The organism is Paenibacillus sp. MY03 (genome assembly GCF_002165585.1).
Taxonomy (GTDB): domain Bacteria; phylum Bacillota; class Bacilli; order Paenibacillales; family Paenibacillaceae; genus Pristimantibacillus; species Pristimantibacillus agaridevorans.
In genome coordinates this window covers 1-47297 of sequence record NZ_MXQD01000069.1, presented here as the reverse complement: position 1 = coordinate 47297, position 47297 = coordinate 1, and the positions used below count along the sequence as shown (strand labels likewise).

The 47297-nt window shown below is 52.6% G+C and carries 40 protein-coding genes and 1 pseudogene; 24 read left to right on the top strand and 17 right to left on the bottom strand.

Translation table 11 applies throughout. The features are described from left to right. Nucleotides 1–208 precede the first annotated feature (208 nt). The gene (locus B1748_RS33470; RefSeq protein ID WP_087572313.1) at nucleotides 209–1183 is read right to left on the bottom strand and encodes an aldo/keto reductase; all 975 of its coding nucleotides are present in this window, start codon (nucleotides 1181–1183) and stop codon (nucleotides 209–211) included. A gap of 190 nt (nucleotides 1184–1373) precedes the next feature. Here B1748_RS33470 and lplA point away from each other — a divergent pair, with 190 nt between their 5' ends. Further along, on the top strand, nucleotides 1374–2369 hold the full coding sequence (gene lplA / locus B1748_RS33465; protein ID WP_087572312.1) for a lipoate--protein ligase: 996 nt from the start codon (nucleotides 1374–1376) through the stop codon (nucleotides 2367–2369). Nucleotides 2370–2534: 165 nt separating this feature from the next. Next, nucleotides 2535–3701, top strand: a complete 1167-nt coding sequence (locus B1748_RS33460) for an MFS transporter (RefSeq protein ID WP_087572311.1) — start codon at nucleotides 2535–2537, stop codon at nucleotides 3699–3701. A 31-nt stretch (nucleotides 3702–3732) separates the two neighbouring features. Here B1748_RS33460 and B1748_RS33455 read toward each other — a convergent pair whose 3' ends face one another. Next, nucleotides 3733–4848, bottom strand: coding sequence for an AI-2E family transporter (locus tag B1748_RS33455; RefSeq protein WP_179215961.1), 1116 nt, complete (start codon nucleotides 4846–4848; stop codon nucleotides 3733–3735). Nucleotides 4849–4977: 129 nt separating this feature from the next. Between B1748_RS33455 and B1748_RS33450 the strand changes: the two genes are divergently transcribed. The 7 genes from B1748_RS33450 to B1748_RS33420 all read left to right on the top strand — a co-directional run bounded on the left by B1748_RS33450 (nucleotide 4978) and on the right by B1748_RS33420 (nucleotide 10121). Beyond that, nucleotides 4978–5553: an RNA polymerase sigma factor gene (locus B1748_RS33450; protein ID WP_256976101.1), complete on the top strand. Its 576-nt coding sequence runs from the start codon at nucleotides 4978–4980 to the stop codon at nucleotides 5551–5553. Continuing rightward, complete coding sequence (locus tag B1748_RS33445; RefSeq protein ID WP_087572309.1) at nucleotides 5550–6701, top strand: DUF4871 domain-containing protein; 1152 nt, start codon at nucleotides 5550–5552, stop codon at nucleotides 6699–6701. Before B1748_RS33450 ends, B1748_RS33445 begins: the two co-directional genes overlap by 4 nt. A gap of 239 nt (nucleotides 6702–6940) precedes the next feature. Next, on the top strand, nucleotides 6941–7153 hold the full coding sequence (locus B1748_RS33440) for a hypothetical protein (protein ID WP_087572308.1): 213 nt from the start codon (nucleotides 6941–6943) through the stop codon (nucleotides 7151–7153). Between the two features lie 54 nt (nucleotides 7154–7207). Next, on the top strand, nucleotides 7208–7873 hold the full coding sequence (locus tag B1748_RS33435) for a hypothetical protein (RefSeq protein ID WP_087572307.1): 666 nt from the start codon (nucleotides 7208–7210) through the stop codon (nucleotides 7871–7873). Then, nucleotides 7870–9066: a glutathionylspermidine synthase family protein gene (locus tag B1748_RS33430; RefSeq protein ID WP_087572306.1), complete on the top strand. Its 1197-nt coding sequence runs from the start codon at nucleotides 7870–7872 to the stop codon at nucleotides 9064–9066. Before B1748_RS33435 ends, B1748_RS33430 begins: the two co-directional genes overlap by 4 nt. Beyond that, nucleotides 9067–9732, top strand: a complete 666-nt coding sequence (locus tag B1748_RS33425; protein ID WP_087572305.1) for a hypothetical protein — start codon at nucleotides 9067–9069, stop codon at nucleotides 9730–9732. After that, nucleotides 9729–10121, top strand: coding sequence for a DUF350 domain-containing protein (locus B1748_RS33420; RefSeq protein WP_087572304.1), 393 nt, complete (start codon nucleotides 9729–9731; stop codon nucleotides 10119–10121). The genes B1748_RS33425 and B1748_RS33420 overlap by 4 nt, the downstream gene beginning before the upstream one ends. A 55-nt stretch (nucleotides 10122–10176) precedes the next feature. Here B1748_RS33420 and B1748_RS33415 read toward each other — a convergent pair whose 3' ends face one another. From B1748_RS33415 to B1748_RS33405, 3 genes are all read right to left on the bottom strand, one after another. Then, nucleotides 10177–11427 (bottom strand): NAD(P)/FAD-dependent oxidoreductase, encoded by a 1251-nt coding sequence (locus tag B1748_RS33415; protein WP_256976102.1) that lies wholly within the window; start codon nucleotides 11425–11427, stop codon nucleotides 10177–10179. A 169-nt stretch (nucleotides 11428–11596) separates the two neighbouring features. Next, nucleotides 11597–12112, bottom strand: a complete 516-nt coding sequence (locus B1748_RS33410; protein WP_087572302.1) for a DUF4178 domain-containing protein — start codon at nucleotides 12110–12112, stop codon at nucleotides 11597–11599. 18 nt (nucleotides 12113–12130) lie between these two features. Continuing rightward, nucleotides 12131–12802, bottom strand: a complete 672-nt coding sequence (locus tag B1748_RS33405) for a PspA/IM30 family protein (protein ID WP_087572301.1) — start codon at nucleotides 12800–12802, stop codon at nucleotides 12131–12133. A 358-nt stretch (nucleotides 12803–13160) separates the two neighbouring features. Between B1748_RS33405 and speD the strand changes: the two genes are divergently transcribed. Further along, a complete protein-coding gene (gene speD / locus B1748_RS33400) occupies nucleotides 13161–13964 on the top strand; it encodes an adenosylmethionine decarboxylase (protein WP_087572300.1) in 804 nt (267 codons plus the stop codon). A 37-nt stretch (nucleotides 13965–14001) separates the two neighbouring features. After that, a complete protein-coding gene (locus B1748_RS33395; protein WP_087572299.1) occupies nucleotides 14002–14871 on the top strand; it encodes an SDR family oxidoreductase in 870 nt (289 codons plus the stop codon). Nucleotides 14872–15669: 798 nt separating this feature from the next. Here B1748_RS33395 and B1748_RS33390 read toward each other — a convergent pair. The 7 genes from B1748_RS33390 to B1748_RS33360 all read right to left on the bottom strand — a co-directional run bounded on the left by B1748_RS33390 (nucleotide 15670) and on the right by B1748_RS33360 (nucleotide 25197). Then, nucleotides 15670–16626 carry a nucleoside hydrolase gene (locus B1748_RS33390; protein WP_087572298.1) on the bottom strand — a complete coding sequence of 319 codons (957 nt, stop codon included), beginning with the start codon at nucleotides 16624–16626 and terminating at the stop codon, nucleotides 15670–15672. Continuing rightward, nucleotides 16623–17594: a ribokinase gene (gene rbsK, locus B1748_RS33385; protein WP_087572297.1), complete on the bottom strand. Its 972-nt coding sequence runs from the start codon at nucleotides 17592–17594 to the stop codon at nucleotides 16623–16625. Before rbsK ends, B1748_RS33390 begins: the two co-directional genes overlap by 4 nt. A 33-nt stretch (nucleotides 17595–17627) precedes the next feature. Next, a complete protein-coding gene (locus B1748_RS33380) occupies nucleotides 17628–18503 on the bottom strand; it encodes a carbohydrate ABC transporter permease (RefSeq protein ID WP_087572296.1) in 876 nt (291 codons plus the stop codon). A gap of 21 nt (nucleotides 18504–18524) precedes the next feature. Continuing rightward, on the bottom strand, nucleotides 18525–19421 hold the full coding sequence (locus B1748_RS33375) for an ABC transporter permease (protein ID WP_087572295.1): 897 nt from the start codon (nucleotides 19419–19421) through the stop codon (nucleotides 18525–18527). A gap of 90 nt (nucleotides 19422–19511) precedes the next feature. After that, nucleotides 19512–21200: an extracellular solute-binding protein gene (locus tag B1748_RS33370; RefSeq protein WP_179215960.1), complete on the bottom strand. Its 1689-nt coding sequence runs from the start codon at nucleotides 21198–21200 to the stop codon at nucleotides 19512–19514. A gap of 47 nt (nucleotides 21201–21247) precedes the next feature. After that, nucleotides 21248–23695 carry a DUF4832 domain-containing protein gene (locus tag B1748_RS33365; protein ID WP_087572293.1) on the bottom strand — a complete coding sequence of 816 codons (2448 nt, stop codon included), beginning with the start codon at nucleotides 23693–23695 and terminating at the stop codon, nucleotides 21248–21250. A 158-nt stretch (nucleotides 23696–23853) separates the two neighbouring features. Continuing rightward, nucleotides 23854–25197, bottom strand: a complete 1344-nt coding sequence (locus B1748_RS33360) for an ABC transporter substrate-binding protein (RefSeq protein WP_143810443.1) — start codon at nucleotides 25195–25197, stop codon at nucleotides 23854–23856. A gap of 61 nt (nucleotides 25198–25258) precedes the next feature. Here B1748_RS33360 and B1748_RS33355 point away from each other — a divergent pair, with 61 nt between their 5' ends. Further along, entirely contained in the window at nucleotides 25259–27043 is a 1785-nt protein-coding gene (locus tag B1748_RS33355) for a cache domain-containing sensor histidine kinase (protein ID WP_179215959.1), read from the top strand. Between the two features lie 66 nt (nucleotides 27044–27109). Beyond that, complete coding sequence (locus B1748_RS33350) at nucleotides 27110–28672, top strand: response regulator transcription factor (protein WP_087572290.1); 1563 nt, start codon at nucleotides 27110–27112, stop codon at nucleotides 28670–28672. On the opposite strand, the pseudogene B1748_RS33345 reads toward B1748_RS33350, so the two are convergent. Continuing rightward, nucleotides 28654–29206 (bottom strand): annotated as a pseudogene (locus B1748_RS33345) (SDR family oxidoreductase). The gene B1748_RS33350 and the pseudogene B1748_RS33345 overlap by 19 nt on opposite strands. Before the next feature lie 127 nt (nucleotides 29207–29333). On the opposite strand from B1748_RS33345, the gene B1748_RS33340 reads away from it, so the two are divergent. The 10 genes from B1748_RS33340 to B1748_RS33290 all read left to right on the top strand — a co-directional run bounded on the left by B1748_RS33340 (nucleotide 29334) and on the right by B1748_RS33290 (nucleotide 40124). Continuing rightward, nucleotides 29334–30341 (top strand): helix-turn-helix transcriptional regulator, encoded by a 1008-nt coding sequence (locus B1748_RS33340; RefSeq protein WP_087572289.1) that lies wholly within the window; start codon nucleotides 29334–29336, stop codon nucleotides 30339–30341. 87 nt (nucleotides 30342–30428) lie between these two features. Next, the gene (locus B1748_RS33335) at nucleotides 30429–31667 is read left to right on the top strand and encodes an aminopeptidase (RefSeq protein ID WP_087572288.1); all 1239 of its coding nucleotides are present in this window, start codon (nucleotides 30429–30431) and stop codon (nucleotides 31665–31667) included. A 243-nt stretch (nucleotides 31668–31910) separates the two neighbouring features. Next, complete coding sequence (desA, locus tag B1748_RS33330; protein WP_087572287.1) at nucleotides 31911–32957, top strand: Delta(5) desaturase DesA; 1047 nt, start codon at nucleotides 31911–31913, stop codon at nucleotides 32955–32957. 108 nt (nucleotides 32958–33065) lie between these two features. After that, entirely contained in the window at nucleotides 33066–34202 is a 1137-nt protein-coding gene (locus B1748_RS33325) for a sensor histidine kinase (RefSeq protein WP_087572286.1), read from the top strand. Then, nucleotides 34199–34804: a response regulator transcription factor gene (locus tag B1748_RS33320; RefSeq protein ID WP_087572285.1), complete on the top strand. Its 606-nt coding sequence runs from the start codon at nucleotides 34199–34201 to the stop codon at nucleotides 34802–34804. The genes B1748_RS33325 and B1748_RS33320 overlap by 4 nt, the downstream gene beginning before the upstream one ends. Before the next feature lie 130 nt (nucleotides 34805–34934). After that, nucleotides 34935–36428, top strand: a complete 1494-nt coding sequence (locus B1748_RS33315) for an ABC transporter substrate-binding protein (protein WP_179215957.1) — start codon at nucleotides 34935–34937, stop codon at nucleotides 36426–36428. Nucleotides 36429–37140: 712 nt separating this feature from the next. Continuing rightward, nucleotides 37141–37668, top strand: coding sequence for a GNAT family N-acetyltransferase (locus B1748_RS33305; RefSeq protein WP_087572282.1), 528 nt, complete (start codon nucleotides 37141–37143; stop codon nucleotides 37666–37668). A gap of 491 nt (nucleotides 37669–38159) precedes the next feature. Further along, entirely contained in the window at nucleotides 38160–38528 is a 369-nt protein-coding gene (locus B1748_RS33300; RefSeq protein WP_087572281.1) for a GntR family transcriptional regulator, read from the top strand. After that, a complete protein-coding gene (locus B1748_RS33295) occupies nucleotides 38525–39424 on the top strand; it encodes an ATP-binding cassette domain-containing protein (protein ID WP_087572280.1) in 900 nt (299 codons plus the stop codon). Before B1748_RS33300 ends, B1748_RS33295 begins: the two co-directional genes overlap by 4 nt. Continuing rightward, nucleotides 39405–40124 carry a hypothetical protein gene (locus B1748_RS33290; RefSeq protein WP_087572279.1) on the top strand — a complete coding sequence of 240 codons (720 nt, stop codon included), beginning with the start codon at nucleotides 39405–39407 and terminating at the stop codon, nucleotides 40122–40124. The genes B1748_RS33295 and B1748_RS33290 overlap by 20 nt, the downstream gene beginning before the upstream one ends. A gap of 100 nt (nucleotides 40125–40224) precedes the next feature. Here the strand turns inward: B1748_RS33290 and B1748_RS33285 are convergent, their stop codons facing one another. Next, a complete protein-coding gene (locus B1748_RS33285) occupies nucleotides 40225–42807 on the bottom strand; it encodes a beta-propeller domain-containing protein (RefSeq protein WP_087572278.1) in 2583 nt (860 codons plus the stop codon). Between the two features lie 1131 nt (nucleotides 42808–43938). Beyond that, nucleotides 43939–44340 carry a (deoxy)nucleoside triphosphate pyrophosphohydrolase gene (locus tag B1748_RS33280; RefSeq protein ID WP_087572277.1) on the bottom strand — a complete coding sequence of 134 codons (402 nt, stop codon included), beginning with the start codon at nucleotides 44338–44340 and terminating at the stop codon, nucleotides 43939–43941. Nucleotides 44341–44599: 259 nt separating this feature from the next. Between B1748_RS33280 and B1748_RS33275 the strand changes: the two genes are divergently transcribed. Then, nucleotides 44600–46513, top strand: coding sequence for an ATP-binding protein (locus B1748_RS33275; protein ID WP_087572276.1), 1914 nt, complete (start codon nucleotides 44600–44602; stop codon nucleotides 46511–46513). A 53-nt stretch (nucleotides 46514–46566) separates the two neighbouring features. On the opposite strand, the gene B1748_RS33270 is transcribed toward B1748_RS33275, so the two are convergent. Further along, entirely contained in the window at nucleotides 46567–46833 is a 267-nt protein-coding gene (locus B1748_RS33270; RefSeq protein ID WP_087572275.1) for an NHLP leader peptide family RiPP precursor, read from the bottom strand. Nucleotides 46834–46959: 126 nt separating this feature from the next. Continuing rightward, nucleotides 46960–47199 (bottom strand): NHLP leader peptide family RiPP precursor, encoded by a 240-nt coding sequence (locus B1748_RS33265; RefSeq protein ID WP_087572314.1) that lies wholly within the window; start codon nucleotides 47197–47199, stop codon nucleotides 46960–46962. Nucleotides 47200–47297: the final 98 nt, after the last annotated feature.

Genomic DNA, 47297 nt, shown 5'->3' with positions numbered 1-47297 from the left:
CTAGGTAGGCTAGCTCTTTGCAAAATTTCTGTACATTTTGGCTCCATCGGCGTTATTAACGCCTACAGCAGCTCATTCGCCAACATTTTGGCTCCATCGGCGTTATTAACGCCTACAGCAGCTCGTTCGCCTACATTTTGACTCCATCGGCGTTTCTGAACGCCGATGGATTTTTTTCTGCGACTCCTTGCCGACCGATCCGCAACCCCTACGTCAACCGATACAACGCGAACGGCTCGCCCGACCGAAACGGGGCGCTGATCTCGTCCAGCCGCGCCAAGATCGCGTCGTCCGGCTGCAGCTCGAGGCTCGCCAGGTTGCTCCGCAGCTGCTCGACCCGCGTAGCGCCGACGATGACCGTCGAGACGGCGGGGCGGCGCAGCAGCCAGGCCAGCGACAACGCGGCTGGCGTCGTGCCAAGCTCCTCCGCGAGCGCCGCTACCTGCCGCGCCAGCGTCACCGTTGCTTCGCCGAGGAAACGGCGGAAGCCGGGATCGGTGTCGGCGCGCGATCCGGCCGGCGCCTCCTGGGGCGTGCCGTATTTGCCCGTCAGGATGCCGCCGGCTAGCGGAAAGTACGGGATGATGCCAAGTCCCTGGTCCTGGCACATCGGGATGAGCTCGCGCTCAGGCGTTCGGTCGGCCAGCGAATAGCTGGTCTGCATGGAGATGTAGCGGGCAAGTCCCAGACGGTCGCTGATGCCGACCGCCTTCATCAGCTCCCACGCGTGGTAGTTGGAAGCTCCGATATAACGCACCTTGCCGGAACGCACCATGTCGTCGAGCGTCCGCAGCGTCTCCTCCAGCGGCGTCTCGGGATCGAACGTATGAATTTGGTACAAGTCCACATAGTCCGTTCCCAGCCTGCGTAGGCTGCCCTCCAGTTCGCCCATTAGGTGTCTGCGGGAAGATCCGCGTTCATATACGCCCGATCCGCGCGGCAACCCCGCCTTGGTCGTCAGAACCGCTTCATGCCTGCGACCCTTGAGCGCCTCCCCGATGATGCGTTCCGACTCCGTCCCTGCGTAAATATTGGCCGTATCGATAAAAGAAATGCCGGCGTCCAGCGCCGCGTGAATAATATCGATGGACGTCCGCTCGTCGGCCCTCTTGCCGAAGGCGTTGGTACCTAGTCCAAGCGCGGATACCTTCAGTCCGCTTTCTCCCAACCTGCGATATGCCATAGTTTTCAGCTCCTTTTTTTGCGTTTTATGCCGCAACGTTGCTTTGTAAATAGTATAGCGAACGATCTACTGCGGGGACAAGCCGCAGGGCAACAAGACGCAGGACGACATTGAACGTCAGCCTCGCGAGAGGTATAATCTCCGTGAAGAGACTCTAGGCACACCCTAGAACATCCAAGGAGGACATCCCATGCGTTTCGTCAGCAACAAGGGGATCACAGATCCCGCGATCAACCTCGCGCTGGAGGAGTATATTCTCCGTTCCTTGCCGAGCGAGCACGACTATTTGTTGTTTTACATAAACGAACCATCCATCATCATCGGCAAAAATCAGAACACCGTGGAGGAGATCAACGCCGAATACGTCGAGGCAAGCAAGCTGCACGTCGTGCGCAGGCTGTCGGGCGGCGGAGCGGTCTATCACGATCTCGGCAACCTGAATTTCAGCTTTATCATGCAGGATGACGGGGGTTCGTTCCATAACTTCAGGAAGTTCACGGAGCCCGTCGTGAAGGCGCTTCGCAAGCTGGGCGTGGAAGCGGAGCTGACGGGGCGCAACGACTTGCAGGTGGGCGAGCGCAAAATTTCCGGGAACGCGCAGTTCCACACGAGAGGCAAAATGTTCAGCCACGGCACGCTTCTCTTCGACTCGGAGATCGAGAACGTCGTATCCGCGCTCAAGGTCAACGCGGAGAAATACGTGTCCAAGGCAACGAAATCCATTCGCAGCCGGGTTGCCAACATCTCGGAATTCCTTCCGGAACCCATGACGGTGGAGCAATTCCGCGAGACGCTGCTGCAGTCCATCTTCGAGGATCGGGGCGGAGAACCTGCCGCGTATGAATTGACGGAAGCCGATTGGGAGAAGGTGCATAAGCTGGCGGATGAGCGGTATCGGAGCTGGGAATGGAACTATGGACGTTCCCCTGCGTTTAACGTTCAGCAGCGCAAGCGGATCGAAGGCGTAGGCACATTCGACGTCCGTCTCCAGGTCGAAGACGGCAGCATTTCGGAAGCCGCGATCTACGGCGATTATTTCGGTAGAGGCGACAGCGCGGAGGTTGCGGCCAAGCTTGCGGGAACGAAGTATGACGCTGCGGCGCTCCGACAATTGACCGAGACGCTGGATCTTCCTTATTATTTTGGCCCCATTACGGAGGAACAGTGGTTAAGCCTTTTGATGTAAACTTTTGTGATAACCGGCATCACATTTATTAATTCCGGAAAGGAGCTGCGTCCGATGGTTACCATTCGTCCTCCTTGCTAATCCAGGGCATGTGCTCGTGCCCCGCCTCCAGCATGATGACAACCCGTCGCCATGTTTAATAGAGAGGGGATTTAGAGCACAACCATGTCCAACGTTACCAAACTTTATATGATCCGTTTTTTCCAAAGCCTGATTCCGGCATACGTGATCGAGCGTCTGTTCTGGGAAATGCGCGGCATGACGATTCCCATGGTCGTCATGACGGAAATTCTGTTCGCTCTGACGATTGTCGTGCTGGAAATTCCAACGGGCATCATTGCGGACAAATGGGGCAGGAAGCGCATGCTGCTCGTAGCTGCCGTCATCGGCTGCCTGGAGTTTTTGCTGCTCTTGTTTTCTACGGAGTTCTGGCATTTCGCCCTTGTTGTCCTCCTGACGGCGGTTGCCGCGTCCGCAAGCAGCGGAGCGGATAACGCGATGCTGTACGATTCGTTGAAGGAGGACGGCATGCAATCGTCTTTCGAGCGAATTGTCGGGCGAATGAACGCGCTGGACATCGTATCCATTACGATTGCCGCATTGTCCGGCAGTCTGCTGGCAGGGAAATTCGGGTTCTCCTTCAATTATTGGCTGTCCTTCGCCAGTATGCTGATCGCGCTGGGCTTTACGCTGACGCTTCGCGAGCCGTCCAGAGGCGATGGCGAAGGAGAAGCCGCATCGTTTCCGATTGCCGTCTACGTAAAGGAATCGCTTGCGTTTTTCCGGCGGCATCCCGGCATCTACCCCGTCATTCTGACCGGCATCATGACGGGCGCGGCGATCAATTTTGTCGACGAGTTCTGGCAGCTTTATTTGGAGAGGCATGGCATTCCCGTAGCGGCCTTTGGCGTGTTCTCGGCGGCCTTGTTCTTCGCGCGGCTGCCAGGCAATCTGATCGCCTATAAGCTAAAGGAAGTCATGAAGCTGGGAACGCTGCTTATTCTTATTACTGCTGTGCTTGGGGCAGGCTTTGCATACCTGGCGCTAGCGCGGGATTGGACCGGCTTGATCGCCTTGTTTGCCGTTTGTGTCGCGGCGGGCGTCATTGAGCCGCTGGCTGCGGGGTATCTGCATCACCGAATCGATTCCGGCATGCGGGCGACGATCGATTCGTTCCAGTCGCTCGGCCTAAACGCCGCGCTGGTCGCAACGGGGATCGGCTTCGGCTACTTTGCTTCCGGTATGGATCTGTTCGGCGGCTTCGGCTTTATCGGCTTCGTCTGCGCCGCGTTCCTCCTTTATCTGCTGGCCATCGCGCGGCGAATCCGCTAGAGCATACCGGGATTCGCGGGGCGCAGGAGTATTATTGCGGGCCAACGTCGCTCGGTCCCATGGAAGTTACGTTATCCCCTTCCGCCACCATGGCGCGAATGTGTCGGAAGATAACCTTGGCCGCGGCATACACCGGCACGACGAACAAGATGCCGACCAGGCCGGTCACGCTGCCCGCCGCCAAAATAAGCGCGATGACGGTAACGGGATGAATGTCCAGCGTGCGTCCCATCACTTGCGGCGAGATGAGATTGTTTTCGATCTGTTGAACCAGGACCGTAATCAATACGACGTACAGCGCTTTGACGGGATCCTGGAACAAGGCGACGAGCACGGCAGGGGCAGCTCCGATAAACGGACCGAAGAACGGAATGAGATTCGCCAGCATGCCAATGACGGCAAGCACAAGCGCGTATTCCAGTCCGATGATGGCATAACCTGCAAGCAGCAAGATGCCGACGATGAGACAAACGACCGCTTTGCCCCGAATGAAAGAAGCGATGGTCTCATCCAATTCCTGCAGCATCGCGGCAACGCGCGCGCGTCTGTTTGTCGGAGCGAGCTCCAGCAGCCTCGCCGAAAATTGATCGCCATCCTTTAAGGCGTAGAACAGGATGAACGGCACGAGACTCAACATGACGAGCGCGTTGCTCATCCAGCCGAAGGCCCGGACCAGACTGTTCGCGATGGAAGACGCGTACCGGTTCCATTCGGCGCCGAGATCCTGCGAGACATTCGGCAGCGCATCGCGAATTTCCGGCGATAGCGTTTCTTGGCTTTCTTTTAACGACTCCATGCCGTTCGATACGAACTTTACCATCTCGGGAACCTGCTCCACGAAGGTGAGGAACTGGGATTGCAGGAACGGTCCCGCCGTCAGCACGATAATGGTCAGCAGCAAGCCCGATGCCAGATAGACGAGAAGTACCGCGAAACCTCGCGGTACTTTTCGCCTTTCTAGCATACCTACGATGGGGCGGAGCATGTAATACATGATGACCGAAGCGGCGAACGGGAAAAACAATGCGTTAAAGATAGAGCCGATCGGCGCGAACAACCCCCGGTTCAGATGGATCAAATAGAGCAGGAGCATCACCAATATCGCGCCGGCGAGTCTTCTAAACCATATATGTTGTCGCTGCGTCATAACGCGCGCACCCCCTGCGAATGTCTTTTTATCATTGTTAAACGAACGGTACTCATTCCAAACATCCCATGATGAAAAAAAGGAACTTTCCGTATGCGAGAGGGAACATATAGGCAGAGGTGATCCTAGGTGAGCGATCTGAGCGAACATTATTTGCGTTATCTTGCGCCGGGCTATGATCGGACCGAAGTGTTGGAAGAGTTAATGGGGACTTACGGAGAAGAGGTCTGGCGCTTCGCATATTTCATGACCCGCCGGAGGGATGCAGCCGACGACATTGCTCAAGAAACCTTTATCGCGGCCTATGACGGGATGTACGCTTACAGAAGTGAGTCCAGTGTAAAAAGCTGGTTGTTCGGCATCGCGCGCAACAAGTCGCTGCATTACCTTCGAAGCGCCTTTTTCCGAAAAGTCAGGGCGATGGACAATTATTCGTTGAGCCGAAGTCTCCCCGGCGCAACCTCTTCGGCGGAACAGGTTGTCATGGATCGAATGGAGGCAGGTGCTGTCTGGGCAAAGGTGTTAAAGCTTAAACGCAAGCACCGCGAAGTATTGGTTATGGCGTATCACTACGAGTTGTCCATGGCTGAGATTGCCGCTGTACTGGGCGTAGCGGAAGGTACGGTCAAATCGAGACTGTCCCGAGCCAAGCAAAGCATGTCCAAGCTGCTGGATGTTTCTCGAGACGAGGGGGAAATAGGATGAAGGCGAACGAATCGAATTGGCAGAACGCGCTAAAAGAAAACCCGTTCCCGGACAGGCAATTCGACGAAACGATTAAGCGAGCCGTACGTTCGCGAATCGGGAAGCGAGGGGGCAAGGGTATGAAGTTCAAGTCAGTCGCGTTCGTTTGCGCAACGTCGATCCTGATCGTATTTGGCTTGTTTTACGCCCCGAACATGATAGGCCGGACTGATAATCCCCAGCATTTGGAGTCTAGAAACTCGTATTACGAGGGAGGCGAGCTGCTTCTCCAGGTATTTCCCGACCCGGAATTAAAGGCAGGCCGCGAGTATGGGTATCTCTTTCATTTCGCCAAGCTGGTCCAAAAAGAAATCGTAGGCAAAGAGCTTGCCATCGAAGCCATCCATTTGGGGTCCAATGAACGGGTAACGGCGCTTGCTCCGTTTATTGTGGGCGAGCCGAGTTCAGCAGAGATGAACATGGAGCGTTACGTCGTACGTTGCGCACTTCCGATAGGCGGCCTTTGGCTATACGAGGTGAAGCTGGACGGCAGCAACTACGCGAGCGTCGTGCTTGAAGTCGGCGAACCGGATTGGACGCCAAGTCCGACATTTACGTCGGGGAGCTACGAGATGAGGGGGATCGAGGGGAAGATCGGCTTTATCGATCCAGGATTTGTCGCAAGGAAACCTAACAAATATATGTGGCATGCATGGGGCGCGCCATCGGAGCTGGAAGGCAGCTTCGAAGTGAAGGCGGTTAAACAGGGAACGCAGCAAATGATTTCCGTCATTGAGGGGCTAAGGTTTGGCGGGGCTATTAATGATGCCGATGCCAGTATACCCAGCAGCATGGCGCTGCCCGAACCGGGAGTGTGGCGTCTTCTTCCGTTCGTTGGAGGCCGATTAATGGAGAGCATCGTCGTCGAAGTAATGCCTCAGGAGGCGCAATCGGTGACGACGGAGCAATTAAAGAAAGTAACGCCGGAGATGACGTTTGCAGAATTATTAGAGATCATCGGAGAGAGTACGGATATCGGTTCCGGCAGAACGATTAGAGTATATAGACATACAGGCGGGGCGGAGATCGTGCTCAATTACGTAAATGCAAGCGAGACCGTATATCCTGATATATACGACACGATTCAGAACATCATATGGAATGAATAGCACTTTCGTACGTGCAAACAAGTTCACGATGGCCAAACAAGGTGCCCAAGCAATCATTTAACGATGATTGCTTGGGCACCTTGTTTTGACCACATAGCGATAAAACTCACCTCATGCATCCGAAGCCGTTTCACCTTGAATCGCACATTTCCTTCCTTTGGCGTGAAACATCTGCCGCGGCAACTCGTAATAAGGTATAATCAAATTCGCAATAGCTACAATCGAAGGAGGCCACTATCGTGGAACAAGGTCTGAATGTGGTATTAATGGAGAAAATGGCAACAGGCGAGCTTCGCAAGATTGAGGAGAGAGTCTGGTCGAAGAATATGATTACCGCGCTGGAGCATGTCAATTATATCGTCGTCGGCGATCGCGAATACGAGACGATCGAAGGGCGTTTGAACGTGGACCTGGGCAGCCTGGAGCTGCTGCTTGTCCCGATGCAGTCCTAAGCTGTACGGAAGCGAAAGAAGCAATAGCAGCATTTGCAGGAGGAGGAGAGAGAATTGACTCACGAAGAGAAGCAACAATCTGGCAGCCTGGCTTCGCCGCGGTTATTTACATCCGAAGGCAAGCCGGTCAAGGTATTGTCCACATCGCTCGGCATTGCGCTGCTCGCAAGCTCCGTGTTCGGAGTTACGGGCGTATCCGCTACGGGAGCAACGACGACAAGCGGCGAACAGCCTAAACTTGTATCCTGGTCGTCCGATGAGGTTAAGGCCTACTTCGACGCGAGCGTAGACTGGAGTTTGCCTATGCCGTCGCTGGAGGAGAAAGAAGAAGAGCCTGTCGATTCGAGCGGCGGCGGAGGAAACTCCCCGGCCGTCATCCATCATTACGGTTCCGGCTTTGGCTGGGACGATTTGCTCTTATATCATTTGCTCTTTAATAACGGCGGCAGCTACTCGTCGTCCGGCTACTATAAGAATCGTCCGGCTTATTATTCGACGAGCAAGTCCCGGTATACGCCGAAGAGCTATACCAGCGACACGTTCCAGAACAAACAAGTCGCTGGCACGTCGGTCAAGCCTAAAACCTCCAGCACGAGCGGCACGATTACAAGACGTTCGACATCTTCTTCGCCTGGCGGCATCGGAGGCAAGTCCAGCAGTCTGAGCTCCTCGGGCTCCAAGAGCACGTCGAGCGGCAAGAGCAGCGGGTTCGGCGGATGACGAAGCCGGCGTTCGAGATTTTGACAGAGCCTCATCCCGATCGAGCTGCACGAGTCGATGCGTTAAAAGAGCTTGGCTTCGGCTGGGCGGATATCGAGGATGAACAATATTGGATCGACCAGATCGTCGCGCTCGACCGGAACGTGTACGAGGAGCTCCGCCAAGCTTCCGTCATGTTATGGCGCGTATTTGATAAGGCGGTTCGTCATATACATGGCAATCATGGCATCTACGAGTTGATTGGCATCCCCTCCATCCTATGGGAGATGGTCGACGGCACGCCGCTGCCCGAGCCCGGATTTATTAGCCGGTATGCAAGGTTCGACTTCGCCATTGATCAAGACGGCACGATCAAGCTGCTGGAGCTAAATGCCGACACCCCGACCGGATACGTGGAGGCCTCCATCGCGACGCCTTGGCTGTGCGGGGAAGCTGGAGTGGATACGGTCAACGCCGGGATGAAGGAGCTTGTGGCTGCCGCATGGGGCGAGGAACGTCCGGATACGGCGGCATGTGTCGCTTATGGGGAGCATGCGGAGGACTCCGGCACGATCGAAGCGTTAGTCCGGCATAGCGGGCTGGACGTGGCGTGCAGAGACTGCCTGGAGCTGTACGTGGATGAAGGCGAACTAAAGGATGCCGGAGGACGCGTCATTGAACGGATGTTCGCCCTGTATCCCAAGGAATGGATGGCGGTGGACGAGGGCGGAGATGCTTTGGCTTATTCCATCGAGAGCGGGAAGCTGAAGCTGTTCAACCTGCCGCCGGCTATCCTGCTGCAGACGAAAGGTCTTATGGCCGTCGTTTGGGGATTGTATGAGCTTGGGCAATTGTTTGATGAAGAAGAAAGGAATGCGATCGGGAGTTATCTCCTGCCTACTTACAACAAACCCGTCTTCGACGGAAGCTACGTATCCAAGTCCATGTTCGGGCGGGAGGGCGGCTCCGTGCGCCTGTTCGACGAGTCGGGGGGATTGGAGCTGGAGGATCAGGACGGCTACGATACAAGCGTGCTGTTCCCGACCGTATACCAGAAGCGGGCAAAGCTGGCGACCGTGCATACATCGCGCGGCGAGCTGCATCTGCTCATCGGCATGTTCGTCATTAACGGCCAGCCCTGCGGCCTGCTGGGACGGGGAGGCGGTCCCATCACGGGGAATACCAGCCATTATATCCCGATAGGAGTGAGATAGATGACAGAGCAACACGTGATAAAGAAAAGGCGGAGACCAAAGATTGGCATACTCATGGCGGCTCCGGTATTGGCGCTTGCGCTGGTCCTCGCGGGCTGTTCCACGGACACCAAGTCCGTCTTTCATACCGACTCGTCGACGGATTCATCGACGGTCAGCGACGTGGCGCAAGTGCCGTGGGACTACAAGATCGTGGAAGGGACGGTCGGCGATCTGATTGGCAGCGACATGACCATCTTGCCGGACAATACGCTTATGCCCAATGACAATAACTATGCAACGGGCGATAAAATTTGGGGCCTGCAATTTATGGACGCCGAGATCATAACGGATGCCCAAAAGCGGAACGAGATTCGGTTGTCCGCATGGCGGACGATCAAAACGTTTAAGGATGAGAATTCGGCGAAAGCCGATATGGATAATTTGAAGCTGCTGCTGACTACAGAGGTGGATCTTGTCGGCGTCTACAAGACGGAATTCAACGGAGAAGTGCGTAACTTTGCCGTCGTGGAGCTGCCTACGGGCAACCGGATGAAGCAGCCGATCGATGATAAGCGTTACGATGCGCTCGCCAAGGCGAAGACGGTCAACGTTTATTTGGAGGAAGTACATGATTTCGCGGATTATGATCTGGCGTATGCAAAATTTCGGGGGTGGGCCAATTGACGGTCGTCTTTAATATTGTCGTTAGTGTTATCGTAATTATCGGTTTGCAGTTAATCGGGATGGTCGTATTTAATTGGATTACGCCGTTTAAGGACATGGAGGAGCTGCGCAAAGGAAACGTCGCCGTCGGCCTCGCGCTCGGCGGGAAATTCATCTCGACGGCGATCGTACTCGGGGTTGCGGCGTATACGAACTCATCGATCTGGTTCATGATATTATGGTTTGCAATCGGGTATGTGTGTCTGCTTGCAGCCTATCTCATCTTCGATCTGTTTACTCCCGGCTTCAAAGTATCGGATCAGTTGGTAAAGGGCAACGTAGCCGTGGGCATTATGTTGTTCTGCGTTTATCTGGGCTTTGCGTTCGCCATCAGCAGTTTGATTATTTAAAACATTTTGATATGGTCACATAAACAACGCCTCGGCAGCAACCGAGGCGTTGTTTTTATTCGATTGCCGAACGAACGTCGTAATCGGCAGGATCCAGCTCCGGCTGGAGTCCGAGAGCCAATAGGGCAAGCTGGCAGCCCAGATAAGGGCCGGCTGTCAATCCCGACGAGCCTAGTCCGTTCGCGGTTAGCAATCCGTCCCAGCCGGGGACGGCCCCAAAGACGGGGAGGAACCCCGGTGTAAACGGGCGGAAGCCGACCCTCGTCTCAACAAGCTCGGCATTGGCAAGGCCGGGAGCGGCAACCAGCGCTTTGTTCAGAATTTCCTGCAAGCCCCCGGCGGTCACCCTTGTATCATCGCCATCCGGATCGTTTTCATGAGTGGCGCCAACTACGATTTTGCCGCCGTCGAACGCGAGCATATATTGGTCGGAGGGAGGCATAACGACCGGCCAGCTTCCTGTGTCGGACCGATCTTGGAGGCGGAGATGGGCGATCTGCGCCTTCTGCCTGCTGACTCGCATCGTAATGCCCAGCGGCTGCAGCAATGGTCCGGCCCAAGCGCCGGCACATACAATCACTACGTCGGCAGCGACAAAACGATCCTGCTCGGAGTGAGATCCATCTCCGTGCTTCCATCTTGCGGTCTCGGGTGGATCGACGACTCCCTCGCCGATTGCAGGCCCCAAGCTATCTTGCGCAGCGTCACCGCCGTTATGGACTGGCCTTGCATCTGCAATAGTCGCGCCAATAACCCGGCTGCCTTCGAAGGCAAGCGCTGCGCTGCCCACTTGGTAATTCGCGCCAAGCTTGACCGCTGCGCGAATCAGCGCATCTCTGAGAGCTCGGCCATCGACGCGCGCCGCTCCACTGATTCGTACAGAGCGGCTGCCTTCCGCAAGCGGAGGGAACTGCGACAGCGTCATCTCCTCATCGCACAGATCAATCTCGCCGATCTCGGGAGCGTCATCCTTGCGCTTGCGGGCGAGCGACTCCAGCGCGGAGAGCTTCTCCGCGTCTTGGCGCAAATGAAGGGCCCCTACTCGGGAATAACCCGTCTCGGTTTCGCCAAGCTCTTCGAGCTCGCGGATAAGGCCGGGATAGAATCTCGCCCCGTTTTTGACCAAGCGGTACCAGACGGCATTGCGCCGCTGGGATACCCAAGGACAGATGATGCCTGCGGCTGCATCCGTCGCTTGTCCCTTGTCCTTCCTGTCTATTATAAGCGTCTCCGCTCCCAGCTTTGCCAGATGATAAGCCGCAGAAGCTCCCGCGATCCCCGCTCCGATAACGATACATTTCATAATAGCCGCAACCCTTCCGACATTCTCTTTCTATTATAGCCCATTTGTCATATAGCGCTAGAAGCGACCTTCGGCTCGATCGTCATCGCATCATCAGCAGCAAATCTGCAAACAAAAAGCTCTCCATCCTGGTTGGAAAGAGAGCTTGGAAAATAAGGTGGGATCAAACATTCTACGGCGTCTGCTTGCCTTCTAGCACTTCAACGTCGGCAGCGAGCACCGATTCGCCTTCGTAGATCATAAAACGTCCGTCGAGCCATTCGACGCGAAGCAGCTTGCGGTCGTCGGACTGGTAACGCCAGACGGATTGCTCGCCGCCTTGCATAAAGGGAGTCTTGCCGACCGTTGTGACATACTCGGCGTAATGCTCCTCCATATGATACGTGCGTCCGTCCAAATCCAGCGTCATAGGCACTTCGGTGATACTGTCAAGCCTGCCGTCGATGGGAGAGAAAAACGAATAGGCATTAGTCTCGCGTTCTTCCACGAGCAAGTAGCTCAGCTCCGCACCATCCTGCAGCGTCAGCATCGTCGTGCGGCGCCGGCTGCTCAGGACGCGGCCGATTACATGGTAAGTGACGAGGGATACCTCGCATATGTCGCCGGGGCCGGTCGCTAGAATGCTGCGAGCCGCGACCGGCGGTTCCGGACGCTTCATGATGCCTTTCAGTCGTTTGAATATGCTCATATCGTCAACCGTCGATTCTTAGTTTTTTTCGTATTGCTTGAGCAGTGCCGCGAGCTCGTCTTCGACCGCTTTGTTTTTGCCGAGGTTGGCGAACTCGTCGTCGAGCGACTTGCCTTTGGATGCAGCCAGATCGTTCGTTGCCTCCGCCATTGCTTCCGCCTGGAGCATCTTCTCCTCCATGCGTTTCATGCCTGCCGCAGCTGTGCCGGAGCCGAAGCCCGACATTGTTTTGTTGATCTGCGTCTGCGTCTTGGCCGCTTGGTAACGGGCAACAAGCGTCTCGCGTTTGTTCTTCATGTCTTCCAGTTGCTTGCGCATCTCATCCAGCTTGGCGCGAAGATTGTTGGCAAGCAATTGGTTGTCCGCAAAAGCTTCTTTGTATTCCACCATCTTTTTCTCGACGGATTGTTTGTCTTCCAGCACGCGGCGAGCGAGGTCGACATTGCCTTCCTGCACGGCGATTTGAGCCTGCTCGGAACGTTTGAGGAACAGCGCCTCCTGCTCTTCGTACAGCTTTTTGAACTTTTTCTCGAGAGCGATCTGGGAAGCAACGGCTTTCTCGGCGTCTTGCAGATCCTCCGTCATATCGCGAATGTATTGGTCGGTCAGCTTGATCGGATCCTCGGCTTTCTCAATCAGGGAGTATACGTTGGAGAGAGTCAGGTCGCGCAATCTTTTGAACAAGGACATGTGATAACCTCCATTATTTTTTAATTTTTTTTGAAATATAAGAAAGTATAAGTTTTTCTCTATACCGTGCCTTATATTTCCCGGAATAAAACGAGCCGCTTAGCCAAAGGGCGTTGCAGCCGTTTCGCCTTGGATGTCTAGTTATACGCAATACCATTATAATACGTTTCAACGGATTGAAGGGAGAGTAGAAATATGTTTTTTTGTGCGCATAGAGGGAGACGCGCGCTGCCGCTATCTGCGATAAGGAAACCCGCAGGCGTTTAAGCAGGGGCATTCGAGGGTAAGAAGGGTGCATGGTCGAATGAGGGAGCGAAGATCAGGAGATAGTAGACAGTGTAAGGAGGGAGGAATAGGCATGACGTTAACGCATGAGCAGCGGATCCAACTGCATGGCTTCAATAATTTGACCAAATCGCTCAGCTTCAATATGTATGACATCTGTTACACCAAGACGCGCGAGGAACGGGAATCGTACATTGCTTATATTGACGAGCAATACAACTCGGACCGCCTGACGTCGATTCTTCGCCAAGTGGCCGACATCATCGGAGCGCATGTGCTTAATGTGGCCAAGCAGGATTACGTGCCCCAGGGGGCAAGCGTGACCATTCTCGTCTCGGAAGGACCTATCGTGGAAGTGCCGGAGGAATCGTTCGAGGAGTCGCCGGGGCCGCTGCCGTCCATGGTAGTCATGGCGCTGGACAAGAGCCACATTACCGTACATACGTACCCCGAATACCATCCCGACGAGGGCATCAGCACGTTCCGTGCGGATATCGACGTATCTACCTGCGGTGAGATTTCGCCTCTCAAGGCGCTTAACTATCTCATTCACTCCTTCGACACGGACATTATGATGATCGACTACAGGGTGCGGGGCTTCACTCGCGATATTTTTGGCAAAAAGCTGTTTATCGACCACGAGATCAATTCCATCCAGAACTATATTCCGGAGGAAGAAGGCCGTCAGTTCGATATGATCGACGTCAATATTTATCAGGAGAATCTGTTCCATACCAAATGCAGGCTCAAGCAGTTCGACTTGAACAATTATTTATTTGGCTATACGAAGGACTCTCTGTCCAAAGAGGAACAGGATGAAATTACGGAACGCCTCAAGACGGAGATGGACGAGATTTTTTATCATATTGGAAGATGACCAAGAAATACCCAATAAAATGAAATGAGGTGCGAAGATGACTTCTTCTACGACCAAAAAACAGGTGCTTCCTCCGCAGAACCAATCGCGGCAGCCGGGCATTGAATCGCAAATGAATCCATTGCCGGCGTTCGAATCGCTGAATTACAAGGCAGCCGGCAAGCTGGAGGGCAAGGTGGCTCTTATTACGGGTGGGGACAGCGGCATTGGCAGAGCGGTATCCGTTGCCTATGCGAAGGAGGGCGCTTCGGTTTGCATCGTCTATAAGGACGAGCACGGTGATGCAGAGCAGACGAAGGAAATCGTAACGGGTCTCGGAGCGCGTTGCCTGCTGATCGCGGGCGATATTGGAGACGAAGCGTTTGCGAAGGATGTTTTGAAGCAAACGATTGACGAATTCGGCAAGCTGGACATTCTGGTCAATAATGCGGCCGAGCAGCATGTGAGGAAGAAGCTGCAGGATATTACGGCTGAGCAGCTTCATGCCACATTCCGCACGAACGTGTTCAGCATGTTCTACCTGACGATCGCGGCGCTGCCGCATCTGAAATCGGGGAGCGCAGTCATTAATACAGCATCGATTACCGCATACAAAGGCAATCCGACGCTGATCGACTACTCCTCGACAAAAGGAGCGATCGTCTCGTTTACTCGCGCGCTCGCGTCCAATCTTGCGGCGGAGGGTATCCGCGTAAACGGCGTTGCGCCGGGACCGATCTGGACGCCGCTCATTCCGGCGTCGTTCGACCCGCAGAGCGTATCGGAGTTCGGCTCCGACACGCCGATGGGACGTCCCGGGCAGCCGTTCGAGCTCGCCGCCGCATACGTCTATCTCGCATGCGACGACTCCAGCTACATGACGGGGCAAATGCTGCACATTAACGGCGGCGAAATCGTAAACGGCTAGGTAGCCGCTAGCTCCGCAGGCAAGGTAGAGGGTGCTGCTCGTGCAGTTGCCGGCGTGACCAACGAAGTCGCTTGAAACGGCAAGCACTCCACATGTGTGGAGTGCTGTTCATTGTTCGTTTGGAAAGGGAAAACAGAATGAGAAGATCATACAGATAGGGCGGGTATGGTGAATAATCGACTTTATATAGGGTAGAATAGTATGCTAACATCAATCAGTTAAATCAAAAGGCGAGCGATCATGTGCTGAATGAAACGAACTCCCGCGTACTGCTATCGTCCAACGTTTCAGCAAGCTTCTTCAGTTCCTTTATATCCATGGGCACACCACCTCCAAACAATGATATCACCCCTATTATAGAACATTAGTTCGTATATATCGGATATCAACATTTAGGTTTAACATAGCCTATGCAAAAGTACAGTTATATTTTCTCTAGGCCTCTTATGACCGTCGCTACATGCAGAACGTACTGTTAAATTAATGGTTTTTGGGAAAACGAGCGGTTTGATTGACATTTAAGTGCAGTTTTGCAGGTAATCTCCCTGAAACGGGCATGGTATTCCAAAATAACTGTAGTTCTGCAGGTCATTGTTGTATCGGCTGTTTTGAAAACTGCTTAGATTTAATAAGGGCTACCTCATCCACCACCTGTCAGCAGGCGGGAGTGGAGGAGGTAACCCTTTTTGCGTATAGGGGAGTATATCATTTTGCCTTACGTCGTAGCCGTTTCACCTTGGATAATTGGCTGGCATCTGCCTTCGTCGCGGAATGATCCATATCTTGCGGCGTCTTGGCCTACGGCTCCCGAACGAGCAGCTCCTCAAGCAGCTCGGCAATGGATGCCGGGGCCTGCTTCTCTACCAAATACGCGTGTGGTCCGGAGGGATCATCCATCCAACCGTTGGCGCCGCTTTCCGGATCAACGATGATACGTCCGCGCACGATATCCCAATATGGAGCTGCTCCACGGGCGGCATACAGCACGCCGGTTAGATCCCAGCTCGGTCGCGTCGGTTCCTCCCCGAGGTGGGCGGCGTAGCTGCGGCGCACGGGATGCTCATCTGGCGCTTCTGCGAGCAGCCGTGCTCCGGTAGGAATGGCGGCGCCTATTTCGTAGCCGGTAAAGGTGATAGACGTGGGCCAGTTGGCGCAAACGTAAGCGGCGGACCCCGGATGCATCTCGAAGTTCCATTCCTTTCCCGCAGGGAAGTGGCCGCCCATCACGATGAGATGCTTAACCTTGAGCGCGGCGAGCTCCACGCCGGTAAGCCGCGAGACGGCGTCAGCTTCTGGGTCTACGTCAGCAAGCAACAGATGCATCAGATTAATGAGCGGACCGATCGCGACGATGACGACGCTCCCGTCCTCCGCTTCTGCAAGCAATTGGCGGTAGAGGGATGTGGCGTCTGGTACAGACCGTCCTTCGGGATAACGGTTGTGGCATGACGTTGCAATAAGTCGATTGTATTTCTCATATGGCTCTCCCACTAGGAAACCGGGATTTTCTAATGTGCCAACCGGGATGTCGCCTCGGCCATAGTACACATTGATCGCGTCCAGACAGCCGGCTCCCCACGGGCTTGATGTGTTATGCATCATTCCTACCGTGCGAAGCCGCCCCTCAGACTGCAGAGCGTGCAAGACGGCTACGGCGCCGGCATCGTCGCAGTCCGGTCCGATATCCGTATCCAGGATGATGGGAACAGGACCCTCGGCAAGCATATAGAATGCTGGCTTCGCTTCTGTCGTCATCGGTTGTCACTTCCTTCTAGCATGGCCGGGACGGCGGGAAGCCGCAGCAGAGCTTGCTGTCTTAGAAAGGTATCAAGCTCGCTCTTGGACGGCATGGCCGATTGGGCTCCGACTTGCCGGATCGCGAGCGCGCCGACGGCGTTGCCTATGCCGACAGCCTCCTCGGGCGTGCTTTCTGTGGCTAACGCATAGGCGAAGCCGGCATTGAAGCAATCGCCCGCGCCTGTTGTATCAACGGGCTCCGATGGATACGCAGCGATATGCTGCAAATCGACATCGCGGATGAGATATGCGCCGTCGGCACCGGCCTTCGCCACGATAGTATTCACGCCTTTGCGAAGCAGGATGTTCGCGGCTTCCTTCAACTGCAGCACGTATTGCTGATGGCGGCCTGCATAATATTTGATTTCCGTCTCGTTCGGCGTCATGTAATCGATATATTTGAAGATGGCGTCAGGCAATTGGGAAGCTGGAGCGGGGTCCAGAATTACCGTCTTGCCAGCTCCTTTCAACCGTTTGATTGCGTAAGCGACTGTACCGATCGGCACTTCCAGCTGGAACAAGAAAATGTCCGCTTCGAGCAACTGCTCCCAACATTCGTCGATGTCAGAGGGTGTTAGCAGCCCGTTAGCTCCAGGTGAAATAATGATCTGGTTTTCTCCCTGGGGGTCGACCAGAATCATCGCCGTACCTGTCGCGGCATCTTGTTCGACCCGAATGCCGGCCGTATCTACGCCGTTCATGCGCAGGTGGCGGATGTAGTCGCTGCCGTGAATGTCGCCGCCGACCTTGCCCACCATGCTAACGTTTGCCCCGAGACGCCCTAACGCGATAGCTTGATTGCCTCCCTTGCCGCCAAAGAAGGTGGAATAACCGACGGATGTCAGGGTTTCACCTGGGAGCGGGAAGCGCTCTACGGCGGCTACTAAGTCGATGTTTAAACTTCCTATAACGCATATGGATTTCATGTATCTCTCTCCTATCCTGCTCTGCTAAATAGTCTATTCTTTGACCGATCCCATTACGATTCCATGAATGAAGAAGCGCTGAAGGAAGGGGTAGACGACGAGAATCGGCAGCGATGCCAAAATAATTTGGGCCGAGATCGAATTCCGATTCGTCAGCGATGCCATGACCGTCTGTTGGTCCGCATTAATCAGATTACGGGATGCGAGAACAACATGCAGATAGGTCTGCAAGGGGTAGTTCGCAGTGTCGTTCATGAAGATCAATCCGTCAAACCAGGAATTCCAATGCCCGACCACGCTGAACAGCGTAACGGTTGCGATGACTGGCATAGACAGCGGGATGAAGATACTCGTCATGATACGATATTGAGACGCCCCGTCCACCAGCGCGGCTTCCTCTAGTTCTTTGGGCAGCTGCCGCATGAAATTGACCATCAAGATGACGTTGAATACCGGCACAGCTCCCGGAAGCACGAGCGCCCAGATCGTATTGATCAGATTCAGCTCGTTGATGATCATGTACATCGGAATGAGACCGCCGCTGAACAGCATCGTGAACACAAGGAACCAGATGTAGATATTGCGTCCGCGGAAGTAGGAGCTTTCCTTTGACAGCGGATAAGCGAGCATAATCGTCAGGAGGAAGTTCAGCAGGCCGCCGACCAATACGCGCAGCGAGGACATACCAAAGGCGTCCCAGAACTTGCCCATCTGGAGAATCGTTTTATAAGAGTCCATGGTAAATTCGATGGGAAGCAGGCCGACAGAGAACTTGGAAGCCGGTCCCTCTCCGCTAAGCGATACCATGGCGATATGCCAAATAGGGAGGAGGCACAGCAACGAGATGAGGGCGAGACCAACGTAATTGAAAATATCGAAGGGCTGGAGTTTGTTCAGCCGTCCGTTCATGAGAATACCCCCGATCCATAATTAGAAAATACGGTAGTTTGCATAGCGGCTGGCAAGTCTGTAGGAGATGACGATCAGGACAAAGCCGATCACTGATTTGATGAGTCCGATCGCCGTTGCTAAGCCGTACTGCGCTTGAATCAAGCCCATCCTGTAAATATAGGTGTCGATGATATCTGTAGAGCTGATAACCATCGGATTGTATAAGTTGAAAATTTGGTCAAAGCCAGCGTTCAATACATTGCCAAGACTAAGTGTGGACATGAGCACGATGACAGGCAGAATGCCTGGAATCGTAATATACAGCGTCCGCTTCCAGCGGGTTGCCCCGTCGATCGCGGCTGCTTCGTACAAGGCCGGATTAATTCCGGTCAACGCGGCTAGGTAAACGATTGTAGAGAAGCCGAATTCTTTCCAGACATCCGACACAACAATCATGATACGAAACCAAAATTCATCCCCGAAGAAGAAGATCGGAGGGATGCCTACAGACTGCAAAGCCTGATTAAACGCGCCGCCGTTGATAGATAGAACGTCTACCAGGATGCCTCCCAGAATGACCCACGAGAGAAAATGGGGGAGGTACACGAGACTTTGTACCGTTCGTTTGAACCACATGATTCTGGCTTCGTTAAGGAAGAGCGCGAACACGACAGGCACGACGAGCCCCGCTACGATTTTCATAAGTGAGATTTCGATTGTATTGCGGATCGTTCCCATCGTATCTGGCAGCTCGAAGAGGAAACGGACATGCTCAAAGCCAACCCATTCCGAAAAAATGAAGCCCTTCGAAGGATTAAAGTTCTGAAAGGCGATGACGATGCCGAACATGGGGAGGTACGAGAACAGCAGCAATACGAGAACGCCGGGGGCGACCAGCAAGTGGAAAAATGTAAGATCCTTTTTGTTTATTTTCATGGCTGTCCCTCCGCGATTACTTAAAGATAATAGGGCGGGGGAATAAGCTTTGGTCCGCTTTCTCCCGCCCTATTTGGCTAGCCTAAATCCTTATTGCTGTGCCGAGGCCCATGCGTTGACTTCCTTCGTAATGTCATCGCCGCCGAGCGCCTTCCAGTCGCTTGCGAATTTGTCGAACTCGGATATATCCGCTTTGCCCATAATAATTTTGGTGAACGTCTCCAATTCGAGCTTGTTCAGGCTGGCTTGACGTTTAGTCATCGTCTCCGTTGGTGCGCCGAGGTACGATTCGTGTACGAAGCTGTCGCCATATTGCGCCAGCACGCCTTCTGACTCCAGCAAATATTTGTAGTACGCCCAGCCGTTAGGCTCATTTTTTTTGTAGGCATTCCATTTCCATACGCCGTCGGGATGCGTCACAAGCGAGCCGTCATCCTTGGCAGCGGCTTCTTTGAATTGCCCGCCAATGACCATGTTTTTGCCGGGATCGTCGAAGAAATAAGGTTTGGCGTACTGGTGGATTTCCTTGCCTGCGTATTGCGGACTTCCTTGGATGTCCTTGTAGAACAGATCGTTGTATTGTCCACCCTCGATCCACATCTCCGCCCAGAGGTTCATCGATTTGATGAGCGCTTCAGGATGCTCCATATCCTTGCTTGCGACCATCCAGCTAAATACGTTGTTCGGGCGCTTCGGCATGAGGCTGCCGTCCGCCGACACCGGAATCGGGTAGGCGTTCCAGTCGGAATCAGGCGTATGGGACATCGTCGTCGATAGCGGATACAGCGGCTGCCAGAACGCTCCGAAGTAGATGCCGCCTTTGCCTGCTCCCACATCGTCCGCCGTCTTGCCCCAATCCTTGGCGCCGAACTCCTGATCGATGGCTTTGGCTGCGTAGAGATCTTGCAGCTTGGCGAGCGCTTCCTTCATCTCCGGCTGGATGCTGCCGTAGACGAGCTGGCCGCTGTCATCCTTGACCCAGGTTGCGCGATAAGCTTTGTAGGCAGAGGAGACGCCGTCGAAGGCCATGCCGAGAGCATTGTCGAGCGCGATGCCATACGTATCCGCCTTTCCATTGCCATCTGGATCGCGTTCCGAGAATGCTTTTGCCACCTCGTATAGCTCGTCGATCGTCTTCGGTGGTTGCAAGCCCAGCTTCTCCAGCCAATCCTTGCGGATGTACATGATCGCCACGTTCTCGTAATAGTCGTTCGGAACCGGCATGCCATAAATTTTTCCGTCCTTCTTGGCTGGGGCGAAGCCGGCGCCTCCGCCGTATTCCATTGATTTGCGCAGCAGCGGGGAGGCATAAGTTTCGTAGGCTTCTGTTAAATCCGTAACTTGATCCTGGTTGATCATGCGGCTGAGCTGGTTTAAGTCGACCTTGGAAATATCGGGAATGTTATTGGTGTTAATAGCAAGATTCAGTTTCTCCAAGGACTGTGACGCATCCGATACCCATTCGTTTTTGAACTGAATTCCTAGTATTTCGAGATATTTTTTGGTCATGATATTGTCGTCGATACTCTCGCCTTCTGCGAACAGTACATTCGAGCCCGTTGTGCCGACGACGGATACTTCGATAGGCGGATCGTATTTGCCTAGCGGATCAATGTTTGCCGCCGGAGTGGAGGATTCGCTTGGTGTGTTGCTATCTACAGGAGCCGAAGTGCTGTTGCCGCCGTTCTCGTTGTTATTGCCGGATGAGCATGCGCTGGACAGGATGAGTGCGCTTGCAGCGAGTAAAGCCGCAAAGGAACGCGTACGTTTGTTGATCATTGTGAATCGCCTCCGTAAGTTAGGTATGTTCATAACGTTTGGTATGGTTAAAGTTTAATGACGCTAATGTCGTCGATGGCGATGTCTCCGCCTTTGAGTCCCCAGACAAGACGATAATCCTTGAAGCTGTCTGTGCGGACAACATAGGTTCGGGATTCTCCCTCCTGGCTGGAAGCCCCGTACCAGCGATGAACGAAGCTTGGAGCAGCTCCCGATTTTTTCGACTCTACCCCGAAGCGGAAGTAACCTCCTCCGCTTGGCGTAGCAAGCGCCTTCCACCTGAAGGTGACGAGATAGACAGAGTCCTTCTTCAGCTTGAGAACGTTCTTGCGGCTGTACAGGAAGTTTCGTTCGTCCGATACGGAGGAGATTGACCAATCGCCATGCAGACCTGCGGCACCGCTCAGGCTGCCGGCTGTCTGGCCCGTGCCGAGCTCGTATCGGGAGGCTGAGAGACCGCCGGACTCGAACGAATCATGGACCGCCTCCAACTCCTTCGTAATGACGATGTCATCAATCGAGATCGCGCCGCCGGAGCGAAGCCCCCAAATCAGATAGTAGTCCTGGAAGGTTTCGTCTGTCGTAAAGGTCACCGTCTTGGTTCGGGTCAGTCCCGAGTCGTCTCGCCATGTCGTGAAACCTTTGTCATGCGCGAAGCTGCCGCTGCCGGTGCGGGCAAGGAAATAATAGAAGCCGTTCGGACCAGGGGTAGCAGTTGCCTTGTATCGGAAGGAGACGGTGTATGTCGTACCGGGCTCCAGTGCGATCTTAGCCGTGTCGCTGTACAGAAATTCGGACCAGTCCTGCGTCGACGGGGCGCTGCCATAAGCCGAATAACTACCGTCTACAACTTTATCCGGTTGGTTCGTGACGACGCCGAGTCCCTGAAAGCCGCCAACATATTGGGAGGAAGCGAAGGAGCCCCCTTCGAATGCATCGCGGATGGAGTCATCCTGCGGCATGGTCACGCTGCCGCTCTCCACGTTCAACTTGCCGAGCAAATATCGGTTCTCGGAGTCGCGTCCCTCGATGCCGAGGCGTATCGCCGGATTGCCTTGATCGTCAACCAATGCGACGCGGACGTCGTACTCGCCGGGAGCGATCGTCGTCGGCAGCTCGAAGGATGAGAAGGTCTCGTATACTTCGCCCGCCACGAACCCCGTCATGTCGAAGTTCTCGTCCGTCGCACTCCAGACCGTATCGCCGCTGCTGTCCGTCAAGTACAGCTTAAGCGGGTAATTCTTGTAGCTGCGGCCAACTCCAAGGTTGGACCAGAGCTGCCGAAGCTCAAACGCGCTGCCGGATTGGACGGCAGAAGGGAATTGCGCTTGGTTAATGACGAGCCGATAGCCCATTCGTTTGTTGCCCTCATCGATGAGATCGGGCCGCTCCGAGTAGAAGGAAGCTGCGCCGAAGTCGCCGTCGTGTCCCATCATGGTGATGTAATTGGGATGGAGCTGAAGCGCCTCCTCGAGGGCCGAATCCGGCGTGTAGCCCGAGCCATTGCCGACGTAGTAGCCGTATCCGCCGAAGAACTCCGCGATGAGTGGGAGACTGCGGTTGCTGCGGAAAAATGATTCCAACAGCTGTCGGTCATACTCGCGCAGCGCGCCGGCGGCCCCGTCTCTGCGGAACGTCAGGTTTGGTTTGGTCAAAGCGTGATCGAACGCGGACCAGCTCATATATTCCTCATAGGAAGCTGGATTGTTCACGGTCGGCGTCATTTCGCTTCGCCATTCGTAGGAGTTGGAAAGGGCGAGTATTTTGTCCCCGTTCCATGCTGCGTACCACTTGTCGATAATGGCTCGAAGCGTGGAGATTCGCTCCGCATAACTGTCGAAGTCGTGGCCGCTGTGCCACTCGCCCCAGGTGCCGTACCCTCTCAGGTCGACGATGTCGAGTCTGGGGTCATCTCTGTACCGGTCCGCGAACGCTTCGAGGAACGTCTCCAGCTTCTCCATGAAGACCGGGTTCGTATAATCCGGCAGCTTGAAGGTATAACCTTGATCGAACCGCTCCTGGTAAGGTACTCCGTATTGCTGGAACAGCCACTCCGGCACGCTCTTCGCGTATCCGTAGCCCGAGATCATCATGGCGTCCGTAGAGATACGGAAATGGATGCGCTTACCCAAATTCGCCCAATACTCGATTGAATCGTCGAGCAGCGACCAATCGTACGCGCCTTCTGTTGGCTCCAGTTCTCCCCAATGGGTCAGAACAGCAACATTGTCGACCTCGGGGTAAGTACCCGTGCGTCCGGCGTCTAAGTGGCCGGGTATCGCATTGTCGATGAGCACCCAGCCCATGCCAGGATTGTGTAGCACCTCATTCGTCTGTACAGGCGCGACGCTCACGAGCTCCGATTGTATGGCAGATGTACCAGATGCGGCGACCATTCCGGTTGCAACGGTAGCGCCTCCTTGCGCCGCCAGCGTCGCGCAGAGCAGGAATGCGGCGGTTTTCTGTGCAGCTGTTTTTCGTAATCGATTGCCCAACTCAAACCCTCCTCTCTTTTGTGAAAACGAAAAAGATGGCCGTAAGCCCTTACATGCTTACAGCCATCATTATAGGAGTGTTTGAGTGCACTATTTTAAGGTGTTCTGGTCTACTGGATGAAGAGGGCGAAAGGAGGCTAGCATCGGAGCGTTAAAACCTATCTCAGCGAATCCAGCTTCTTGTCCATCGCGTTAAGAATGTCGTCGACCGTTCCATGACCGGCTATCCAGTCCTGGAAGCCGCGGCATAAGACATCCGCTACGCCGACAGGCCAAGCCTGGTTGCTAAAGTAAATTGAGTCGTGTTCCGTCATTAGCTTCGTATAGTCGTGGAACTCGGGGATGCCAAGGTCTTCTCCCTTATACATAGGGAATACGGCGTAGTTCTGTTTATAAAGCTCGTAAAGTGGAGAAGCCGGGTCGTACTGATAGGCGAGAATATCCAGTACTTCGGGCAAATGCCGTGTATTGGCGTTGATGACGGTACCGCCCGCGGGTCCGACAGACAGAAGCAGCGGTTCACCGGGCTCATTTCCCGGCAGCGGCATGAAACCGATCTCGAACGCCGCCGCGCCGCGATTGCCGGCGCTCTGGTCGTACCCGCCTGGCTTGTCCGCGTCCTTGCCGCTGGCCGTCAATCTCGCGTGGTCCCAGTTGCCGTTGAACATCATCGCGGCCTTTCCTTCTGTGAACAGTGCAGTCGCCTGCGCTGCGCCGACGTCCAGGGAGCCGGCGGCGATGTAACCTTTGTCGTACAGCAGCTTATATTTCGTAAGTGCTTCCCGCCAAGGGGAGTCGGCGAACGTGCGGGTTCCCTCCAGAAGCTCCTTGTCGAAGTCGGGATACTCGGAGTAGACGAGGGAAGCTGCGAGCTGATAGAGACCGAATTGGATAAACCAGCGGTCCTTGTCCGGCATAACAATTGGCGTAATACCTGTGAGCTTAAGCTTCTCGCATAATGCGAGGAAGGACGGCCAATCCGCAGGGAAGGAGGTGATGCCTTGCTGCTCGAATAGCTCCTTGTTGTACCATGTCGCCATGATGCTCTGTCCCTTCGGCAGGCCGTACACTTTCCCATCGACCGTAAAGCCCTCAAGCGAATCCGATGTGAACCGATCCAGGATGTCCATGCCGGTCAAATCCTGCAAATAGCCGGCTGCGACCAGCTCCTCAAGCTGGCGTTTCGGCCACCATTCGAAGAAATCGGGCCCTTCGCCGGATGATAACTGGACAAGCAATGTTTTTGTATAGGGGTCCTCGGGCAGCATGTCGGATTCCAGCGCAATGCCGGGAAAGCGCTGCGCAATGGCATATGGAAATTGCCGCATGACATATTGATTGTTATCCTCATTATCATCGGCAACGCCCATATGCATATAACGAACGGACACTTGTGCGTCTGGGTGCGTCTCCGCTGATTGTTCTCCACTGCAGCCTGATAATAGAACAAACAACGTCAAGACGAACAAAGGGAGGGAACGATAGATAGGTATTGCGCTCACTCCATTCTCTGAATGTATGCTACAATTATACAAAAAAACGCTTTCACGGAGTAGATGCAATATGAGATTTGCATGGGGACTCAAGAATCGGCTTTTAGTCGCGTTACTGCTAATTTCGTTAATTCCGATCGTCGTTGTCGTCGTCGTTACCTCAAGAAACTATGCTTCTTTAGTAGAGCGCCAAGTACAAGAGGTATCGGCTAACGTACTAGAACGCTCCATGATCCGAATGTCCAACCAGCTGGAGGAAATCGGCCGCGTCTCGGAATATATTGCCTATCAACAGACAGCCGGGGCCGACGACTCCTTGTCGTTTCTTAAGCGGTATCTCGTCCCGGATTCCGTGAGTGAGTACGAGCGGCTTCGTAATGACCGGGATTTTCGTACGGCGACAGAGAGCTTGCTGCTAAGCCACGATTATATCGAGGGCTTGTACTTGTTTGCGGAGGACGACACTGTCTTCGCAAGCACTAAGGGCTCGGAGCTGCAGCTTGATTATGTCCCTCGCGATTCGGAATGGTATAACCGTACATTGGAACGTCAAGGCGGGATCTACGTCAGCAATACGGGATATCAGAAGTTCCTGTTGTCCGATCAAATGTCGATTACTTTCTCGCGTGCCCTATATGATCCGAGGACGAAGGAACGGATCGGCGTACTTCTGATGAATTGCAGCGTGAAATTATTCGATGAGCTAAGAAACGGCGTACTGGATGACCAGCACATCGCTGTCCTAAGCCCGACTGGCGACAGGCTTTACGAAACCTATTCCAGCGAGGGCGCCCCCTTTGTTCCAAGGGAGGCGAGCGGCAGCAGCCTCGACAAAAGAGACAACAGACTTTATGTGTATGACACGTTTTCCTCTTATGACTGGCGCATGGTGATCTCCGTTTCGCTGGCTTCGGTGGCGAAGCAAGTGCAATCGACACGGACATTCGCGATCGGGTTCGGCGCATGCTGGGCTTTCGTTGCTATCGCGTTGTCTCTCTGGATTGCCAATACGTTCTCGAAGCCCGTCAGCCGGATCGCCGTCCTGATGAAGAACTACGACAAGGGATTGCAGCAGCAGACGAGTCTTGAACGCTATAAATCCCGTACGGACGAGATCGGCATATTGTACGGGCAATATGCGAATATGCTCAAGAAAATCGATACGCTGATCCACGAGCGCTATCATAGTCAGTTCATTGCCATGTCCGCCAAAATGAAGGCACTCGAAGCACAGATTAACTCGCATTTTCTATTCAACACCCTCGCGACGATCAATAGCATTGCAGAATTGGAAGATGTCGATAGTATCGCTGAGATGTCCAAGGCGCTCGGGGATATGTTTCGTTACAGCATTAAACTCAATCGCGACGAAGTAACCTTGCACGAAGAATTAGAGCATGTTGGTAATTATATGCGAATCCAGTCATACCGTTACGGCAACAAGGTCGGTCTCGAGATCGACATCAGACCAGGCATGGAGAATATGACGATGCTGAAGCTGCTTATGCAGCCCATCGTGGAGAATGCCTTATACCACGGTCTCGAGGCCAAGAAAGGGAAAGGGATCGTACGAATCTCAAGCGGGGAAGATCAGACTGGCTCCTGGCTCGAAGTTTCCGACGATGGCGCTGGCATCGAGGAGTCCAAGCTCGCTAGTCTGAGGGAGATGCTGGCCAGACCGCCCGCATTCGAGCAGTTGGGTGCTGATTCCGGCGACAGCAGATCAATCGGCATTTATAACGTCCATGCCCGTATCTCGCTTTATTATGGCGAACCTTACGGACTCGAGGTGTATAGCGCCGGAGAGGGCAAGGGTGCGACGATTCGCCTCCGTCTCCCCAATGTTAACGGTTAGACATTGGCTTGGCGAACTATGATCTTGATGTTGGGCTAGCTTGCTTCAGGAAGGGAGAACGAATACATGTATCGATATGTCGTGATCGACGACGAGTCGCTAATCCGCAGAGCCATCGTCAAAAAAATCGCGTCGCTCGGTCTGCCGCTCGCTTGGGTGGGCGAAGCAGAGGACGGAGAAGAAGGACTTGATCTGGCGCTGCGGGAAAGCCCGGACATTGTGTTGACCGATATGCGTATGCCTGCAATGGATGGGATTTCCCTGCTCCACGCTTTGTCTGAACAGAAGCCGGATGCGGCATTGATCGTCATCAGCGGGTTTTCGGACTTTGAATATACGCGCGAAGCCATCGCGACCAACGTCATTGACTATATTCTAAAGCCATTCGATAACAAAGAATTACATGCCGCGCTGGAGAAGGCGATCAACTTCCATAGAGAGAAAGAAAATAAACGAAAGAGCGATCAGGAGCGGGAGTTGGAAATGGATCGCGAGCGATTGTCGGCGTGGTTATGCAGGGGCGGAGCAGACGAGCAACTACAATCGCTGCCCAAGCAATACCGTTCTGCCACGATTAAGGGGCTGCTAGGTTCGAACTCTTTTGCCGTAGGTTTATTAACTCTGCCGGACAGTCATTCCAGATTGTTTCCGAACGTGAAAGATGCTGATCGGACGCTGTCTGGGTCGACGGGAGAGTACATCTTTCGATTACCTCATCCCGAGCGGACGGATACGGCATTAATCGTCATTGGAAGCCAAATGGAAGCGGAAAAGAAGGTTCGTACGATGCTGAGTCAAACGATCGAAGAGGTGCGACGGTCCGGTGGTGAGGCAGTAGGAGCGGCAAGCCGCTCATACGGTAAGCTGGAGGAGCTTCGTATGGCATATCGAGAGGCTTGGAGCCTGTTAGACCATCGACCGTTCGGTCTGTGGACGGGACTTCTCCAGGAAAGCGGAGCTGTCTATAAGAAAATGGATGGGTGCTGGCCTTGCCGCGACGATCTCTTATATGAGATTGAAGTTGGACATGTCCAGCAAGCCCTCTATATGACAGGAGAGCTGTTCAAATATATTCGTAGTTTAGATGGAGCAACGCTTGCCCAAGCGAAGCAGTATTGCGTCCAACTTGCGCGCGATATCGCAAAAGTCGGCAATCAAGAGAGAGAAGATGAGATGAATGATGATGATCTCGGCCTCATTACATCTATGCGACAAGCAATGGATCCGATGGAGCTAGAACATCAGTTTACCGAGTTGGTTAGAACGATATCCGAGCGTGTGCTTGCTTTATTGCCTACAGCCGCGGGGCAGATCGGACAAGTCAAACATTATATTGATTTACGTTATTCACAGCCGATTCGGCTGGAGGAGGTTGCGGAACGCTTTTACCTGCATCCTGTGTATCTCAGTATGGTGTTCAAAGAGAGTATGGGGGAGACATTTCAGGATTACTTGAAACGACTGCGCATGGAGCGGGCGAAGCAATTGCTGTCGTCTACTAAATATAGGATTGATCGAATTGCGGGCATGATCGGCTACGATAACGCCAAATACTTCTACAAAGTGTTTAAGAAGGAGATCGGACTCACGCCAGCAGAGTATCGAAAGAGTCAAGCGACAATCGAATAAAACGTATAGACATCGTCGATGCCGTACATGTCGGATAGCATCCAACTCGACAGCACCTTGCCGGAATAGGTCGCTAGATCGGGGGCCGCTGCAAGCGCTGCGAGACCGCGTCCAATGTAATAAGGCGTCTCCGACTGGCTAAAGTGCTCGGCATCCTTGATGCCGCTAGTGATAGCATCTCGCCAGTTGCTCTCCGCGACGCCGAAGTGCTCCAGCATCTCCTCCGACCGGAGGAAGCCCGGCGTTGCGGCGACAGCGGTGACGCCATGCGCCTTAAGATCCGAAGCCATTGCTTCGGCGAGGTGGATGGGAGAGATTTTGGCCAGGCTGTAGAACAGATTGCCCCTGTAACGATAGTCGATGCCGTCGGTCACCTCGACGATCAGTCCGCTGCCTGCCGCCACCATAAGAGGAGGTACAATAGACGGTCGCGCCTGCCGCGCCTAGTCCCACTGCGATTCCTCTGCCAGCACCCCTGGTCGCGCCCGCGACAACCGCTATTTTCCCTTGCAAAGGCAGCTTGTTCATATTCATTTCACCCTCCTGGTCCTGTAGTAGTTGTACTTCGTCTATCATAAATCGCATAATATGACAACCTCTGTCATGATTAACGAGATATAATGTTAGTGAAAAGCGCATATTACAATCAGGGAGGGCCACTATGCGGGCAAGCCGATTGGTAACGATCCTGCTGTTGCTTCAAAATAGAGGGAAAATGACGGCACGCGAGCTGTCGGAGCAAGTCGAGGTGTCCGAACGGACGATACTTCGCGATATGGAAGAGCTCAGCGCCTCTGGCGTTCCGGTCTACGCCGAACGGGGCAAGGAGGGAGGCTGGCTGCTAACGGAAGGTTATCGTACAAGCCTCACCGGCATCCATGCCGACGAGCTTGCGGCGCTGCTCTTCGCGAGCCGTACCGATCTGCTGAGCGACCTCGGCCATGAGCGGCAGCTGCAGGCGGCGATGCAAAAACTGCTTGCTGCCGCTACGGACTCGGCACGAAGCGGGGCGGAAGCCGCCAGGCGCAAGCTGCATATTGACGGTGCCGGCTGGCATCCCAATCGGCAGCAGCGCGAGCCTGCGCCATGTCTGGCCGCCGCCCAGGAGGCGGTCTGGGCGGAGCGGCAGCTTCGTATCGCCTACATGCGCGATGGAGCGCAGAAAAGCCGGATCGTCACTCCGCTCGGACTTGTCGCCAAACGGGATGTCTGGTACCTCATCGCGGGGACGGAGGGGGACGGGATTCGCACCTTCCGCGTCTCCAGGCTTCTGGAGGCGGAGGTGCTTGCAGACTGTTTCAAGCCGCCGGCAGGGTTCGACCTTGCTGCTTACTGGGAGGCATCGCTGGAGCAATTCCGCGAGCGGTTGCCCCGGTATCCCGCCAAGCTCGGCATAAGTCCGACAGTGCTGGGCAGGCTGGAAGCCGAACGTTTCGTAAAGGTGCTGCGGGTCGAAGACGCGGAGCCGGGGACGAACGAAAGACGGAATGTCAGGGACCAGTTGATTAACGAGGCGGAGTGGCTCGTCGCGGAGGTGGAATTCGAGACGCCGGAATCGGCGTGCGGGATCGTATTGAGTTACGGAGGACGCATGCAAGTATTGGAGCCGCCGGAGCTGCTGCGCCGCGTGCAGGATGAAATCCGTTCGGCATCAATGTTATACTTATAGAAGCCTGCCGAATGTTCTTCTGGCAGCTTGAGAAGGTCTGGAGAAGATCCGGCGACTACCCTATTATTTGAGGAGATGCAAATACATATGACAACGAATCTTCAAGCGAATTTCGAGAAATATGCCGAACTGATCGTACGTACAGGCGTTAATATTCAGCCTGGACAAGAGGTGTTTATGGCGGGAGCTTCGATCGAGATGGCGGAGCTCGTACGCGCCATTGCGACCAAGGCTTACGAGGCCGGCGCTTCCAACGTTCACGTCGATTGGGTGGACGACTACCTCTCCCGTCTCAAATACGAGAAGGCCGACGAAGCCGTCTTCGGCAGCTTCCCTTCATTTGAGACGATGAAACGCAACCATTTCGTCGAGCGGGGCGCGGTCTTTATCTCGCTGACGACTTCCAGCCCGGATCTGCTCAAGGGGATTCCATCGAGCCGCATCTCGGCTTTCCAGAAAGCTTCCGGCGAAGGGTTGAAGGAGTTCCGCAGAGCGATTCAGTCCGACAAGGTCAGCTGGACTGTCGTAGCCGGCGCGGGTAAAGAGTGGGCGAAGAAGGTGTTCCCGGACGTTTCCGAAGAAGTGGCGGTCGACATGCTTTGGAACGCCATCTTCGATTCGGTGCGCCTGCATGACGCCGATCCCGTATCCGCTTGGGTGAAACATAACGAAACGCTTCACGAGAAAGCCGAAGTGTTGAATGCGAACAAGTTCCGCAAGCTGCATTACCGCGCTCCGGGCACGGATCTGACGGTAGAGCTGCATGAAAAGCATATCTGGGTAGCGGCAGGCAGCACGAATCAGAAAGGTTTCTCCTTCATGGCGAACATGCCGACGGAGGAAGTGTTTACCGTGCCGCTTAAGACGGGCACGAACGGTTATGTATCCAGCACGAAACCATTGAGCTACGGCGGGAATATCATCGATAAGTTCAAGATTACGTTCGAGAACGGACGTATCGTGAAGGCCGAAGCCGAGGAGGGCGAAGAGATTCTCCGGAAGCTGGTCGACATCGACGAAGGCAGCCACTACCTGGGCGAAGTTGCGCTTGTGCCGCATCACTCCCCGATCTCCGAGTCCGGCATTTTGTTCTACAACACGTTGTTCGACGAGAACGCTTCTAACCATCTAGCCATCGGCAGCGGCTATGCCTTCAATGTCGAGGGCGGCAAGACGATGTCGGCCGAGGAGCTTGAGGCGCATGGCGTCAATGCCAGCATTACGCATAACGACTTCATGATCGGTTCGGCGGAGATGGATATCGACGGCATCAAGGATGACGGAACGATCGTACCGGTATTTCGCGCCGGCAACTGGGCGATTTAGCTCGCAGCAGAGAAAGCCTCTACCCACTGCCATAAAGGCAGGCGGAGAGAGGCTTTCTGTCCGTTATAACCATTCATTTCCTTATCATCCAACTCCCTATATGACATTCGTCATATCGTATTCTTGACGTTTATGACTGCCGTCCATGACGCCGTTATTGCTACAATGGCAATAACATAGATATGGCGCGGAAAGCGGCCCTCATGAGAAGGCAGGCGGCGCCTGTCCAAGGAGGAAGCCGCGATGTCGGAATTGAAGCAATCACAGCTTAAGAAAAGCGTTGCACCTTTCGAAAGAAACGACCTTAAAGTCAGTATCAGGCAGCTTGCCAATACGCTGCTCCCCTTAATCGTCCTATGGGCTGCAGCCTACTGGAGCTTATCGGTCTCCTATCTGCTGACGCTTGGCATTGCCGTGCTCGCATCGGCATTCGTCGTGAGGACATTTATCATCTTCCACGACTGCTGCCACGGGTCATTCTTCTCGAACAAGCGCGCGAATGACATTCTCGGCATTATTACAGGCGTCATTACGCTGGTACCGTATCAGCAGTGGAAAAACGCCCATGCTATTCACCATGCAACGAGCAGCAACCTGGACAAACGAGGCGTCGGCGATCTCTGGATTTTGACAGTGGACGAATTCGCGGCTTTGTCGCCCAAGGAGAAGCTGTTTTACCGCATCTACCGCAATCCGCTCGTCATGTTCGGCCTGGGTCCCATCTTCGTGTTCGTGCTGCAATACCGCTTCAATCGCAAAGGAGCGCGCCGCAAGGAGCGCCTTAACACCTACTTGATGAACGTGCTGATCGTTGCCGTCTACGCTCTGCTAGGCTGGGCGCTCGGCTGGCAGCAATTCCTGATGGTGCAATTCCCGATCTTCTATTTGTCCGGCGTGCTTGGCATTTGGTTGTTTTACGTCCAACACCAATTCGAGGACTCCTACTTCGAGAAGGATGACGAATGGAGTTACGTTATGGCCGCGGTAGAAGGAAGCTCGTATTACAAGCTGCCGAAGCTGCTGCAATGGCTGACGGGCAACATCGGCTTTCACCATGTGCATCACTTGAGCCCGAAGGTGCCTAACTATTATCTGGAGAATGCGCATGATGCGACCCCTCCGCTCCAGAAGGCTACTACAATTACGATTATGCAAAGCTTCGAGTCGCTCAGGTTCCGGCTGTGGGATGAGCGAGACAAGAAATTCGTCAGCTTCCGCGACGTCAAGGACCGGATCAGCAATCGCCGCGAGCGTCCGGTTGGGGCTCGCAGACAGAAGCGGGCAGGGTAGGCCAAGGACTGACCTGGCTCTGGGAGAATGGGCGGCTGCGCAGCTCGTTGCGCAGTCGACCTATCAGGGATAAAATAAAGGCAAGACATGCAGAAGGAAGGGCGGCCCGTGAACAAATGGCATCAAATATTCAGTCGCAGTACCGGACTTAGCGCCTACGTATGGGTTGTCTTCTGCATTCTGCCGTTCTATTTCATTTTCAGATCGTCGTCAACGCCCGAGGTTGTATCCGGCATTGTGATGATCCTTTTATTTTTTGTGTGTTATCGTCAGTCTTTCGTCTCCAAGGGATGGCTCGTCTACTTCTGGACAAGTATTCAGATTCTCATCTCCATTGCGATGACGCTGCTCTTCAGCTACGTGTACTTCTCGATCTTCCTAGCCTTCTTCATCGGCAATATTAAGAACAAAGCGGGCTTTTACACCTTGTACGCGATTCATCTCATCAGTACGTTCATCACGGTCAACTATGGCCTTGTTACGCAGAACAAGCTGTTCTTCACGCAATTCCCGTTTATTCTGATCTGTCTGATCGTCGTCATCCTGCTCCCATTCAATACGTACAGCCAGAAGAAGCAAGGGCAATTGGAGGGTCAGCTCGAGGATGCGAACAAACGGATCGGCGAGCTCGTTAAGCTGGAGGAGCGGCAGCGGATCTCGCGGGATCTGCATGATACGCTTGGACAGAAGCTGTCGTTGATCGGGCTTAAGAGCGATCTTGCCGGCAAGCTCGTCTTTCAGGATCCGGAGCGCGCACAGGCGGAGATGCTCGAGGTGCAGCAGACGGCCCGGACCGCGCTCAAGGAAGTCCGCGAGATGGTCACGCAGATGCGAGGAACGCGTCTCGACGAAGAGATGCACCGCGTCGGTCAAATACTTACCGCGGCAGACATTGAGCTTACCCTTGCGGGGGACCCGAAGCTGGCGAACACGACGTTGCTTGCGGAGAACGTGCTCAGCATGTGTCTAAAGGAAGCGGTAACGAACGTTGTGAAGCACAGCGGGGCGTCGAAATGCAGCATTTCGATTCTCTCGGACGAAAACTACGTAGCCGTATCCGTCTGGGATGACGGCATCGGCATGACGTTGAAGCCCGGCTATTACCGGGGCAATGGATTAAGAGGAATGAAGGAGCGGCTCGAGTTTGTAAACGGCAGTCTGGAGCTCGCCTCGGACAAGGGAACGATGGTTACGTTCCGCGTGCCACACGCCGTGAAGCAACCGATAAAGGGGCTGGAAGCATGATTAAGATCGTAATAGCGGAGGATCAGAGAATGCTTCTGGGCGCTCTGGCCTCCTTGCTTGATTTGGAGGAAGACATGACCGTCGTCGGCCGCGCCGGCAATGGCGAGGAAGCTATCCAGCTTGTGAATGAGCATCAGCCGGATATATGCATCATGGACATCGAGATGCCTTCTAAGAGCGGTCTGGAAGCGGCAGAAGAGCTCAGGGGACGCTGCAAGGTCATTATACTGACCACGTTCGCCCGCTCCGGTTACTTCGAGAGGGCGCTTAAGGCAGGCGTCAGCGCATACCTGCTCAAGGACAGTCCCAGCGAGGAACTGGCCAGCTCGATCCGCAACGTCATGGCCGGACAGCGTATTTACGCTTCGGAGCTTATGGATGAAGCCTACGGCGGCTCGGGGTTCGACAATCCGTTGACGGAGCGGGAGAGGGAAGTGCTGGGTCTTGTCGCGGACGGCAAAAATACGAAGGAGATTGCCACGGAGCTGTTTTTGACGACGGGGACGGTGCGCAACTATATTTCCGTCATTCTCGATAAGCTTGGCGTCAGCAATCGGATCGAGGCAATTACGCGGTTCAAGGAGAAAGGCTGGTTTAAGTGACCGGCCTTTTTTTTTGTAAAAATTCATGTTTCTCATTTTTCTTGCAACTATTTTATCAAATAATTCGTATTACTTATGGTACATATTGGTACACTTGATAGGTGATATGCAGGGGAGTGGGAGGAAAAAGATGAATAATTGGTTAAAGAAGGCTGCGCCGGTGGCGCTTGCCGGAACATTGCTGGCGGGCTGCAGCTTCGGAAGCGGCAGCAAGGAAAACAACCCAGAGCAGACGGTAAGAGTGATGTATTACGACGAAAGCGCATTTTTTCAAAACTACGGCATGCTGTACAGCGCGCTGTACCCTAACGTGAACTTCGAGGTTGTGTCGACGCAAAGTCTCTATCGCTCGGGACCTTCGGAGGATGGCGAGGAATTCGACTATGAAAAGGCGCTCCAGAAGCTGATCGACGAAGAGAAGCCCGATGTGCTGATGATCGACCAGGGCCAATACAAGAAGCTGGCCGAAGAGGGCAAGCTTCTTGATATCGAGGCTTATATGGCGAAGGACAAGTTCGACACGGAAGGTATCGTGCCAGGCATGCTTGATTACATGAAGGAGCTAGGCGGCGGACAACTGTACGGCTTCCCGTCGAGCTTTAGCAGCCAGGTGCTTTATTACAACAAGGGCTTGTTCGACAAATACAACATCGCTTATCCGACTGACCAGATGACTTGGCAGGATGCCATTCAGCTCGCCAGACAATTCCCGATCGAAGGGGAGGCGGAGGATCGTGTCTACGGCCTTAAGATCGGCTACAGCGGGGACCTTAACGAGATGTCCTCCATGCTCGCTTCGGCCGAAAATCTCAAGTACGTGGATACGAAGAGCAAAAAGATGACGATTGATTCGGACGGATGGCGGAATGTCGTACAGACGTCGCTGGACGCGCTGAATTCCAAGGCGTTGTATTTTGAAAACATGGATCAAGGCATGATGGGCGGCTCCAGCAGCTACGAAGACTATTTGATGCGTAATCCATTCCTGTCGGGACGTCTGGCCATGACGGTGGACAGCACTTATCTCATGCAGCAGATTAAAGAAGCAAAAAATTATATTAAGGACGAGGGCGCCGTTATTAGCGACTGGGATATGGTCACGATGCCAGTAAGCGCACAATACCCGGATCAGAGCGCTAACACTTGGTACAGCGACATCTTCGCGATCGCGAAGGACTCCCCTAATGCGGAGGCGGCGTGGGACTTCATCTCCTACATCTCCAGTGACGATTATTCGCGAGTGAAAGCCAAAGTAACCAATATGGGAGGCTTCCCTATTCGCACGGCGTATATCAAAGATGAGGAAGGCCGCAACTATGCAGCTTTTTATAAGCTCAAGCCTACCCAGTCGATGCAGGATTATCGTGATTTCGAAAGTTTGAATCCTCAGTTCAACATGATGTTTTACGGATACATGCAGGAGGAATTCAAGGCTGTGCAGGACGGCGCGAAGAGTATCGACGAAGCGCTCAAGACGCTTCAGGTCAAAGGCGACGAACTGCTTAGCCAGGAGCCGATGACGGAAGAAGAGATGAACAAAGAGATGGAGAAGCGGATGGCGGAGGAGCAGAAAAGAATGATGGAAGCAGCAGGCGAGGGCACCTCGGAAGCCGTCGTGGAATAAGCAAACTCTGTTATGCTCAAGTTACAAAACAAAGAAAGCGGCGGCCCGTGCGGGTTGCCGCTTTCTTTGTTCAATTATAGGAATTAATAAAATTTCAGGGTGGAGCGCGAGATCAGTCGTTGTCGCTACGGCGTACGTGCGCGATAGCGACAAACGAGGGACGGAACTCAGAGCCCTTATTTCATCGAATGGAGGAGTAAAGGCAGGGCTAACGGAACCAAGAGACTTTATTGATTGATGATAAGGGGGATGGAGCGCGATTGGTTTGGAATAAGAACGCTCAGTTCCGTAAGAGTATCCAAAACCGTTGATTTGGCGAAAATAACGTCGCTCAGTTCCGCATACACTTGGTTAGTTTGGTCAACATGGCCGTTTTGTTCACTCTTTATTGCATAGGTTTTGCAAAGCTTAAGGTCGCTCATCTCCAAGAGGCACACCGTATATCGCATCGGAAAATAGAGGGAAAATCCCCCTTTAATCTGGGAAAATCAGAATATCGGCCCCGCTTAGAGGGAACCTCCCTTTAAGGGGCGGCTCGCCCCGAAAATAGTGATTCGGCCAGAATTAGAGGTAGGCTCTAGCACAAAAAGGAGCGTCAGTTAGATCATCCTGACGGTTTTTTTAAACAGGCGGTTTTCTTAACTTGCGTCAAGGAATTGATAAGCGTATAATTACCCCCATTATTTCAAGGTTAAATTGGAGGTGCTTCCGCGTGGAGAAATTGAAGCTGATTAAACCGTCTGTGCAATACAGGGAAGCCTACCTGGCTTTCTACGAGGATTGGATTGCAAGCGGAGAATCCATTGTGCCTTGGGTAGTGGAAAGAGATCCATCGGACTTCGAGGCGTATGTCCAATTTCTATATTCGGCCGACGCCGAAGAGAAGGTGACGGATAGCGGGTGGGTTCCGCACTCGACCTATTGGCTGCTTGACGGGGAGGACAATATCGTCGGGGCGCTTAACTTCCGTCATCGATTAAACGAAAAGCTGCTGGACAGCGGAGGTCATATCGGTTACGGCATTCGCCCATCGGCAAGAAGAAACGGCTATGCGTCGTTCCAGCTCGGTGCAGCGCTCGACATTGCCCGGGGGAAGGGGCTGGATCGCTTGCTGCTTGTGTGCGACAGCGATAACGAGGCGTCGGAGCGCACGATCCGGAAGCATGGCGGCATTATGGAGGATGAGCGTATGACCTCGGACGGCAATAGAGTTAAGCGGTTTTGGATTGCTCTCGATTGACATGTGATAGATCTGATGGCATTTGCTGATCAGGTCAGGATACTTATCCATGATCGACCCCCTGCAACAACAACATCCCATAGGCGTTATTAACGACTATGGAGCTCGAAACAGCAACAAATCCATCCCATAGGCGTTATTACGGACTATGGGGCTCGTAATAGCAACAATAACGACGTTCCTGCTTCGTGGCCTGCCGAAGGTAAGCCATGAGGTCGGGTGGCTTTCGCTCGCTCACAATTTGATCACTGAGGCGGCAATAGACCAAAGCCAGAAATGGCGGTGCAGGGTAACGCCCTAGCACCGCCATTTCTTCGTTTTTGACGTTTCATTCAACAAGCGAGCTGTTTCCTCAAGTGAGCGAACTTACTTTGACAGCCCTTTTTTTGCAGTTTTTTAGTCGAAAATGAAGGCTGCTATTGACACGATGAACATAGCATTGTAAGGTTAGTTACATAAGTAATGAACCACATAAGTAATGAGGTGATTATGTGTTTGATGACCGAAGTCCCATCTATCAGCAGATCGCTGATGGCATTAAAAATGATATCGTTAGCGGCGTGCTGGGGGAAGAGGAGCAAGTGATGTCAACCAACCAATATGCGGCATTCTATCGGATTAACCCGGCAACTGCGGCGAAGGGCTTTCAGTTGTTGACGGATGAAGGCATTTTATACAAGAAGAGGGGGATCGGCATGTTCGTCAGTCCGCAAGCGAAGGGAATGCTGCTGGAGCAGCGAAGGGAGCGGTTCTTTGAGGAGGTCGTTGACAAGATGGCTGCCGAAGCCAAGGTAATCGGCATCCCGGTCATGGATATTGTAAAAAGACTGGAGCAGTTGAATGGAGGGGAAGAGCAGTGACGATTACGATTGAAGTAAGCCGCTTGGGGCTGCTCTATGATAAGTCCGCGAAGGCGCTGGACGATGTAACATTCCGAATGGAGGGTGGCAAAATATACGGCCTGCTGGGCCGGAACGGCTCAGGTAAAACGAGTCTGTTGTCGATACTGGCATCGTTCCAGCAACAGACCTCGGGAGAAGTGCGAATCGACGGGGAAGCCCCGTACGAAAACGAGCGCATTGTTAACCAAGTCTGTTTTATACAAGAAAACGGCTATCTATCCGAGTCGTTTAAAGTCCGCGACGTTATCAAGCTTGCATCGGACTGCTGGCCGAACTGGGATGCGGATTACGCGGATCGGTTGCTGAACCAGTTCGAGCTTCCGGCCAAGAAGCAGATCATGGCGCTTTCCCGCGGCATGAAGTCGGCGTTGGGCGTTACGATCGGGCTGGCTTCCCGGGCTCCGATCACGATTTTCGACGAGGCCTATCTTGGCATGGATGCACCGTCGCGCTACTACTTCTACGAAGAACTGCTCAAGGATTATATGGAGCATCCCAGAACGATCATTCTCTCCACTCATTTGATCGAGGAAGTGTCGGATTTGTTCGAGGAGGTTCTGATCCTGGACAAAGGCAAGCTGGTGCTTCAGGAGGAGGCGGATAAGCTTCGCTCGCGAGGCTCCGCCATTATCGGCCCGGCGGACGCGGTAGACCAATTCGCGGAAGGATTGACGATACTCAGCGAGCAGAAGCTGGGCGGCACCAAATCCATTACCGTATTCGGAGAGCTTGGCGCGGAGCGCGAGAAGCGGGCGACAGCGGATGGATTAACGATCGGGCCTGTCTCTTTGCAGGATTTATTCGTTCATTTGACCAGAAAGGGGATTGGCAGCGATGAGCGCAAACATGGCTAAGGGAAAACGCAGCCCCGTCATGAAAGTGGCTTTTCATTTGTGGAGCGCCTATAGGCATGTATTGGTTTGGTTCTGGGTTATATTTACCGTTATTTACTTCGGCATTAACGAGATGATCATGCGGGGGATCATTCCGGACGAGAGTATCAGGAATTCGGGGAGAGAATGGGACGGCGCTACAATCTCGCCGCGAATATTCCTGCTCGTGCTGGGTATCTTGCTGACGATAGGCTCTTTCAACAGCTTCGTATCGAACGGCATTACGAGAAGGAGCTTCGGCAGAGGAGGACTTCTCTTCGCGGGTCTGCTGTCCGTCATCTGCACCGTGTTGCATCTTCTTGGTTATCCTATCGAAATGTTAATCATTGAAATTAGCGGAGCGGAGCGAAGTATGCAGTACCCAAATCTCGCGATTGTAGCCATAACGAACCTGCTCATGTACTTCGGCTACTTCTGCGGAGGGTGGTTGATCGGCACCGGCTTCTATCGTTTTCATTGGTTCAAAGGGTTGTTGGTCTGCTTGCTCGCCGTAGCGTTCCTGATAGGAATGGAGACGATGACGGCAACGGAGCTGACGGGGAGCGCTGCAGCGGATCAAGGCATCATCCTGCTTGTGCTTGCGTTGGCCAGTTTCTTGATCGTCTGGATTAATGATGGTTTCTTGCGCAAGATAGCCGTTAAGCGGAAGATCACATTGTAACCAGCGGGTAGAAGAATGATTTGAAAAAGGGACTTTCCCTCTCGGTCTGATTTTGTCGACCGGGAGAGAAAGTCCCTTTGTTGTAACAACCCTATTTGAGCTATCTCGATTCCATGGTGGCTGGCAATGGCATGATATCGATGGAGCCGATACCGTTCCAAATTGGCTCTGGCAGCGGAGGGTAGTTCAGCGAGCCTCGCTCCTCCAGCTCCTTAATGCCGCTTGCCTTGAGCATGGAGTCGGATAAAGTGTAGAGAGAATCGCCGGAATAAAGAATACGGCGTACCGTCTTGGAGTAGTCGTAACCGTATTGGCCGCTTTTTCTCAGATCGTCGTCGGTTAAGTGACTGATCCGTCCCCTAAGCTGGAAACCGTTTTGAAGATCGATGCCGTAGACATACGCGCCCTGGTAGACGAATTCGCCATAAGCCGGGAAGTCGCCAGGCTGCAGAGCTTCTTTGTTCTTGATTTCGTACAGCTCGACAGGGAAAGCCATCAATCCCTTGGCCTTGGAGAAGAGGAGAGCTTTGTGATTATACAGCAGCTCCGAGCCGGTGCCGCGATCGCCGATGACCTCCTTGAACAGCTCCTTCGGCTGCGTTACGTCAGATACGTCGAACATGGCAATCTTCATCCCTTGATAGAACGCCATCGTCTCGTCCGGTCCCATGCCCTTGGACGGTACTTCCACCGTCTCCTTTCCGAAGCCGATAATATGATTCTCGTCGTACGGATGGAGATAGTCGCTGTAGCCCGGAATCTTGAGCTGTCCTAATACGGCTGGATTCATCGGCTGGCTCAAATCCACGACGAACAACGGATCGACGTTGCGGAAGGTAACCATATAAGCGCGAGCTCCCATGAAACGGACCGAATAGATCCGTTCTCCCGGCGCGAGACCTTCCAGCTTGCCGACTACGCTCAGCTTTTCGTCGAGTACATAAACGTTATTCTTCGAGCCCTGCTCCCCGCTTGCCCACATATTGCCGCTCGTGAGCGCGACCCGGAAATAACCTTCGTGCTCATCCATGGAGAACTGATTCAGCAGGCTGCCGGGAACGGTGCCTTGGCCGATATAGACGACCCGGCCTTGGTCGAGCCGGAATTTATGGAACTCCGTGTAATCCGAGTAGGAGTTGTTCGTCGCTTCGTATTTCGCGATGGCAACGTACAGATGCTTTTGCGAAGCATAGATCGTGTTTCCCGAACCAAGATAGGCGGATATTTGAAGCTCGCCATCCGGCTGGCTTAAGTCGACAGCGCCGACTATCATCATGCTGCTGTCCGCAGGCTCGGGGAAATAATGCACGTCGCTAAGCGGCAGTTGAAGAAGCTCGTCGTTTGCGGCCGAATCTCCGTAAAACGGCTCGGCTTCGGTGGCGAGCGTCTGGGCGGTTGCCGCATCGTCCTGTACGGATCCTTTTTTCGACGCCATGGCATCGTAGAAGGGATAGTAGTAGCTGTATTTGTTCGACACCATATAAAGCGAATCGCCAATCTTGCGGGAGGAGACGTAACCGCCTTCCTGCGACAGTTCGCGTACGAGTTCCGGCTTGGCGGAGCCCTTTAACTCATAGACATAAGCGACCGTCAGGCTTCGATGGTTGAAATAAGGCAGGATAGAGATGCCTTTGCCAACTGGCGGTGCAGCATCAATGGCGATGGCAGGCGCCGCCGATTCACTGGAAGAAGGGGAGGCAGTCGTTTCGGCACTCGGCAACGAACCGCTGCTTCCGGCACCAGCCGATTCCGAACCGGGATTGGCTGGTATAGGCTGCACTTCGTTTTCTGGCTGGATGACATGCGGTGTCATGGTAGAGATGCTCCGCTGACCGATTACGATTAGATGCTTGTCGTCAACATACAACTCCTGCGGCTGAAAGCCTTCCTTGGCGTCGTACTCCAGGACGGCGACCAGCTTCGGGTTCGAGGCGTCGGCAATATCGCTAATGATAACTCTGCTGCCGCTGATCTGGTAGACGAAGCCGCCATCCGTCTTCGCCCAATCCGCCTCGTCCACGCCGTCTACCTGCACATTCGTCGTGGAATAATCGTCGGAAGGAGGAGAACCGTCCGGACTAGGAGCTGCAGAGCCGGAATCCGCTCCCCCGAGGGAGGCGGACGTCTCCGCTGCTGCAGTCGCCGTAATTGTTAACTTGTTCTGCGACTTCATTGAGGCTTGCAGCAGTTCCATCAGCTTCTTGCTTGTACCTACGGTTGGCAATTGCTTTGGTTCATCAATGGTGATGAGCCGTTTCGCGCCATCCCAAGCGACGACCGTGCCCAGCGCTTCTGACAATGCGCGAAGCGGCACCATCGTTATGGCATTCTCAATCCGCGGAGCAAGTGGAAGCTTGACATTTTTCCCGTCTGTCGCCATTGTTGCCGATCCGATGGTGATTGCCGCGCTGCGACCTTCTCTCTGTATGGTCACCTTCCCGGGGCCGTCAGCGGCTTCGGCGTATTCGACCTTGGCTCCCAAAGCTTCGGCAATCTCGCGCAGCGGCACCAGGGTTGTGCCGCTATGGATATAAGCGGGCGTTGCCAGCTCTAATGGCTTGCCCTTCACCCAGACTTCGATGGAGCCTTGGGCGACAACTTCCTCCTTGAACGCCCCGCCTGTAAATGGCGACAGACATAACAGCAGTGTGAGAAACGCTGCTATCGTTGCCTTCTTTTTCATTTTCGAATCCTCCTTTGACGATTGTATGGACGCCGACCCCTTCAAGCTGTCTGAATGACATGGATGTTACCATCTTGACGCGGAGAAAATGGAATATGTTGCGAATTGTTGGCACATTTTAACGGGATTTTCGGAGTAAAACGCCGATGGCCCGGAAATTAACTCTGATGAGCGTCCATAGGCGTTAGTACCGCCTATGGCTCCTAAAAGTAGGCAAACGAGCGACTGTAGGCGTTAAACACCCCGATGACCCGTAAAGTAACTCTGATGAGCGTCCATAGGCGTTAGTACCGCCTATGGCTCCAAAAAGTAGGCGAACGAGCGACTGTAGGCGTTAAAAACGCCGATGGCCCGGAAAGTAACCCTGATGAGAGTCCATAGGCGTTAGTACCGCCGATGGCCCAAAAAGTAGACGAACGAGCGACTGTAGGCGTTAAAGACGCCGATGTCCCTTAAGTAACTCTGATGAGCGTCCATAGGCGTTAGTACCGCCTATGGCTTCAAAAAGTAGGCGAACGAGCGACTGTAGGCGTTAAAAACGCCGATATCCCGTAAAGTAACTCTGATTAGCGTGCATAGGCGTTAGTACCGCCTATGGCTCCAAAAAGTAGGCGAACGAGCGACTGTAGGCGTTAAAAACGCCGATGGCCCGGAAAGTAACCCTGATGAGAGTCCATAGGCGTTAGTACCGCCGATGGCCCAAAAAGTAGACGAACGAGCGACTGTAGGCGTTAAAGACGCCGATGTCCCTTAAGTAACTCTGATGAGAGTCCATAGGCGTTAGTACCGCCTATGGCTTCAAAAAGTAGGCGAACGAGCGACTGTAGGCGTTAAAAACGCCGATGTCCCGTAAAGTAACTCTGATTAGCGTGCATAGGCGTTAGTACCGCCTATGGAGTAGGCGAAAGAGTTACAGTAGGCGTTAAAAACGCCGATAGCTCTAAAAAGTAGGCAAACGAGTTATGTAGGCGATAGTCGCTAAGAGATTCTTAGAACGGAGAATTTGCCCTTTTCACTACTTATGACCTTCAGAACCTCACAAATGAGAAGAAGGTGAATAGACGCGGCTAAGTTGCAATGATGTCCATAACAAGACTGTGGATAATGGGCCATACCATCGTTACTAAGCCGCTAGTTAGCATTCATGCCTTTCATTAGTCGTTGAACTGTTGGAAGATCGGCAGGCGCCCACTCCAGCCCATCAAGCTCCGAAGCAGGAAGCCAAATCAGCTTCTCGTGCTCTCTTGGGACGGGAACGCCGCTCTTGATCGTCGCGTAATAAGTCAGCAAGCGTACCTGTATCTCTGGATATTGGTAGAGGGTATCCTCGATGCTGGAGCCAACCTCGATGAGACAACCAAGCTCCTCCTCGATCTCGCGAATGAGGCATGTCTCTGCCGATTCGTGAGGCTCCAACTTGCCGCCAGGGAATTCCCATAGTCCCGACATGGACATCCGGGAAGAACGCAGCGCGCACAAGATCTCCTGACGCTCATTGCGGATAACTGCACCTGCAACCATGATCATTTTCATACCTTCATCGCGCCTTTCCGTTCATATATTCCTATTTCACGTTGCTTTCATCTTATATGACTTCGGAACTATAATTCAATGAGTAGCAGTTCCTATGCGCGAAACCCACACTTTCTCATAAATTTTAAAAATAGTTTCCAATTGGTAGTTGTATTTCCTTGATACATAGCGGAAAATAATAATAGGTAAATTTTGCCGAAGATTGTCGAAAAATATTTTAAGCGCACAGGGATGAATATCATGGCTCGAGGTGAAGGGAATGGCAGTTGTCAAAAAAGGTTTAATATCGCTTGTTGCGCTGATCTCGTTCATTGGAGCTTTCTTCACGGGATCACCATCTATCCACGCTGCTGCGGCGCAGAGCGAAGAACAAACAATCATTACCGAGTGGCAGATGCTTTGGGAGCAGCCCGGTCAGTCGCTCACAATCGAAGAAGTTAGTTCATTGTCGGACAACGACGGTTGGTTCACGGTCCATTCCGATGGGGAGTATCCAAGTGTGCCGGAAGGGATTGATTCGGCTTGGATCAAGTTTCGTTTGCCGGAGTTGACTCAAATGAGGCCGGCAATGTATTTGGATAAACTTTTTTCCAGGGACGTTAAAATATTTATAAATGATCGGATAGTATTTGAATTGATTAAGGATTATCCGTTTAATAGAAATAAAATAGTTGTGCCAATTACTCAAAGTGAGTCTTATAATAATGTATTTCTAAAATTGGAATCAACGGGTAGCCAATTAGGGTTGAAACAAAAGATACTTTTGGATGAATTTAATAAATTATCAAGTCTCAATGTTAAGAGTGATTTGATAGACATCGTTCTAGGCGCGTCTCTAGTGTTCATTTCCGTATTGAGTTTATTCATTATTTTTTTTAATAATAGATTTGTTTTAAGGGAATGGTACTCATTATGCATGGTTATGTTATGTATAGGTATAATGATACTATCATATCCCCCCTTTTTTCACTCGACTTATAATGGATATGGGGAATTATTCTATTATTGTTTTGATCTATCATCTAATTTATTTTTACCGGCATTATTCTACTTTTTCGAAAAAGTATTCGGAAATGGTCCTTATAATTTAATAAAAAGATTTAGAATTATGCATTTTTATCTAGCTGTTTTTTATTTAATGCTTAAAGTTGGTAGTTTGGTAAGTCAAGTAATTGAAGTCGTATACTATAAAATTTTACCCCCATTATTTGGACTATCGATTGTTATTAGTATAATTGCTCTTATAGTAGTATTAATTCAGTTATGCAAAAAGAAAAACGAAGAAGCAATAATAATTACATTTGGATTTGGGTCTTTTTCATTAATCGGTATATCAGAAATAATCTTGTATTTCGCCTTTACGAAAATGTATCAATTTTCGCTTTGGAAAATTGGAGTGTTTTTATTCTTAGCATCATTAATGATTGTTCTAGTAAGAAGAGCTATATTTAATTACATGCAAGTAATTGCCTACTCAAAGCAGCTAGAACTATTCAATAATCAACTTCAAAGATCAGAGAAAATGGAAACAATAAGTCAACTCGCTGCTTCAGTAGCTCATGAAGTAAGAAATCCATTGCAAGTTACTAGAGGATTCCTCCAATTACTTCGTGAACGTACATTAAGCGATAAAGATAAAACTTATATGTTGCTTGCGATTGATGAATTAGACCGTGCCTCCGAGATTATTACTGATTTTTTAACTTTCGCTAAGCCCGGTACTGAAATGAACACCGTAATAAATATTAGAGAAGAACTCCAGCAAATTGAAGCTGTACTGATTCCATTAGCTACGATGCAGGGAGTAACTATAAAAGTTGTTAGTTCTTTCGATGCATTTGTGAAAGGGAATTCTTCAAAGTTTAAGCAAGCTTTATTGAATATTATTAAGAATAGCATTGAAGCAACTGAAGAAAACGGTGTTATTCAAATAAGCTTAAATGAGAATGTGGAAGACAAAGAAGTTCATATTTGTATTGAAGACGATGGAATAGGTATGGAGAAGGAGGTTATTATGCAACTGGGTGAGCCGTTCTATTCTCAAAAATCAAAGGGAACAGGACTCGGTTTGATGGTTACGTTTCGAATTATTGAAGCAATGAATGGAAGAATTAATTATGAAAGTGAGAAGGGTAAGGGTACGCGGGTAAGTATGTATTTTCCACTTACATAATGAAAGACTCCTATGAATATGGGACTCATAATCATGGGAGTCTTCGGTATACATTATTCCCACATAGGTACAGCAACTTGTTGATCGTTATTAGCTGGGTTTTGAGGAATGACAACGTAATAAGTATCGTCTGTTTCTTCGAGTGTCTCAATATTGATGTTAGAAGGTAGATCAATACCGAATGCATCTTTAATAGCGGATTTAGGATCAGCAAGCAATTGTTTCTTGAATTCCGAATCTTCCCAGGCCTTTTGAATAATTTGGTCCCTTAGTTCCTGTTCGTTTTTCAATATCGTCACCCTTTCAGATATGTATATCATTTCCAGACTATTCTATCATGATAATTCGACATTATCTATACCTATTTTACTATATCCAACAAAAAATGATTCTATTAACCCACAAAAAACCTTCCTACTTAAGTAGGAAGGTTTTTTGTGGGTTAATTATATCCATCTTGCGGCTGCGATGACATCATCTTGCTTAACATCATAGGGTGTTGGTGGGATCACTAAATATACTTTTTTGGAAGATTCAGTTACGGTCTCGATATCAATGCCATCAGGAATATCTATCCCGAAGATTCTTGCAATTGTGCCTTTTGGATCGGCAATCAATTGTTGTTTAAACTCTGCATCTTCCCAAGCTTTTGCAATAATCAGTTCTTTAAGAACTTGATCTGACATACTTATCACTCCCTTATTATAATTTAGGCCCATGCAGGCCCTTCAATGTGTTCTTTCACTTTCATATCAACAGGAGTAGGAGGAATAACCAGATAAAG

What these genes read in the sequence shown, in the direction of transcription:
- B1748_RS33335 (WP_087572288.1), top strand. Translation starts at nt 30,429, where the DNA reads ATGACAACGAATCTTCAAGCGAATTTCGAGAAATATGCCGAACTGATC.
- B1748_RS33395 (WP_087572299.1), top strand. Translation starts at nt 14,002, where the DNA reads ATGACTTCTTCTACGACCAAAAAACAGGTGCTTCCTCCGCAGAACCAA.
- B1748_RS33340 (WP_087572289.1), top strand. Translation starts at nt 29,334, where the DNA reads ATGCGGGCAAGCCGATTGGTAACGATCCTGCTGTTGCTTCAAAATAGA.
- B1748_RS33425 (WP_087572305.1), top strand. Translation starts at nt 9,067, where the DNA reads ATGACAGAGCAACACGTGATAAAGAAAAGGCGGAGACCAAAGATTGGC.
- B1748_RS33470 (WP_087572313.1), bottom strand. Translation starts at nt 1,183, where the DNA reads ATGGCATATCGCAGGTTGGGAGAAAGCGGACTGAAGGTATCCGCGCTT.
- rbsK (WP_087572297.1), bottom strand. Translation starts at nt 17,594, where the DNA reads ATGAAATCCATATGCGTTATAGGAAGTTTAAACATCGACTTAGTAGCC.
- B1748_RS33275 (WP_087572276.1), top strand. Translation starts at nt 44,600, where the DNA reads ATGGCAGTTGTCAAAAAAGGTTTAATATCGCTTGTTGCGCTGATCTCG.
- B1748_RS33320 (WP_087572285.1), top strand. Translation starts at nt 34,199, where the DNA reads ATGATTAAGATCGTAATAGCGGAGGATCAGAGAATGCTTCTGGGCGCT.
- B1748_RS33380 (WP_087572296.1), bottom strand. Translation starts at nt 18,503, where the DNA reads ATGAACGGACGGCTGAACAAACTCCAGCCCTTCGATATTTTCAATTAC.
- desA (WP_087572287.1), top strand. Translation starts at nt 31,911, where the DNA reads ATGTCGGAATTGAAGCAATCACAGCTTAAGAAAAGCGTTGCACCTTTC.
- B1748_RS33350 (WP_087572290.1), top strand. Translation starts at nt 27,110, where the DNA reads ATGTATCGATATGTCGTGATCGACGACGAGTCGCTAATCCGCAGAGCC.
- B1748_RS33445 (WP_087572309.1), top strand. Translation starts at nt 5,550, where the DNA reads ATGAAGGCGAACGAATCGAATTGGCAGAACGCGCTAAAAGAAAACCCG.
- B1748_RS33315 (WP_179215957.1), top strand. Translation starts at nt 34,935, where the DNA reads ATGAATAATTGGTTAAAGAAGGCTGCGCCGGTGGCGCTTGCCGGAACA.
- B1748_RS33355 (WP_179215959.1), top strand. Translation starts at nt 25,259, where the DNA reads ATGAGATTTGCATGGGGACTCAAGAATCGGCTTTTAGTCGCGTTACTG.
- B1748_RS33430 (WP_087572306.1), top strand. Translation starts at nt 7,870, where the DNA reads ATGACGAAGCCGGCGTTCGAGATTTTGACAGAGCCTCATCCCGATCGA.
- speD (WP_087572300.1), top strand. Translation starts at nt 13,161, where the DNA reads ATGACGTTAACGCATGAGCAGCGGATCCAACTGCATGGCTTCAATAAT.
- B1748_RS33405 (WP_087572301.1), bottom strand. Translation starts at nt 12,802, where the DNA reads ATGTCCTTGTTCAAAAGATTGCGCGACCTGACTCTCTCCAACGTATAC.
- B1748_RS33270 (WP_087572275.1), bottom strand. Translation starts at nt 46,833, where the DNA reads ATGATATACATATCTGAAAGGGTGACGATATTGAAAAACGAACAGGAA.
- lplA (WP_087572312.1), top strand. Translation starts at nt 1,374, where the DNA reads ATGCGTTTCGTCAGCAACAAGGGGATCACAGATCCCGCGATCAACCTC.
- B1748_RS33370 (WP_179215960.1), bottom strand. Translation starts at nt 21,200, where the DNA reads ATGATCAACAAACGTACGCGTTCCTTTGCGGCTTTACTCGCTGCAAGC.
- B1748_RS33280 (WP_087572277.1), bottom strand. Translation starts at nt 44,340, where the DNA reads ATGAAAATGATCATGGTTGCAGGTGCAGTTATCCGCAATGAGCGTCAG.
- B1748_RS33390 (WP_087572298.1), bottom strand. Translation starts at nt 16,626, where the DNA reads ATGACGACAGAAGCGAAGCCAGCATTCTATATGCTTGCCGAGGGTCCT.
- B1748_RS33290 (WP_087572279.1), top strand. Translation starts at nt 39,405, where the DNA reads ATGAGCGCAAACATGGCTAAGGGAAAACGCAGCCCCGTCATGAAAGTG.
- B1748_RS33375 (WP_087572295.1), bottom strand. Translation starts at nt 19,421, where the DNA reads ATGAAAATAAACAAAAAGGATCTTACATTTTTCCACTTGCTGGTCGCC.
- B1748_RS33265 (WP_087572314.1), bottom strand. Translation starts at nt 47,199, where the DNA reads ATGTCAGATCAAGTTCTTAAAGAACTGATTATTGCAAAAGCTTGGGAA.
- B1748_RS33460 (WP_087572311.1), top strand. Translation starts at nt 2,535, where the DNA reads ATGTCCAACGTTACCAAACTTTATATGATCCGTTTTTTCCAAAGCCTG.
- B1748_RS33455 (WP_179215961.1), bottom strand. Translation starts at nt 4,848, where the DNA reads ATGACGCAGCGACAACATATATGGTTTAGAAGACTCGCCGGCGCGATA.
- B1748_RS33285 (WP_087572278.1), bottom strand. Translation starts at nt 42,807, where the DNA reads ATGAAAAAGAAGGCAACGATAGCAGCGTTTCTCACACTGCTGTTATGT.
- B1748_RS33410 (WP_087572302.1), bottom strand. Translation starts at nt 12,112, where the DNA reads ATGAGCATATTCAAACGACTGAAAGGCATCATGAAGCGTCCGGAACCG.